The following is a 46,168-nucleotide window of genomic DNA, read 5'->3' on the forward strand; positions in this document are numbered from 1 at the left end:
TTTGCAAGTTTTATCTATGAAGCCATATTTACCGTCTTTTTTGACCCAAGCTAAGCCTTCGTAAAAGTACCAAACACTATCATAAATACAAGGAACAACCTCTTTACCGGTTTTGTCTATATAGCCATATTTACCGTCTTTTTTGACCTGAGCTAAGCCTTCGCGAAAGTATTCGACTTCATTATAAATACAAGGAGCGATCTCCTCTTCTCTTTGATTTATAACGCCCCATTTTCCATCTTTTTCTACTGCAACTAAAATCATCTCAATCCTTCGTTTTAAAATTTGATTTCCGCATAAGCCGCTTTTAGCTTCTCAAAAAGCGGAGCGAACGAAACGCCGTTTACGCGGACGTTTGCGATCGTCGTGATGAAATTCGTATCGCGCTGCCACCGCGGCACGAGATGATAGTGTACGTGCTCGGCTATGCCCGCACCCGCGGCAGCGCCGAGGTTCATGCCGATATTCACGCCGTTTGCGCCCAGAGTGCACTTCAAAATCCCCACTCCGGCGCGCACGTAGCGGCTCATCTCCGCCCACGCATCGTCGCTAAGGCACTCGATATTATCGACATGCTCATAAGGTATGACCATAAACGCGCCCGGGCTGTAGGGGTAGAGGTTCATCACCCCGAAGCAGTGCTGTGCGCGAAAAAGCACGCCGTTGCGATCATCGAACGCCGCATCCGCCGCCGCGTCGCAAAAGGGACAGCCGCTTCTTTTTTCGGTAAAATACTCGCTTCGCCAAGGGGCGCAAAGATAATCCATCTCTTTTCCTTTCCGAAATTCCAAAATTCTATGGAATTTTAAAATTTGCCTTTCGCAAAATTCTATGAAATTTGGAATTTAAAACTTCTAAATTTCATAAAATTTTATTTACGCAGCTCGCGTTTGCTCGCACGGCGCAAAGTTATGCGCGCGGGGTACGCGCCCTTTACAAATCTCGGGCTGCGCAAGACGCTTCGGTGCTACATACGCTTCGCAGATCAAAGCGCACGGCGGGCGATATTAAATCCGCGGCAGTTTGCGTGCGGATTATAACAAAACCTTGACGCACTCACAGGCACGATACGCGATGCCAAACCTGCGCCGCAAGCACCGTCGCGACACGCGGTAAAATTTAACGCGGTGCGGTCATAGCGCAGCCATAATACAGCCGAGGCTCAATCGCGTCATATCGCAAGGTATCGCAGCCCTGCTAGCCCCTACGCCGTCTGCTTTTACGATAGCTCGCTTTGCGCAGTTATCGTACGCGCAAGCTCCTCTGGGCGGCTTAGGTCGCGAGCTGCGATTAAATTTACGGCGCCGCGCAATCACCAATACTGAACTTGAGAGCGCGCTAGGCATACAAGGCGCTACGATAGACTCGCAATTCTCGGCGCTCAATGCTACAAGCGCAACCCCGCCCGCGCGAAGCTTCGCAAACGTAAAGCTAAATTTAAACCCGCGCTTTTGCACCAGCTCGTGATGCGACGGAAAGCTATACAAACGAAAGGCGTAAATTTAAACCTCACTCCGCAAGCCGTTCGCACGGTGCGCGGTAACAAACTCACGACGCCAAAGCGCAGCGCAGATACTTGCGCGGCGTGCGATATTGATCGCGTCGCAGCCGCTAAATTTAAAGAACTGCTAAATTTTAAAGTCTGTCGAATTCTACGAATTTTAAAATTTACCGCCTTAGAATTTCGCTCTCTTCGCTAAATTTAACTTCTCGTTCCGATCCAGTCTTGCGCAATCAAACAAGTGGGTTTAAATTTCGCCGCCCGCGCCGAACTTTATCTCGCGCAGTGCCGCGCCGACGTCATTTTGACGCATAAAATGCTCGCCGATCAAAAACGCATCGACGCCCGCCTCATGCAAGCTTAAAAGCTGCTCGTGCGAGTGCAGACCGCTTTCGGCGACGATGATCTTGCCGTTTGGAATGAGCGGGATTAGCCGCTCGCTCAGGCTCGTATCGACCTCGAAAGTCTCTAAATTTCGATGGTTGATGCCGATAATATCAGCCCCCGCAAAGACCGCCTTTTTCAGATCGTCCTTATCGTGGATCTCGCATAGCGCCCGAAGCCCCAGCCTGCGGGCAAACTCGAGCAGCTCTTTTAACTCCTTGCGCTCAAGCGCTTTGGCGATCAGCAGGATAAAATCCGCGCCGTAAACCAGCGCCTCGAGAATCTGATAGCGATCGACGATGAAATCCTTGCGCAAAATGGGCGTATGCGTGTAGCGGCGGATCTGAGCGATGAACTCCAAATCGCCTCTGAAATAATGCGGCTCGGTAAGCACCGAAAAGGCGCTCGCACCTGCATTTTCATACTCCGCAGCAAGGCTTAGCGGCTCAAAATCCTCGCGGATGATCCCCTTGCTCGGGCTTGCCTTTTTGATCTCGGCGATGATGCGCAGCGGGTCCTTCTCATCGCTTCTAAGCGCACTTATGACGTCACGCGGCTCGTAGGGATTGGCGCTTAGCGAGCGACCGAGCAGATCCTCGGGCAGCCTTTCTTTACGAAGCGCCAGATCCTCGCGAGTGCGCTTTAAAATTTCGTCTAAAATCATCGCTACTGCTTTGGCGTCTGGGTTTTAGAGCCGGTAGGCTCTTTTGACGTAGAATTTTGCTCTGGCATAAAATCCTGCCTCGATATGGAATTTTGTCTTGACGAGGCAGAATTCTGCGCGGCGGAATTTATGGGCATCGCTAAATTTTCAGACGCCGCAGAATTTGGTGTCTGATTTTGAACTGCGGAATTTGTAGACCCAGCAGAATTTTGCAAAGCGGAGTCTTTTGGCGTTAAATCACGCGCTGCAGCGGGGCTTGGACGCGCGGAATCTAACGCAGAGCTTCCGGGCGCCGTAGATTTTATGGAATCTGGCGCAGGAGTTTTTATTGCCGGACTTTGCGGCGCCTGATCTTTTGGCGCGGAGCTTTTTATCGTAGCGGGATTTTGCGATATAGAATTCTGCGGCGCTACACCTGTGCCCGCGGCGCACGCATCGATCGCCTCTAAATGCTCTTTGCCTTCGGGGGAATTAAAAAATTCTGCGTCTTTGATCTTAGCCATTTCATTTTTAGCCTTGTCGCACTCGCCAAGCTTGTAGTATCCCCAAGCAAGCGAGTCTAGATAATACGGTGAGTCGGGGTCTTTTTGCAGGGCGCGGCGGACGAGCTCGATGCCCTTGCGAACGTCCAAATCGTGATCTATTAGGATGTAGCCGTAGTAGTTTAGATGCACGGGGTCTTTAAGCTGCGGCGCGATATTTTCAAATTTTGCCACTACGCTAGACAGGGTTTTGGCGTCCACATTCTTGCCCGCACTTTCATATTCGTAGATCGCCTCGATCGCCAAAAAGTCGTAATTTTTGGTCTTCATAAACTCATCGCGCGCCATTTTAATCGCGGTTTTATAGTCTTTTTTATGCGCGTAGGCATCGATTAGAAGCTCGCGCTTGTAGTCGTATTTTTTCAAAAGCTCGATTATTTTATCAAAGTCGTTTGAGTAGTAATAAATCGCTATCATATCGTCTAAGAATTTATTATCTCCTTTGGCTTCATACAGCGCTTCATCGATCTTAGCGACATCCAAATAGCGCTTATTCGCGCGATACACATCAGCTAGCAGCTCGCACGCCATACCCTGGGCGCAGCCGTAGATGCGCCTGTGCGTCTCGATGATGCGGATCGCTCCGTCCGAATCATCGAGTTTATTTAGCAGCACGTCGCATAATCTGATGAGATTTTCGTCGGTTTTGTCTAGCTCATAGGCTTTTTCAAAGTAGGTTTTGGCTAAAGTAAAATTCTCCATCGCATAATATGTCGCCGCTAAGATCGCATAACTACGCGAGACGGGATCTACGGTGACTAGCTTAAGAGCAGCGGTATTAGCGTTTAGATTATCTTTAATGCCTAAGTAGTAGCCGATTTTTACTCGCAGATACTCGGAGTCTGAGCTTAGGCTCTTTTCGCCGAGCTTTAAATAACGCGCCGTATTTTTACGATCCTTAATCGCAAAAGCGGTCTTTAGCGCTTCTAGCAGATAAACGGACGAGCCCGTTTTATTGTATGCCTTTTCGTATAAAAACATCGATGCGACGGGATCTTTATGCAGTAGCTCCAAAGCTGTAAGCAAATCGAAATTTAGCTCGGCGTCCTCTTGCGCTCGCATCGCGTGATTTAGCTTTTCTTTGGTTATACTTTTGGCGCTTACGCCGCGATTTATCAAGCTCTTTTTAATTGCATCTTTTGCACCGTTTTTTGTGCCAATGCTGGAATTCTTATCAGACGCCTTTTTATCCGTAACGGACTGCTTCGCCGCTGCAGCATTCGTCCCCCTCTCCGCACTTAGATACTGCGGCGCCAAAATCATCGCCGCGATTAAAATTCCGCTTAAAACCTTACCCCGATACATTCTTCCTCCAATTCTTTAGTATGCGTTTTAAAATATTCCCAAAACGGGAAGCTACGGCACTGCTTAGGACGCAGCTCGTAAATCCCGCAATTGCGCTGCGCTTCGTCAAAAAACACGCACGCGAAACCGCCTTCAAAGGGCTTTTCTTTTACGCTAAATCTAGCGCCTATTTTTTGTAAATAAATTTCTTTAAGCCTTGCGGGCGAAATTTTAAATTTCACCGCCAGCGCCGCAATCTCGCTCTCATCTATCCAGATGTAGCCGCTCTCTCCGGTGCAGCACTTGCCGCCGCAGCGCTCACACGCGCTCGCATCGAAGCTAAAGCCAAACTCACTCATAATCCACGCTCGTCAGATCCGCGCTTTTGTAGATCGCATGGGCTTGCTCGGTGCGCTTTCCGTGCGCGCTAGCATAGATCGGAAGGACGATCTCACAGGGCGAGCGCGAGTTCTTACGAGCCTGCAAAAGCGCGAGCTTAGCGGGCTTTGAAATGTCGGGATAGACAAAACCAAGCCTCGTCAAATTTAGCCTAAACTCGCCCAAAAGCTCGCAAATTTTAGCTAGCTTGCCCGCCTCGTAGCAAAAAATAAGCGTACCGCCAGGCTTAAGATGAGCATTCGCAGATCGCATAAAATCCCGTAGGCTAAGGCTTGCTGCGCTCTTACTAAGCGCCATATGAGGCTCTTTGCTAAGCGAAATGCGCTCTCGATAAAAGGGCGGATTTGAGACGATAAAGTCAAAACGCTTCTCGCTTCTAAACTCCGCAAAATCCGCGTGCAAAATCTCGGCAGGTAGATCGTTTTGCAAAGAATTCAGCCTTAAGATTTCTAAATTTCGCTCTTGAATTTCTAGCAAGCTTAGATTGATGCTTTTAAAATCGCGTTTTAGCAAAAGCCCTAAAATTCCACATCCTGCGCCCACATCCAGCACGTCGCCGTATATCGCTCGCGGATTTAGCGCGCCTTTGGGGCTACGCTCATTGCAAGCGGCAAACCCGCCGTCACGCAAGCACTCCACAGCAAAATCCTTGCGCGCTTTGGCGTCTTCAAATTTGCTCGCGAAATCTTTATCGTGCGTCTTTTTAGATTCTAAAGGCTGCGCGATTTGCTCGTCACAAATTTTAAAATTTTCACCGCTTGCGATATCAGGCTTTAAAGTATGCCAGGCTTCGTCGCTTTGAAAATCGGAATTTTTGCAGTGCTCGCTTTGAAATTTCTCCTGAAATCCCGCTTGAAATTCCTTTTTAAATTCCGCCTGGAATTCGGCACAGCCTTTACCTCCAAAATCACGATCATTCCTCGCGCTATGGTCAGCGGCATACGACTCTTCTTTGCTAAAAGCGCAATCCTTGGCGCAAAATTCCACCTCGTCGCCTGCGTAATCTGCGGCGCAAAACTGCGCATTAAAGCCTCCATCTGTCGCGCCTTTAAATTCCGCGCCACAGCCCAGCGCCCAAGAGTCATTTTGTGACGCTACGTCAGCTTTACGCACGCCTGAGCTTCTTATAAAATTCCACAAAAAAATCGTATCGCTCGTGTAGCGATAACCCTTTTTTGGCTGATAAAGCCTCATCTGCGGATATTTTTGATGATGGTATGGGCGTGATTTATCGCCACTACGATCGATCCGCCGCTTCTACTGATGAGATCTCCGCCGACGTAAAGCCCGCTAGTGGCAGTTTGAAGATTTTCATCCACGATCGGCACGCCGTTTTCATCGTAAGCGATGCCGCATTTTTTAAGAAAATCAATCGGGCTCGTGCCGCCGATCGCATAGATCACGCGGTCAAATACGAGCTCGGTACCATCATCAAATTTCACCAGCACCTTGCCGTTTTCATTCTCAAGAGCCTCTATATCGATACCTAAGCGCAAGATGATGTTGCCGTATTTGGTCTCGCGCATTACGTCGCTTTCATTTGTCTCGTTTAGGCGGGTAAATTTAGGCTTGCGATAGCAAAGCGTTACGACATTGGTCTTGCATAGCGCTATAGCATATTCAGCGGCTGAGTTACCGCCTCCAACGACTAGAATTTTTTCATTGATCGTGCATTTATCTAGATTGAAATTTACGCGTTGCGTGATCGAAGGCGGAATTTTATAAGCGGGCTTATTGGGCTTGCCCATCCTGCCAATTGCGACGATGACATTGCGCGCGCGATATCCAGCCGAGCTAGTCGTGATATAAAACTCATCTGCGTGCTTTTCGATCTTTTCGACCTCGCTTTTGAAATTCGTATCGATTTCGTCGCTATCTAAGAGCTCGTCGAAATAATTTAGCACGCTCTCTTTTGTGCCGGTTTCAAACGAAATAGAGCCGCGCGTCTCGCTATCAAAGCCCTTATATTCTTTATCGACGCGCTTTTTATCTTTGTAAAACTGCCTAATCGTTTGAGAGTGGTTGTCGCCTTTTTCAAGCAGAAGCACATGCGCAAGCCCGTTTCTTTTGGCTTCTACTACGGAAGCGATGCCGCAAGGACCGCCGCCGATCACCGCCAAGTCGTAAACGTCTATCATAAATTTCCTTTAATCTTTTAAATTTCATACGAAATTATAGTAAAAATTCCATTAAAATCAATGGAATTTCCTAGCAATTTCGCAGCTTAAATTTAAAATTTTAACGCTTTAAGATGCTTGCTTAGCTAAATTTGAAAAGACAGAATTTTCTCCGTTTAAATTTTAAATTTCACGGCGCCAAAATCCGTTTATAAAAGCTCATGCGGCGGAGCGACAAAAGCGGTAAATTTTAAAATTTCACTTCGCCAAGATAGAATTTTGCGAGCTAAGATAAAGCGGCAAGAGCGGTAAAATTTTAAAATTTTACCGCTCCGGCAGAAGTTTTAGTAGAAGCTTTAAGGCTAGTTGAAATTTAGCGTATATTTTATGCTAAAGTTAAATTCCATATCCTTTTCGACCTTTGGAAAGCTACCTTTGGTGCGCTCGACTGCGCTTAATGCGCCCTCATCGAGCGAATCGACATTCGAAGAAGACGTAACGCGAAGACCCTTAACATCGCCGCTTGCCGTATATGTAAAGTGCACGCCTACGACGCCGATTTTACGCATGCGCTGGGCATTTTTAGGGTAGTGCGACTGCGCGTAGCGAGAAATGATGGCGAAAATTTTCTTGCCGACATCGCTATTGCTAGGATCGCCGCGGCTTGTTATAGCGTCGCTACCGCCACCTGCGCTACTGGAGCCACCTCCCCCACCGCTACCTAGCGAAATAGGCTTTGTCGGGTCAAACTTTGCCGTTAAATTCCTATCGCTGCTTTGAACTTTATGCTCTTTTTTAGGCTTAGGTTTTTCAACCGGTTTTGGTTTTTCTACCGGCTTTGGCTTAGGCTTTTCGACCGGTTTTGGTTTTTCGACTACGGGCTCTGGTATAGGCTCCGGTTCAGGAATCGGCTCGGGCTCCGGTATCGGCTCCGGCTCAGGCGGAGTTGGTTCCGGTTCGGGTTCAGGTTCAGGCTCCGGCGGAGTGGGCTCTGGCTCAGGATCCGGTTCGGACTGATCAGAAGGAGGCGGGATATTGGGCTCATCGGAGATATCGCCCTGCTTGGCCTCATCCATTATGCTATCAATGGAAAAGGCTATCATATCGGGCATGCTAGGCGGCTTCGGTGCCGACGATAAAATAACAAAAACACCCACAGCGATGATGCAATGCAGCACCAAAGATACGATGAAGCCTACTGCGCTATCTTTATTCATTGCTCTTTTTCGGTCACGATCGCAAATTTCTCATGGCCCGCCTTTTTTAGGACATCCATGATCGAAATGAAAGAGGAAAATTTCGAATCCTTATCGTTTTTCAACACGACAAGATCGTTTTTATCGAGTGCGGCAATTTTTTTCTCAAGCTCATCCTCGCTTATTGCAATATCGTCTAGGTAAATTTTAGATTCGCTATCCACTTTAATGGTAACTTTTTTATCCTCTTGCGGGTTTTGCGAGCTTGAAGAAGATGGAAGATTTACCTTAATATGCCCCTGCGCAATGAAAGTCGAGACACTAAGCACGATCGCTAACAGCACCAGCATAATGTCAATGAACGGGACGATATTTAGCCCGTCTCGTCTAGGAATGCTCATTTATTTAACCTCATCGTAGCGGTTTAGAAGCACATCTACCTTGCGGACGAAGCCGTTGTAGATGATGAGCGTAGGTACGGCGACGACTAGACCGGTAGCCGTAGCTTTAAGGGCAAGCGAGAGACCTTGCATGATAGCCTTGGTATCGATACCGCTTGCAGTACTCATATCAAAAAATGTGATCATAATGCCGATGACAGTACCTAAAAGACCGATGTACGGGGCATTTGAATAAACAATATAAAGCGTCGTTAAATTTTTTGTCAGAGCCTCTTCATATAGCGCTTTGCTTTTATAATCGCTCGCCTTAACCTTCGAATAAAAAAGCAGCCTTTCGATACTGAACCACACGACTAAAAAGCTCATAAATCCGAGGATCGCAAAGATAATATAATCCACGTAATGCGCTAAAAATTCCATAATGCCCATAAGCTCTCCTTAAAAATTTTAAAAATTTTTATAAATTCAGCAAAGTGCCTTGCCAAAAAATGAGCGATTTTATCAAAAGTAAATTTAATTTTTACTAAAATTTTGATGATCGATATTTAAATTATATTTTATCATTTAGCTTTATTTAATGATAATAAAGCATTCGGTGATAGAATTTTAATGATTTTAAAACGTCTTGATAATTAATATGAAATAAAGGATTAATTTTATATTATTTGCCGTTTTTTAATCTCATTATCATTTAGGAGTTTCGTATGAAAAAATTTCATCTGGCTTTGTCTTTGTGCGCGGTTCTTTGCTTAAGCGCACAAGCAGACGAGAAATCAAGCGCTACGGACGCGTCCAAAAGCAAGGATTCAAATACGCAAAGCTTAGGCGTAATCGAAGTTACTAGCGATTCTAGCACGCCTAGCACCGTGGATGATGTCAAAATCAACACCCGCAATGCCACGCTCGTCAAAGACGTATTTCGCGACATCCCAGGCGTTTATGTGGGCGGCACCAACGGCATGAATCAAAAAATTTATATGCGCGGCGTAAGCGATCGCGGTCTAAATATCACGATTGACGGCGCGAAGCAAAACGGCAATACCTTTCATCACAACGCCGATTTACTAATCGATCCGGATCTTATCAAAGCCGTAGAGGTCGATGTAGGCGCGCGCTCGGTCGTGAACGGCTCGGGCGCCTTGGGCGGCTCGGTAGCTTTTAAGACGGTGGATGCTTCTGATCTGCTTGAGGACGGTCAAAATATCGGCGCGAAGCTCAAAGTGGGCTATACGAGCAATAACGAAGGCTACTCGCAAAGCGCGATGCTCTACGGCAGGGCATTTGATAGCCTAGATATGCTTGCTGCGTTTAAGCACTACGGATACGGCTTCGGCGAATCGGGCAACGGCAAGCCTACGGGCGGCGACGGCAACGATATAAATTATTTATTAAAAGCGGGCTATAGCTTTTTGGATTTTCATAAAATTTCGCTCTCTACCGAACATATGCAGTATAAAGGCTTGTATCCTTTGCGACCGGAATTCGGCTCATGGCTAAACGGGCAGCTGGATAACCGCAAATACGAGCGCGATACACACACGATCAAATACACGTATAATCCAAGCGACTTGCTAGAACTCGACATCACGGGATATTACACCAAGCATCAACGCATCGGATCGATTTCGACGAACGTAAAATGGGGCGTCGAGACCAAAGGCGGCAAAATCGGCGCTAAGAGTAAATTTGAAACGGGCGATCTGGCTCATACGCTGCGCTACGGCTTTGATTACTACCGCTCCGAAAACTACGTCAAGCCCGGCAATCTACGCCCCGAGAAGGTCGATAATTATAGCTTTTATATCGAGGATGCTATGCGATACGGCGGGCTTACGATAACTCCGGGCATCCGCTACGAAAGGCACGAGCTAAAGACCTACAACGGTAGCGGCGCCAACATCTCTAGCTACAAATATAAATTCGACGAAGTAAGCCCCGCTTTAGCGCTTGATTACGAAATCGGCGCGGGATTCGGAGCGTTTGCGAGCTATGCGCGAGTATTTAGAGGACCAGACGTAATGGAGAGTATGATGGCTGCGGGCACGAGCCGCGGCAGGGTGCTAGGCTGGCAGGCTAACGAAGATCTAAAAGCCACCACGGGCAACGCCTACGAAATAGGCGGTCGCTACAAAAGCGAGCTGGGGGAGAACTCCTCGGTAAGCTTAACCGCAAAATATTTCAGGACGGAGTATAAAAATCTCATCGTAGATAACAATGCGGCGGGCGGAATCGTCGGCTGCCCGGGAGGCGCGCAGGGCACCTTATGCAGGGCTAATGCAGGCGGTGCAGATATCGACGGCGTCGAGCTTTACGCAAGATTAATATTAGATGATTTGAGCCTTGCTGCGGGTTACACCCACCAGCACGTAGAATATAAAGACCGCGTGCGCAGCGGCTCGGGCTATCTAAGCTCAAACATCATCGGCTACCGCGACTATGGCGATAAATACACCTTCAATGCCGAGTACGCAATCTCTGCGGCGGATCTACTGCTAGGCTACAACTTGCTATTTTTCAACTCCAAAAACGTAGTTGCCGCAAATAGCGACGAAAAAACAAAAGTGCCTAGCTACGCGGTTCACGATCTATACATTACCTACGCTCCGGATAGCGGGCGATTTAAAGGGCTTGAGATCAACGCGGGCGTTTACAATCTCTTTGATAAAGCCTACGCGTCGCACTCACAGCGCAGTGCCGATTTCACCGGAGATTCAAACGCTATCGACTGGGAGCCGGGACGAAATTTCAAGCTAAGCGTGGCGTATAAATTTTAAAGCTTACGCGAGAGACCGTACGAAATTTTGCACGCTAAAGCGGCGAAATTTTAAAAATTCAAAGCCCTTGGAATTTCAAAATTCCGAGGGCTTTCTAAATTTAAAATTCTTAGACTTAGAATTTCAAGCTTTTAAATTCAGTTAACAGAAATTTTCTCGTGAAATTCTTGCGAATAGTAAAATTCTCATTCGTAATGAAATTCTAGCTTACGGCAAAATCCTCAAAATTCAAAGCGATATCCGCAACGCTTCACATCCGAAGTTCGTTTAGAATTTATAAAATTCCTCCCGCTTCAAGCGCCGTCCGTTTACTCTTCATCGTTAAAATTCTGTTTTAAATTCTACTTAAAAGGAGAGCCTTTGTTAAATTCTACTAAAAACGCCATTCGCGGGGCGTTTTGGACGAAACCGTTCATAGTTTTAGTGCTGCTTTTGCTGCTGCTAATTCCGCTAAGCTTTATCGATAACCTCACCTACTCGCGCTCCGAAACCAAGCAACTCGCGCAGGATTCGATCCTCACGCCGGTGGGTGGAGAGCTGCAAATCCAGGGCCTTGCGATCGTAGTGCCCTACGCAGAGATAATCGAAGCGATAGACAAAAGCAACAACGAGCTCGTAAAAAGGCGCGTAGAGAAAAATTTCATCATCGTGCCTAAAAACTACTCCCTCGCAGCGGAGATCGACCCCACCTATTTAAAGCGCGGGATTTTTCGCGTTCCGATATATAACGGCGACTTCGCGCTTAAGGCAGACTTTGAGGCAATAAACTATACCGAGCTCGGCGTCGATCCTGCGCGGCTAAATTTCGACGAAGCCGTGCTAGTGCTCGGCGTAGGCAATCAAAAATCCTTCACCGCCTCCCCCGCTTTAAGCCTAAACGGCAAGGAGCTTAAGCAATATCACGGCAACACCGAGGCTAAAATTTTCGATCGGAGTTTAATCTACAAGCTCCCCGCTTCCGCGCTGTCGTCTGATTTTAGCATCAGCGGCACGCTTAAAATCCAAGGCGGCGAGGCACTTCATCTAGCTCCGATCGCGCAAAATAGCCGTTTTGAAATTAGCTCTACTTGGGCATCGCCTAGCTTTGGCGGCGGCTTTATCGCCAAATCGCGCGAGGTAAGCGCTAGTGGTTTTAAAGCTTCGTGGGAAGTTACGGGCTTAGCCGCAGGCATTGCTCCTGCGTGGCTTGCAGATCAAGATGACCGCGTCGCTATGACGAACTGGCGCAGCAACGACGATAGAAATGATGCTGTAAGCATCGGCTTCATCGAGCCCGTGAATAACTACTCGCTGATTAAACGCTGCACGGATTACGCGCTGTTATTCTTAGCGGTGCCGTTTTTAGCGATCTTTTTGTGCGAGGTTTATACTCACGAGCGCATCCACCCGATCCAATATCTACTAATCGGGCTTGAGGACGTCGTTTTCTACCTGCTTGTGCTTTCGCTCTCCGAACACATCGGCTTTGCGATCAGCTACGCTATTTCGGCGATCGCAGTCAGCGCGATAGTATTTTTCTACGCGAGCGCGATTTTTAAAGGCGCGCGCTGGGGCATTTTCATCACTTGCGTTCAGCTCGTTTCATACGCGATCCTCTATGTTATCTTAAATTCCGAAGACTACGCCCTACTAATGGGAAGTCTGATGATATTTGCGGTGATTTCGCTGGTGATGTATTTTACGCGCAAGCTCGATTGGTACGACACCGCTATCCCAAGCGGCGAGAAAAAACAGGAGACCGAAATTTAGCCTTTAAATTTAGCGATAAATTTAATCGCAACGGCCTTTGGAGCTTTAAAATCCAAAGGCCTTTTTAAATTCGCCCGCCAAATTTCGACTGCTAAAATTTCATCTATTTAAAATTTTACCCGCCGCGGCAGACAAACCGCGACGCGGAAGCAAGGGTGCGCGGCGGCGCGTTTTAAATTTAATTCCGTTAGCGCACCGAGCCGAAAGGCGAATTTTAAAATTTAGCCTCGCGAGCGCGAACATATCGCGACAAAGACAAAATTTAAAGCGCGCCGTTTTAAATTTTAAAATTTCATCTGCACTGATTTTTGAGTATAATGAGCGAAAAATTTTAAGGATTTTGTGTGATACTTGCTATTGAGAGCAGCTGCGACGACAGCTCGGTCGCGGTGATGGATGAGCGCAGTTTCAAGCTGAAATTTTACGAAAAAATAAGCCAGGAGGCCGATCACGCCAAATACGGCGGCGTCGTGCCCGAGCTTGCCGCGAGGCTGCATACTGAGGCGCTGCCGCGAATTTTACAGCGCGCAAAGCCCTATTTTAGAGAGCTTAGCGCCGTCGCAGCGACCAATACCCCGGGGCTCAGCGTGAGCCTGATCGGCGGCGTGAATATGGCAAAAGCGCTTGCGCTTGCGCTAAATTTGCCGCTCATCGGCGTAAATCATCTCATAGGACACGTTTACTCGCTGTTTTTGGACGGTGAGGCGCGATTTCCGATGGGCGTTTTGCTCGTTAGCGGCGGACACACGATGGTTTTGGATATCGATGCGGCAGGTGATATCGAAATTTTAGCGACCACCGGCGACGACAGCTTCGGCGAGAGCTTCGATAAGGTTGCAAAGATGCTAGGTCTTGGCTATCCGGGCGGCGCGCTCATCGAGGAGCTCGCAAAAGGCGGCGAGCCGAGGTTTGAGCTGCCCGTGCCGCTAAAGGGCGACAGGCGGCTGGAGTATAGCTTTTCGGGGCTTAAAAACGCCGTGCGCGTGCAGATAGAGAAGCTAAAAGAGGCGGGCGAGCTGGATGAGCGGACGATGCGCGATCTGGCGCGCTGCTTTGAGGACGCGGCGTGCGCGCACATACTGGATAAATTGCAGCGGATCTTTGAGCTGCGCCGCTTTGCGCGCTTCGGCGTCGTGGGCGGAGCGAGCGCGAACATGCATCTGCGCGGACTTCTAATGGATCTGTGCGAGCGGGCGGGCTGCGAGATACTTTTCGCGCCGATGAAATTTTGCTCCGACAACGCCGCTATGATCGCGCGCGCGGCGATAGAAAAGCTGCGTAAAAAGGAATTCACGACGCCCGCAGAGCTGCAAATCATTCCGCATCTAAATCTACGCTCGGCGTTTGAGTGAAATTTTAAAATTTACAAATAGTCTGCGCCCGCTAGCGAATTCTCGCGCATTGGGCATTTGAGTAAAATTTTATCTCGCGCTCGCTCACGGTTAGGTTTTTGGATAAAATTCGCTTTGAATTTACACATCGCGTTTAAAGCTCGCGCCGCGTTTTGCTAAATTTTCGTACTCGCACCGCCATCGGTACCGCTGCGCACGTCCTCGCCACTTGCAGTATCTGCTAAAATTTGATCGGCTTGTTTACCAGTCATTTTTTATCCTTTCTTAATCGTGCAGAAAAGTTACGACTTCATGTTCTTTTGGTAAATTTTCTCTACCATCAATACCGCGATTGCCATATTCCGCTAGAGCTTCTTTTAAAATTTTATAAAGCTCGTCCAATGAAATTCCGTCAATACTAGAATTTATATTTTCTAGCTTATATTTGATAAAAAACGGATTATCGACTAGCATTTTACTTGTGGTTTCGTCATAGACCCATCTAATATCAAGCTCAATAACATTGCCCTTATAACATAAAATATAAATCTCCTCACCCGTAAATCCATCTCGCGGATCTGGTAAGTGCGGATCACACACAAAGATAAACCAGATATTCCTCTGCCTATCGATGATCCAATCAAGCTGCTCTATACGTTGATCGCCCAATGGAAGTTCACCAAAATTTGCTCTGGAGCTATTTACTATGTCAATAACGCCATATTTCTTAATATCCTCTTTAGAAATATATTCCGCAACAAACGCCATTTTATTTTTCCTTTCTTACATCTATTAACGCTACACTAAAATCATCCTTATCCTCCCAGCCTGGTCTAAATTTAAAATCAATCAAAACATCTCTCAATATTTTAATAACTTCATTATCTGGAATAATAGAATTTATAACATTTACCTCGATAATTTTCCACACCCTTTGAAATTTGCGTCCATCCACTTCTTGATCATATTCGTAGTCCAAAATAATATCTAAATTATTTCCTTGAATATAAAGCCTCCATAGCTTTTTGCTCCCATAACCATAATCATACCCTTCATTTGGTAGTCTTTCAATTAAAAGAAACCAAATATCTTTTTGTCTATCAACAACAAAATTTCTAGGTAGTTCTTCATAATACGGACTATATTGATAAAAAATTTTGCTCAACCCGTACTTCTCATCATCCTCTTTGGTGATGATTGCATTTTCAAACGCCATTTTATTTTTCTCTCCCATCAACTAAATCTTGTAATTTCATAGTGAAATTTTCAATCTGTCCCCAAGCGCCATCATATCCATATACATTCAAAATTTTATTTAAAAGCATAAGTATTTGATTTTTTGAAAGGGATTTAGTTTCTTTTGGCTTTAATTCTAAAAGCTTCCAAATTCTATGAAATTTTTCTGTATCCGATATATTTTGTTTTCATAATCAAGCGTAACCTCTATTATCTATCCTTTATAATATAAAGTCCAAACCGATTTCTTAAGATATGCATGATCGTATTCCGGATCTTGAAAAAATTTAGTTTCCATAAGCCAGCAATCTGCATTTCTATCGACGACCCACGATTTTCCATCGGGTAAGGTTTTATAAATGGGGTTAAATTGATAAAAAATTTTGCTCAACCCGTACTTCTCATCATCCTCTTTCGTGATGATCGCATTTTCAAATGCCATTTCCTACTCCTTAAAATTTGATTCTATGATTATACCGCGATATGTTTATACTTGCCTATGCGCTAATAAATATAGCGTAGGGATTAAATTTATAATTAATTTTCGCCTCAAACCGCATGCAACGCTCGCATTAAAATTTTTCAAATTCCGAAGCGCAGTTTAAATTTACAGCCACAGCTCGGCGCGCGCCAAAGTGCAAGCCGCCGCATGTTTAAATCTAGCCGCAAATCATGCGGCGTTTCAAATTTAAATGCTATGCGGATTACACGCTATGCGGGCTCGGTAAAATTTAACCGCGTCGCGATTAAATTTCGCCGCGGCGCGGTTAAATTTTACCGCGGCACGCCTAAGTTTCTATCGCGTAGGGGATTTTATCTTTCGCGCCGGCGCCCGCAAAGCCTTTAAGCCGCAGCAGGCAGCTGTCGCAAAGCCCGCACGCAGCGTCCTCGCGCTCGTAGCAGCTCCACGTAAGCTCTAGCGGCACGCCGATCTCAAGCGCCAGCGAGACGATCTGTGCCTTACTAAGGTGCACGAGCGGGGTTTTGATGCGCGGATAAAAGTCGCGGCTCGTACCCAGATCGAGCGCTCGCTCAAACGCGCCGATGAAGCCCGCGCTGCAGTCGGGGTAGCCGCTACTGTCCTCCTGCACCACGCCGATGAAAATCGCGTCGCAGCGCTCCTTCTCGGCGAGCGCGGCGGCGATGCTCAAAAATACGCCGTTGCGAAACGGCACGTAGGTGCTCGGCAGATCCGAAAACACGCTCTCGCCGCCTTGCGGCGGAATTTTATCGCTTTGGCTTTGCGATGAAATTTCACCCTCTGCGCGCTTCGATAAAATTTTATCGCCCTGCTGCGACTCGGCTCCGCTTTGAAGTGAAATTTTACCTTCTTGAACCAGAATTTTGCTGCGCTGTGATGAAATTTTGTCGTCGCAGGCTAAAATTTTACCGCCTTGCGGCGAAAGCTCATCGTCCCTTTGCGATGAAATTTTATCTTTCCGCAACGGCTCGTCGGCATCACTTTGCGTCAAATTTGCACCGAGGAAAGCACTCGCAGCGCAAACGCCGTTTCGGTCCACATCGAAAGAGCCCTCTACGGAACAAACGCGGTAGTCCGCGCCAAAAGAGTTATCCGCGCTGCTGTTCGGTACCAAAATTTCAACGCCGCTTCCGTCGCAAGCTGCGACTCGCTCTAAATCACAAGCTGTTTTGCGAAGGTCGTCAGCAGCTTGCGCACAGAGTTCAACGGCGTTAAATTTAGCGCCCGCAGATTTTACCCCGTCGCTTGCGTTAGAATTTGCGGCATTAAATTTCATCCCAACGGAATTTGCCGCGCCGCAAAGCTCTGCAGCACCTTTTCTGATCGACAAAGCGCCGTCCGTAAGGGCGCTGCCGCCAATTTGCGCGATGAAGCGAGCGTCTAAAACGAACCTCTTTTCGACCCTCAAATCGTCGCAAATTTTACCGAAGCACTCGCGCTCCTTGCCCATCGTGCGCTGATTATAATCAAAATGCAACGCCACGATCTCGTAACCTTCGCGCTTCGCGATATAGGCGCAGGTCGCGCTGTCCATGCCGCCGCTGATCACGCATAAAGCTCTCATTTTCGTCCTTTTTTTGCTAAAATTATACGAAAATTTTATAAAAGAGGGGTAAAAATGATACTTTGCGAGCAGCCATATCCCGAAATTTTGGACGCTATCGCGGCGGAGCTGGGCGGCGGGAGCGTCGAGCTAATTTTCGTGCGCGGCGAGGAGATGCGGCAGCTAAATGCGCAAACGCGCGGCATCGATAAGACGACCGACGTGCTGAGTTTCCCGCTCGATCCTGCGGCGTTTGCGGGCTTCGGCGAGGATTTGAGCAAGGAAAATTCCGCGCATGAAAATAGCGACGATAAAATTCTAAACGCTGCGAATTCCGCTAGTGAAAATACAAGCGCCGCAAATTCTGCGAGCAAAAATTCTAATACTATAAATTCTGAAAATTCCGAGGGCGAAAGTCCTAACGACAAAAATTTAAAGAATGAGAATTTTGACGGCGGAAATTTCGCCCCCGCGCTACTCGGCTCGGTCGTGATAAATTTAGACCTCGTAGAGCTGAAAGCCGCACAGCTAGGGCACGGTAGGGATGACGAGACGGCGCTGCTTTTTACGCACGGAATGCTACACGTGCTAGGTTACGACCACGAAAGCGACGACGGGCAGATGCGCGCCAAGGAGTGCGAGATCATCGAGAAATTTCGCCTTCCAAAAAGCCTGATCGTGCGAACGGAGGGAAGTAGGGAGTAAGCGCCGCGAGGATAGCAAGCTGCGCGGTAAGCTCTATATGGATCACGAAGTAAAGTTTATATTCGAGCAATAAATTTGAAGTGTCGAGGCATGAGTGAGAAAAATTTTGCGATATATATTGAAAAAGTTTATTTGACGTTAGCAGAATGAATTCCTGCGCGTATTTTTAAGTAGAATTCTTATCGCATCAGACATTGCGGAAACATTATACGACATATTTATGCCCCTTTTAATGAATTTTTATATGCTTTATTTAGTTGAAAAAATGTAAAAAATAAAACTAGCGCCAAGATAATTCCGCTGAATAAAAAGAGTTTTTGTTCAAAGAAATTTTGCCTAAGATCAACTTCGATGATTACTTTATTATCACAATCTCCAAATTCTACGATATGAAGATTTATCATTTTTAAGATTACGCATTTATTATTAATGTATCTACTAAATATAAAATCACAAAAGTATTTTTCTTGATAGTCGTATTTATTTGTATCAATATGAAAGTCGATAAATTCCCAAGAAAAGATTTTGCCATTTCCCGCTACGGATATCTTGCAACCATTACCGCTTTTATAACTATGAAATCTGGAAAATTTCTCTACTGTTCCGGAAAAAATATATGGATTCCGCAAGGACTTCTCACTAGGTGCAACTGCATAAGCAGCCAAAAAACATATAGGCATAAAAACCATAGAAAACATGGCAATCATTGCTAAAAAATTATGCTTTTTGGCAAAGCCGAATTTGATTAGATCATTACAATAATCCACGTAACGAAGCGGATTTTTCATTGTGTTCCTTTAGATAAACATAGATGGTAGCCCAAAAAGCGCACGCTATCGCAAGTTCGGTAATTAGACTTAACGGCTACCCTCGATATCCGCAAAGTGCGAATGGGCGCACAAAATCTAACTGCATTTTCATTAAATTTCAAATGATATTTACGATATATTGTATTGTGCGGCGGATTAAATGCTGCTTAATATTTTTATTACAAACGCGAAATAAAAAGCCTAGAAATAAAGGTTTGTACGAACTAGCTTCTACATCGCAATTATCAAATACCTTTTCTTGCAGCCCTCTTAATATTTAAGACCGCTATCTTTCGTAGTAAAATAAATTTCTACATTCGAAAAATAGGCAAATCTCGTAAATTCTCTAATTCTACCTTATATATGCCCTTTTGTAGGGGTATGCAAGCGATTGTAGCACTACTTGTGCCATAGTGTTTCTCACCTATATAAATTACTTGTTTGCATATACATGGAGCGTAAATTCTTTATGCCTGCAAACACGGGTTTTAGTTTATAATAAAAATACTCCTTTCCGAGCCTAAATTTATTCTACTCGCTATCTATTTTATATATCTTTAGGCTTAGCGATATTTTGATGCCGTGCAGCTAGGGCATGGCAGGGATGACGAGACGGCGCTGCTTTTTACGCATGGCTTGCTGCACGTGCTAGGTTACGATCACGAGAGCGACGACGGGCAGATGCGCGCAAGGAATGCGAGATCATCGAGAAATTTCGCCTTCCAAAAAGCCTGATCGTGCGAACCGGAAGGAGACGAGGAATAAGCGCTGTATATCAAAAAGAGGCGAGCAAGGCATGTGCGGCGGCGTAAAATTCTAATCAAATTTTAAAAACGCAGATTGAGGAGCAAAAACTGCAAGCCCAAAACCGCGGCGATAAAAGGATCTTTTAGGGTAAATTCGCCATGATTTCCCAACCAAAATTTCGCGTGCTCAAAGTTATCAACGGCAACTGAATGCATTGCATGTTTTACTCGTTAATGGTAAATTTTCGTATTTAAATACAAATTTCTACAAACGGATGTTTGCGAAACTTTGTCTTTAAATTTACTAATTTGAATAGAAACCGCTTTAAGACCGTTTATTAAATTTACGGAATCGATAAAAAGCAGATAGTCTTTATCCTTATATTTTATCGGTCCAAAATAAATCAGGGTGTTTCTTTCAATTTTATTTTGATAATCCTCAAAATCTGCCCTGCTATGATATGAATCGCTTGAAAGATCTTTTGCGATCTTACTGCATTCTTGCGGATCTAGAATATACATAAAATTTGCAAAAGACATCTCGTATAACCGAAAATCTCTATATGTCATAATATACAAAAGCTTATTATCAAATTTATATAACGTAAATCCTCTCCCGATAAAGCCGTCCCTAATCGTTTTATTCATATCCATATACCAGCAATCGCCCATATTTTTCTTTAAAACTGGGTTATTGTAATCCGTCGTATCAAAAACCAGAGGTTTGATTATATTTATATTTTTCCATTCAAACAAATCATTGTAAAAGTCGTTGCAGAAGTCTCTTTCTTTTGATAAATGCTCTTCATATTCTTTTTTGAGCGTTGTATTTCTATCTATTTGCCAAAAGCTAACGGTCTTTCCATTGAAAGTGGTTTCTCCTTCTATCATACCGGAAGCATTGCTTCTGACTATTTTCTTATCGTGAGCCTTCCATAAAGCTATTTTTAAATCAAAAGGAATTTCTGTATCGCTCGCATCGTATGCATTCGCAAATAGTGCGAATACGATCATTAAGATAAAAATATGAATCCGCATAACTAACTGCTCCTATTGATAAAGCTTGGTGTTTAAATACGAATTGCTACAAACAGGCATTTGTAAAATACCGTCTTTAAATTTCCTGATTGCGACATTGAGCAATTGACCGCTATGCGTATTGTCGAAATCTATGAAAAGTAGATAATCCGTATCTTTATAGCGTATCGGCTCGGCATAAAACATGCGCGGTTTATATATAATGTTTTTTAAACTCTCCAAATTTGCCTTGCCACTAGGATCTTTTGTGATTTCACTGCACTTTTTGGGATCTAAAATGTAAGCAAGATTTGCGAAATCATCCGTCTGATATATATAAGAAGTAGTTTTGTAAATCATAATATACAAAAGCTTATTATCAAATTTATACAATGTAAATCCTCTCCCCGTAAAGCCGTCTCTAATCGTTTTATTCATATCCATATACCAGCAATCGCCCATATTTTTCTTTAAAACTGGGTTATTGTAATCCGTCGTATCAAAAACCAGAGGTTTGATTATATTTATATTTTTCCACTTGAACAGATCGTCGTAAAAGTCATTGCAGAAGTCTCTTTCTTTTGATAAATGCTCTTCATACTCTTTTTTGAGCGTTGCATTATCTTCTATCGTAAAAAAATAAAAACTCTTGCCATTAAAGGTAGTTGCACCCCGAATCATAGGTTCGTGGAGGGCTTTTCTTACAACTTTTTTATCTTGAATTTTCCATAAAATAGGTTCCAGTTGCCATGGCACCGATGGATGCTTTATATCGTCCGCTTTTGCGAACGATACGGCAAACAAGATCGCTAAAATAAAAGCACGTATTTGCATCCCTCGCTCCTTAAATGGGCCTTTGGAATCTTAAAAGCGTTTTTTGTTATCGGTTGTATAAACTTATACAACATAATTACTTAATCTAAAGTATAAAATACATTATCGTATCCGCACAAATATGAATTTATGCATATACCGCCGATCTATACGGCAGGCTTTCGATGTTTAAATTACCGATCAATTTTATTCACATTCATGAATATATGGATCTTTTAGGGTAAATTCGCCATGATCTCCCAACCAAAATGTCGCATACTCAAAATTATCAATAGCAAATGTCGCATGGTGCTCGCTATACACCCTGCGCGACCTGCATTTTTTGCCTTTGTAATCATAGTGATCTGATAGCTTTTTATAAAATTCGATGCTTTCGTTATCAAAGTCGTAGCCTAGCGCGATATCTTGATTTCGCCCGTCGTAAAAATAGATATAGTCAAAATCGAGGTTGTAATAAACCTTGCAATGACCATTTTCGCCGTTTATTATGGCATCGCTGCAATATTTTTCTAGTTTTAATTTCTCTTTTTCAAACTCATGCCTTAGCTTGGTTTGCTCAGACGGGTCTAAATTTTGTGTTTTCTCAGTAAAAAATTCCTCTTCATACCTAAGCGCCTTCTGCAATAAAATAGCCGCATATTCGGCTCTTTTGGAATAAAAATATAGAAAATAGGAGGTGTATAACATAAAGATAAAACCCGCAAAAATCATAAAATTTCTAAGTAGTTTTTTCAAATCGTTGCCTTTCTATATTCTATATCGGTGCAAATAGTTTCGCCTCTTTCAAAAAAAAAGCGATGACTTATTATATCCCGTTAAGATTAAATCGCATTTGCAATTTGATATTATATTTTGATTTTAATCTGATATAAGAACGACGGGACGTAAAATTTATCGTCGTATCATGTAAATCCCGCGAGCAAAATTTATGTGAATAAAATTCGCTTAACTGCACGCCTAGCCAAAACACACGGAGTCTATATTTGTTCCTGCGGACAAACCCTCAAGCGCGCCGATTTAGAATTTAAATTTCTTAAATTCTATCTTTTCATCGAAAACCGACATCGTGCGCCGTAGCTCGTCTATATCGACGTTTAGCACGGCTAAGAAATACTCCCGTAGCTGCAGGTATTCATCTTTGTTTGCCATCAAAATATTCATTATATCGACGTTGGCGTTTTCTTTATATAGCACGAGCTGATCGTGAATGCCGAAAAATCCGAGGCTGTCATTATGTAGATGCATAAATATCTTAGAGCCGTAAAGCAGGGTAAGTACCATAGTAAAAATACAAACTATATTTCTAATATTAACACTCACGCTTTCGTCGTCTCCGCCAAACTTAAGCGCGAGTAAAACCCAAACGGCGATAACGATCTTAAGGGCTAACGGCATTTGCTGCCTCCAACTCCATCTGCAATCGAAGCTAATCGCCATCGCACCGATCTTTTGTAGCTCAAAAAATTTCACAATTTCGTCCTTTTTATAATACGCGACGGTAGAGTTCGTCATCACGAAATATGCTTCGCCCTCGCGTCTAGCCGCCTCTATGAGTGGTAAGGGCACTAGAATAAACATTCGCAATACGCCTAGCTCGGGCGGCCCTACCACGATGACGGCAAAAAACAAAAATATTAAAAATACGCAGCACATCGCAGGGAACTGATATTTAATGTAATCGCGATAAAGATGATCCGTGATGATTAATGGGGCTCTGTCATAATCTATGATTATGGTATTATCCTTGCTCGAAAGGCTCGCGTCCTTGTCGGTATATGTTTCTGCGCTATCATCTGCAAGCTCCGAGCCATCTAGTTTTAAATCCCGTTTTAAATTCAGATCGCAAGCATCAGGCTTATCACTATCCGTCTGCGATCCGCAAGACGCCTTCGCGCGCCTTCTGCGCAAGGCCTCTCTTAGCTCATCTAAATTATCGCTCAAATCGTCTCCTTAAATTTTGCCCGAAATTTTGCCACTCTTTTTTAGCCCGTTCCGCAAACAAACGCTGCAAAAAAGCGTCCGCGACGAATAAAATTTCGCTCGAATTTTAAAAGCTCCGTCTAGCCGAAGTTTACGGGGTCCATATCGATCTCGACGGGCAGATGCTCAAGCGCGCGCGCGGCGTTGATCAGCGGCATGTGCGAGCTGGCGCGCAGCAGAATTTCAAAACGAAATTTCGACGCGATATAGGCGATACCCGCCTTGCCGTAGCCGATGATCTCGAAGCTCTCGCTCGCCTTCTCTTTCAAATACTGTGCGGAATTTTCGGCAAGATTTTCGGTTTTTAAATTTATAAAATTTTGCGCAGTGCTCTTTCTTTCAGGCTTTAAATTTACGCTATCGGCGCCTCCGTCGCAAGCTGAAATTTGCGCGGTATTTTTTAAATTTGAAGCGTTTTTTTGAGAGCCTAAATTTACATCGCCCGCGTGCAGATCCGAGCTTTGAAATTTAAAATTTGATATTTGCTTGCCGCCCTGCTGCGCAGAATTTTGCAAATTTAAAGCGCTTAAATTTGCTCTCCTCGCGTCCAGCCCATCATGCGATACAAACGCGCTACTTCTCGCCTGTTTGCGGCGCAAAAGCTCAAGCGCCACGTTCATTATCTCGCTCGCCGCCTCTTCATTTTTGTGCGAGACCAGCACGCGCAAAAGCCGCATATACGGCGGATAAAGCCCCTCGCGAAACTCAGCCTCGTCGCGCAAAAAATCATCGTAGTTTTCGATATAATTCCTAAAAAAGCCGCTCTGGCGCGTCTGTATGACGACCCTACCCTGCCCCGAGCGACCCGCGCGGCCAGCCACCTGCATCGCAAGCGCCAGCGTCTTTTCGCGCGCCCTAAAATCGGGATAGCTCAGATGCTCGTCGATCCCCATTATCACCGCAAGATCCACGCCGTGGTAATCGTGCCCCTTACTAAGCATCTGCGTGCCTACCAAAATGTCGATTTTATGGGCGTTAAAGTTATTTAGCAGTGCCTCGAGCTTGCTCTGCGTGGTGATCTCGTCGCGATCAAATTTTGCGATGCGGGCGCTTGGAAAACGCGCCGCAAGCTGTGCGGCAAGCTCGCCGGTGCCGATCTTGCGCGCCTGCATCACTTCGCCGCCGCAGTTTTCGCAAGACGCCCTGTAAAACGTGCTAAAGCCGCAGTAATGGCACTTCAGCGCCGCAGCGTCCGCGTGATAGCTCATCCCGACGGCGCAAAACGGACAGCGCACGATCTGCCCGCAGTTTTCGCAGACCATATATTTGTAGTTCGCGCGCGTCGGCAAAAACACGACCGCCTGCTTGCCGGCTTTGAGGCTACGCTCGATCTCGGTTAAAATTTTAGGACTCAGCCCCGTCTCGCTCTCGTCGAAAATGAAGCGCTTGGCGCTGCTAAAATAGGTGCCGCGCAGGCGGAAATGCGGCTGCTTCGCGTAGGTGCTAAGCGCTGGCGTCGCGGAGCCCAAAACCACGCGTATGCCAAGCTTTTTGCCGACGAAAATTGCGGCGTCGCGGGCATTTAGACGCGGCGCGGCGGCTGATTTATAGCTGTCGTCGTGCTCCTCGTCCACGACGATGAGGCCCAGATCGCTAAAGGGCAACAACAGCGCCGAGCGGGCACCCGCGATGAGCCGGATCTCGCCTGCGTTAAATTTCGCTAGAATTTCACGCTTTTTTTTGGGCGAAATTTTGGAGTGCCAGACGCCGAGCCGCTCGCCGAAATAGCTTTGTAGCCGCTTCGTCATCTGCGGCGTGAGCGAGATTTCTGGCATCAAAAACAGCGCCTGCTTGCCCGCAGCGAGCGCCTGCGCGATCAGTGCGATATAAATTTCGCTCTTGCCGCTGCCCGTATCGCCGAAAATAAGCGACGTCTCGTTGGCTTCAGCAAATTTACGCGCTTGCTCCTGCGCGGGGGTGAGGTTTGGAATTTTACCTATTTGAAGCGGAGATAACGACATTGAAGCGGGGTTTTGAACTACGGCGAAATTTTGTGTGGCACTAAAATTCCCGTCAAAAGCAGAATTTTGTGCGGTGATGGAATTCTGCTCGGAAATAAAATTTTGTTCGCGGGTAGAAGTTTGCTTGCAAGCTAAGACCAACTCACTAACGGGAATTTGCTTGCAAGCGTAATTCCGCTCGGTAGTGGGATCCTCCTGCGAATTCCGCAAATCCTGCGTCGTCTCGCTTGCAGGCTCGAAAATCCCAAATGCAACGCCCTTTTCGCAAACATAATAACGCGCGATAAAATTTGCAAGTGCGATCTGAAACGGGCTAAATTTAAGCTGCGAAATCTCTAAAATTTCCTTAGTTTTGAAGCTCGGCTTTGCAACCTCGCGCAGGATCACGGCGGATTTGACACTTGATTTTACGGGAACGGATACGATTTGATAAGTTGGGATTTTAAAATTTGAACTATAAGTAAGCGGCTTTAGGCTAGCGCCCAAAACCGCAACTTCATAATAGAGCATTTAGCTATTGAGCTAAAGATTGGCAAAGCTCGTCTTTGTGATCGCAGTCAAATGAGCCTACGTTTCTACCCGCTGCCGTAGCCAAAGCCGATGTCGGATAGTAATCAAAAGTAGTTCTTTTTCCTGCCACTCTAGCGATATATGTAGATGTTGCATTGGCATTGCCGTTCGTAACCAAAGTCCAGCCGTTCCTACCGCCATCTTTCATAGGATAGATAGGTTGCTGCAAAACGCCTTCAAAAAGAGTGGCATTGTCTGAACCCTCCAAAGCAGGCCACGTAGTCACGCCCCTCATCATATTCTCGCTTCTAACTAGAGAAAGTCCGCTTCTAATAGCAGCGATATCCCCACGCATCTTAGCGATCGTAGCATCATCGCGCGTAGCGGCTAATCTAGGCACCGCGATGCCCGCCAAAATACCTAAAACGACGATGACGAAAACAAGCTCTATCATCGTAAAAGCTTTTAAATTTTTCATGTTAAATCCTTTGATTTAAAGTAAGATGATTATAGCCAAATTTAAATAAAATTAATTTTAGTTAAAGAAAAAATCCTGCATTTTAAATGGAATTTTGTGAAATTTCATTAAATTCTGCGATTTTTTGTCCGAATTTTACGGACGTATCAGTCGGGGTTTCAAATTTCAAAAACTCGCTTTGCGCTACAAGTACGATCGTCGAGCCCAGCTCAAAATTTCCCAAATGATCGCCCTTTTTGAAGTTTAAATTTTCATATTCGTAAAGCGCCTCAGCTCTACTTGCGCATGCATTCGTTTGTATTCGCGCATCGAAATCAAATCTCATCTTGCCGACGTTTAAAGCACCCACGAAAACCATCCACAAAATCCCGCGGCTAGGCATTTTGCACTTCAAAATTACGCGCTCGTTTTTGGCGTAGAGGTTTGGAATCTTAAGTAAAAATTTCTTCGCCACGCTGTAGAGATCAGCGGGTATGTAAAGCGCCTGCAGCACGCTTAGATCGCACGGCGCGTGATAATGATGATAATCGCGCGGACTTAGATAGATGTTTGCGTAGCTTAAATTTACGCCCTTTGTATTTTCGCCGCCTTGGGCGTCCTCTGCGCTCGTTTCGCGGTTCGCACCGCTTTTATCGCTATAAATTTCAGCTCGCACGCCGCTCGCGACATAAGTTGCGCCGTTTTCGCCGCTTATGATTTTCACTTGCGCGGCGCCCGCCCCGTCATCTAAATTTTTAACCGCTCCGCCGCTTTCGCTTGCCGTAAACGTGCGCCCCAGCAGCTCGCTAAGGCTGTATTCGCAGCCTTTTACGCTAAAAGCTCGCATATCGGCGCAGCATCCGCTCTCAAAGATCACGCCGTCGCTAGGGCTTATGAAGGCTCGCTCGTCCGTCGCTATCTCGCGCGGACACAGCAAGCGGCGGGTAAAAAGCGCGTTTAGGCTCACGTAGCTTTGCGGCGGATCAAATTCGCTCATATCGATTTTAAAAAATTCTACATATTTGCGGTTGATAAAATTTTGTATAAATTTGGGGAATTTTACCGCGGCGATAACCCCAAAAATCCTCGAAATAAAACTTCTCATCTATGCCTTTCTAAGCTTAAGCAGCGCGATCTCTGCATCGGCAAAGACCCTTATCGGCGGGCCCCAAAACCCTACGCCGCTGCTTACGTAAATTTGCTTCAGCCCGTCGTTATACAGCCCGTAAAGATACTTCTGGCTAAGCAGCACCAAAAGCGTCCACGGAAAAATTTGCCCCGCGTGCGTGTGCCCGCAGATACACAGATCGACCTCGTCGCGCACGAAGTCCACGACGTATTTGGGCTGATGCGCGAGTAAAATTTTTGGTTTATCGGGGTTTGCCTGCGCTAGCGCAGCGTTTAGATCGGGCTGCATGTATCCGAAGCGAAAGCCGCTAAGATCGTGCACGCCCATTAAATTTAGCCCCTCAAATTCCACGCTTTCGTTTTGCAGCACGCGCACGCCCGCTTTTTGCATCGCCGCGATAAGTCCGCTTGCGTCGCCGCGGTAATACTCGTGGTTGCCCGTGACGAAAAAGATAGGTTTTTTAATCGCCTCAAGGGGCTGCAAAATATCCCCGAGTTCATCCGAGCGTAGATCAAACATATCGCCCACGATCAGCAGCGCGTCATAATTTAGCGAGTTTATCTGCGCTACGACGCCTTGCAAAAATTCCTTTTTCAAAAACTCACCCAGATGCACGTCCGAGATGACGGCAAAACTTAGCTCGCGAGCTAAGTTTTTGATTTTTATTTCGCGCTCGGTGATTTTTGGAATTTTTAGTGCATTATAAAGCCCCTTAAAAATATAGCTAAACGCCATTATTACAAAGGTTACGTCTATAAAGGTTTTTAAAAATTTCCGCCTGTTTTCGCTAAATTTAACCACATGCGCGGCTGCGCTTAGCACATCGTAAGCAAGGCAGATAAAAAAGAGCGAAAAGGACGCCGCCATGCAAAATACACATAGTTTATAGAGTAGCTCGTTTTTAAAGCTTCCATTAAGCCCAAAACCCACAAAAAATATCGCATCTAAAATCGCTAAAGCTACGCAAAGCAAAATCAGGGCAGGGCGAAACGTAGCGAAGCCTTTATATGGCGTAAAGCGCGCGCTGATCGATCTGTAGACGTAAAGATTAAAAAACAGAAATAAAACGGTGCCGACGATCGGAAAAATATAGGCGCTTTTCAAACTCTAGCCTTGGATATACTCATCCAGCTTATCTTTATCAAAGCCCGTGATTTCTTGCTTATCGTCCAAAATTAGCGCACCGCTCTTTTTAAATTTAGTGATCGTGCGCGAGAATGTCTCGGGGGTGACATTTAGAATTTTAGCTATTCTGGTGTATTTCGTGCTCATGAAAATATCAAAATTCTCGCTGATAAACTTAGCGATCTTGCCGTCGCAGTTAAGCACGACTTGATTATCAAAGACCGCATTTAGCGCACGGATCTTCTCAGACATCGATTTTAAAAGCTCCAGGCAAATCTTTGGATCGCTCATAAACTCGTTTTTAAATTTTTCATAATCGATCTTTAGCACCTCGCCGTTTGTCGAAAACACGCCGCTTGCAGGATAGCTCGTCTCTTCGAAATTTACCATCTCCGCCACGAGCGAGATGGGGCGGATCTCGCGCATATGGATCTCACGCCCCTTTGCGGAGGTTTTATAGATTTTTAAAATCCCTTTTAGCAGGATTAATAGATACTGCGAGCGCTCGCCCTCGAAAAACAAAATTTCGCCCTTTTTGTAGCTTTTATGGATGCTAATCTGCTCCAAACGATTGATTTGCGCTGTGCTTAGAGCTTTAAAATAAGGAATTCTCTCAAGCATCGCCGCGACCTATTTTTTAAGCAGGTCTCTTATCTCGGTAAGAAGTTTAATCTCTTCGCTAGGCTCGGCAGGTGCGGCAGGCTCTGGCGCAGGCTCGGCAGGCTTTTTAAGCTTATTGATCGCCTTGATCGCGCAGAATATACAAAACGCGATGATTATAAAATCGACCGTTACTTGGATAAACGAGCCGTAGTTTATCGTAACGGCCGGGGTCTGCCCCACCGCTTCTTTTAGCACGATCTTAAGATCGGTAAAATTCATGCCTCCCGTAAGAAGTCCTAAAACCGGCATCATGATGTCGCTTACGAGCGAGGTTACGATCTTGCCGAAAGCCCCGCCGATGACGACGCCCACCGCCATATCGATGACGTTGCCTTTCATTGCAAATTCTTTGAATTCCTGAATGAAACTCATATTGTCTCCTTAAATAAAATGCGCCGATATTAGCCTATTTTTGCTTTGTTTTTGCTTTTTATCAGGAAGTAAAAAGTATAATCCCAGCTTAAATTTAAACCCAAAGGACCTAAATTGTATCGCTTCGCTCCGTCGCCCACCGGCGATATGCATATCGGAAATTTACGCGCGGCTATTTTTAACTATATCTGCTCGCTGCAGGATAAAAGCGGCTTTATTTTACGCATCGAGGATACCGACACTGCGCGCAATATCGAAGGCAAAGATCAAGAGATCATCGAAATTTTAAAGCGCTTCGGCATTGAATGGCAGAGCCTGTATTATCAAAGCAAAAATTTAAAATTTCATCAGCAGTTTGCTGCCAAGCTGCTCGCCGAGAAAAAGGCGTTTTGCTGTTTTTGTAGCGAGGAGGAGCTTGAGGCGAAAAAGCAAGCCGCCAAAGACGCGGGAGAGGCGTATCGCTACGACGGGCACTGCGAGCATTTAAGCGACGAAGAAGTTCTAAGCAGCGAGAAGCCCTTTACTATTCGCCTTAAAAAGCCTGATCACGCGCTGGAATTTACCGACGCGATCAAAGGTCGTATCACATTTGAGCCGCAGAATATCGACAGCTTCGTCATTATGCGCGCGGACAAGACGCCAACTTATAACTTCGCCTGCGCCTGCGACGATATGATGCAGGGGGTGAGCTTCGTAATCCGCGGCGAAGATCACGTATCAAACACCCCGAAGCAAAACTGGATCCGCCAAAGCCTCGGCTACGACGGCGAGATCAAATACGCTCACCTGCCGATCATATTAAATTCCGAAGGCAAAAAGATGAGCAAGCGCGAGGATAGCTCCTCGGTAAAATGGCTGCTTCAAAGCGGCTACCTACCCGAGGCGATCGCGAACTATCTGATCCTGCTGGGCAACAAAACGCCGCGCGAGGTCTTTAGTATGGATGAGGCGGTGGAGTTTTTCGACATCGCTAAAATTTCAAAAAGCCCGGCTAAATTTGACGAGGACAAACTCGCCTTTATAAACCGCGAGCATATCAAAAGAGCGAGCGAGCAGCGCCTAGCGGAGCTTTTTGAGCTTGAGCCGAAATTTGCGCCTTTGATAAAATTTTACACTCAAGAAGCGAGCCTTATTCCGCAGATCAAAGAAAAGATCGCAGCGATCTACGGCGCGAAAGATATCCCACAGGAGTGGGCGACGCAGGCGCAGGCGCTACGAGAGGCGATCTTAAATTTATTAAGCTCAAACGGCGCAAGCGCGGAATTTAATGATTTCAAAGCGGCGCTTTCGCAGGCTACAAATTTAAAAGGCAAGAGCCTGTTTATGCCGCTTAGGTTTTTACTGGCCGGCGCGCCGCACGGGCCGGAGCTTAGCGAGCTGTATCCGCTGATCTGCGCCGATTTAAAGGAGATACTCGATGCTACTAAATAGCGTATTTTACGGCATTTTAGTGAGTATTCACTACGTGATTCAAGCTTATATGATGCTAATTTTCGTCGCCTGCGTTTTGAGTTTCATCCGCCCAAATCCGTTCGGTAAATTTTATAAAATCGTCCGCGCGATCTCTGCGCTTACGGAGCCTGCGTTTGCATTGGTGCGCCGCTATCTGCCTACGACTTTCGGCGGATTTGATCTTTCGCCGCTTCTTATCCTACTCGTGCTTAACTTCTTTGATAGCGCGATAATCTATATCATCAATAGGACGGTCATTTGAAAATATTTCTGAAATTTAGCCTTGTTTTAGGACTGCTGTGCGCCGTAAGTAGCGGTAAAATTTTAAGCTACGAGGAGATCAAAAACGAGCCAAAATCCCTAGCCAAGGACTATTACATCTATCGCCTAATAGATGAGACGAAATACAACAAAGCGGAGATTAAAATTTTAAAACAAAGTATCTTTCGCTACAAAGGCAAACTAAAAGAGAAGCTAGATAGAATTTTCGGCGCCATTCGCCCTCCTAAGCGTCCGGATCGCTGCGCAGGAGTAACGGCGGCGAATATTTTAGATGCAAATTTAACCTGCAAAAAGGCGCGCTCCTATCCAAATTTCATCGCCAAGCTAAGCCCGTCGGTACGCGAGACGCTCGCTTCGCAGCTACAAAGCTACCAAGACGCGGCAAGTAGAAACGCCGTAAATTTACTGCGCGGATTTAACGACGAAAATCCGAGCGAGTATTTTATGCAGAGCCGCAACGCGCAAAACTACTTTTTATATTACGACTACTTAAAAGGTGCGGGCAAAGACGCTCTAATCGACATCGACGCCGACGCAGCCTTCGTAAGCGAACTGGCTTCGCAAAAAGGCTTCAAAGCGGTTCTCAACGACGCGCTAATCAACCGCAAATACCCGCACTTGCGCCGCTCGCTCACGGGCGTCGATCCGCTAACCGCGGAGAAGGACGTAGCGTTTATGCTGGGCGTAAATGCCGTAATGCAGGGCGATGAAGGGGCTGCGCTTGCATTTTTTAGCCGCGCAGCAGCGAGCTTTGAGAAGCCTCACGACGTGCACAATGCGAAATTTTGGATCTACCTGCTAAATGGAGATCAAAACGTCTTGCACCAGCTTGCTAGCAGCGATTATTACAGCCTCTACGCGCTTTATGCTAAGGAGGTCTTAGGGGATAGGAATTTAAACATCATCATCCCAAACCCTGCTAAAAATTCCATCGAAGGCTACGATATCACCGATCCTTTCGCTTGGGTTCGCACGAAAAATAGCGCCGATAGAATGTCTCGCGAGCAGCTTTTAGAATTTGCAAAAAAATTCGACACCAAGCAAAGCATCGGCGAGTACTCATACATCATGAATAAAGCAAGCGGCGGCAAGGACAACTTCTATCCGACGCCGTTTATGGAATACATCGGTGACGGTGACAATCGCCGCAAGGCGCTAATTTTGGCACTCGCACGCCAAGAAAGCCGCTTCGTGCCCGCATCGGTATCTACGTCGTATGCACTTGGAATGATGCAATTTATGCCGTTTTTGGCTAACGAGATCGGCAAAAAGCAACTCAAAATCGACGGCTTCGATCAAGACGATATGTTCCGTCCGGAAGTCGCCTACCGCTTCGCTAACATCCATATCGACTGGCTGGAGCGCAAAATTTATAGCCCGGTTTTCATCGCATACGCTTACAACGGCGGGCTCGGGCTCGTCAAAAAGATGCTTCAGCGCGGCGATATGTTTAATAAGGGCAAATTTGAGCCGTGGCTTAGTATGGAGCTCGTGCCGTATGCCGAGAGCAGGGACTACGGTAAAAAGGTACTCGCAAACTTCATCATCTACTCGCAGATCCTAGATCCGCGCGCGAAAGTCTCGGTGCAACAGGAGCTACAAGATCTACTGATCCCCTCTCACAGCGATAACTTTCGCTAAAGCTAACGGCGGGTTCGGAGGATGATTTTAAAAAGCGGCGAGTGCAAAAGATAATTTTCAAATGCGGCGAGCGAGGAATTTTAAAAGCCGCCTCAACAAAAGCGCAAAATTTGCCCGCTAAGGGCTTAGACGGGCAGATCGAAACGGCGAAATTTTACCGCGCGAGTAGGAATGTGCTATAAAATCGTGCGGAATTTATTTTGGTTTCAGTGACAAAATTTTATCTCTTGATGCTAGCCAAAGGTTATTTCTGCCCTACACGAAAGGCCGCACGCCATGCAAATTATCGCGACCGCAGTTCTCATAGTAGCCGCCGTTTTGTGCGTATCGTCGTTTAAAGACGAAAAGAAACGCTCCGCAAATTTAGCGGCTTGCCTGTTTTTTATGGCGTTTGCGTATTGCATGCAATTCGGCGTAGGAGACGATAGCTACACCCGAGCGGGCGGCGCGGCGCTAATAGTCTTTTTTATCTTTGCGCTTGCTTTTTTCGAGCTTTATTTCTGGGGCGACGAGCTTTAAAATTCAAAATTCATTGAAATTTTATCGCGGCGTTCTGTGAGCGATTAAATTAGCGCCCGAGCGTAGAATTTTAAGTGGTGTGAAATCAAAATCGGGCGCTTTCTGCTATGAAATTTAAACAGATAAACTATCTACAGCTTACCCGACGCAAAGGCTGCGGCGGGTTTAAATTTAGCCTCTTTTGCGGCCCATTTGCGACGCTTTAAAATTTCGTAACTTCAGATATGCAAGCCGCTGTTTTAAAATTTCGGCAAGTTTTAAATTTTAAATTTGCGCTTGCCGACTGCGCCGTTTTAGCTAAATTAACCGCGCGGCGCAGAGCTCGCGAGCGCAAGATGATTTAATTTTACAATCTTAACTCCGCGCTCCGCGCGAGCTTCGGCGGAATAAAATTTAGCGATCAAATTGCTATTTAAAAAGCCCTTTGATCTTGCCAAAAAGCGACTTCTCACCGCCTGCGGAGGTTTCGTCTTCATGATCTTCCGCGGCGGAATTCTCACTGCCGTCTTCTATCGTATCGCCGCTGCACGGGACGGAATTCTCGCCGCTTGCCTTAATTGCGCCGCCGTCCGCTTCCATTGCACTGCCGGCGCCCGTCGCATTGGCGCCGCGCAAGGTAAAATTCTCTCTGACCATCCTAACGCCTCCGACTGCCTTGATGCACCCTATCGCCTCGCCGATCTGCCGTGCGGCGATTTCCGCGTAGATCAGCGCGCCCTGAGTATCGCAATTAAAAAGATTTGAAAACGACTCGGACCTATTAAGATCAATCGGATTGGGCTCAACCACCTCGGTAGCCTCAAGCAGCCCTACTTCAAGCTCGCGAGCCAAATTTAGCGCCTTTAAAAATACGGGCAAATTCTGCGCGTAAAACTCATCTATCGCCTCTTTTATCTCGCCGTCCGCTTCATAATCGCGCAGCAGCTTCTGCACGTTATCGGCATTTAGATACGCGCCGCAGCAGTAGTTTTCGACGATCTCGTTGTGAATTTGCCCGCTAAATTCCGCTAGAAATTCCGCCGGCAAAACCTCGTGCCAATCGCTTATGTAGGGTTTAAATTTAGAGCTTTGCTCCGCCAAAAAGCTAAACGCCGTGCCGCGCGTGTAAAAATACTCTCTAAAATAGCCCTGCGCCACGGCAAGGTGAAATCCGTGCGTTTTATTAAAAATCCCCTGCGTGCCGTACTGCAGCGCCGAGCGGAAGCCATCCGCGTATTTTTCTGCGTAAAATTCATCCACCCCCGCTTCGCGAGCGATTTGGGCGATAGCCTCAAAATCTCCCCTCTGCGCGAGCTTTAGCGGCTTAAAATACCACTGCGAAATTTCATCTTTGCCGATCGCATGGTAGCTTATGTCGTAACCCACCCTCTCTCCTTTAATCTTTCAGATCGATCTGCGGCTGCCAATACAGCGACTTTGAAACTTTACGAAATTTCATCGTGGCGCCCAGATCATTTGAGGTGCGGTAGCTAAGCACCAGCTCGTCCTTATCGCTCTTAGGCGCGGTGATCTTGTAGCGGCTCGCCCACGCGATCTTAAAAAGCTCCTTTTGCAAAAGCGGATCGCCGTCGCTCAGTGGCACTACGTTTGCGTTTGCGCCGTTGATCTGCACCGCGCGGATCTGAATCTCTTTAGGATAGGAGGTGAGCAAAAACACCTCGTCTCCAGCGGCGTTTCTAAGCTCGGGCGCGATGGGATTTAGATATGTAGCGACGCTTAAATATCGATCGCCCGCGCGCACCGATTCAAATTTTTGCGTGTAGGCCAAAAACTCGTTTTTAAGCGGATCGTGACGGGGATCGTTTGCGGAGCAGGAGTTTAAAAATAGCGCTAACGCAGCTAGGAGCGCGCCCTTTAGCAGGCCGTTTAGCGCGCCGCTAAAATCAAATTTCTTCATCGATCTTCCTTTGAAATTTTAGGCGCATTTTAACGAATTTTGCTTTTTAAAAGGCTAAATTCGCTACAATCTGCTCATCTTAAAAAGCCGGATTTTAAAAATGAAAAGACTTGTTATCGCATTTTCAGGCCCTTCCAACAGCGGCAAAACGACGCTAATTTGCAAGATCGCTAAAATTTTTATCGCTAGCGGACTGCGAACTGCGATCGTAAAGCACGATCCTGGCGATAAGGCGCGCTTTGACGTAGAGGGCAAGGACAGCGCCAAATTTAGCGAGCTCGGCGCCGAGACCGTCGTGATGAGCCCTACGCGGACGAGCTATTTTTCGCAGCGCTGTATGCAGATTGACGAGGTCGTGCGGATGCTTGGAGATTTCGATATCCTGCTCGTAGAGGGGCTAAAGACGCTACCGCTGCCGCGCATAAGCCTGTTTCGCGACAGGATCGATCCGGCGTATCTGCCATTTTCGGACGCGATCGCTTCAAATTTAAGCAGCGAGCAGATGGATAAATTTTGCCGCGTAAATTTCGACATCAACGACGCTGCGGGTATCAGCGAATGGATCTTAAAAAACGCCAAAAAAATGTAAAGGAAACAGAATGCAAGAGATCGTAAAATCAATCCAAAATATCGCGCTACAAATCGCCGAGGAGCTGAAATACGCTGACTTCGGCTACACCGATCATCACAACAGCACGGGCGATACGCAGCTCAAACTCGATGTAAAAAGCGACGCCATAATCGAGGCGGAATTTCGCAAAAATCCGCTCGTACGCGCCCTAATCAGCGAGGAGAAAGAGGAGGCGCTGGAGCTTCGAAAAGACGCGCGCCTAATCGTTGCCTACGATCCGCTCGACGGCTCGAGCTTGGTGGATGTAAATTTCGCCGTGGGCTCGATATTCGGCATCTACGAGGATGAAATTTCGCCCGCAAGCTTAAAAGCGGCGATCTATTGCATCTACGGACCGCGCCTTGAGATGGTCGTTTGCGAGGACGCGCCGAAGCTATACCGCCTAAATCGCGAGGGCAAATTTAGCTTCGTAAAAGACCTGCGCCTACAGCAAAAAGGCAAACTAAACGCCACGGGCGCGACGCAAAAGGGTTGGAATGAGCCGCACCGAAAGCTTGTGCGCACGCTGTTTGATGAGGGCTACCGCCTGCGATACAGCGGCGCGATGGTAAGCGACCTGCATCAAATTTTATTAAAAGGCGGCGGACTTTTCAGCTACCCCGCTACTAGCGATCATCCGCGCGGTAAGCTTCGCGTAACCTTCGAAGTGCTGCCGTTTGCATTCATATTCGAGCGCGCCGGAGGCGCCACCAGCGACGGCGAAAACGGCTCGCTTTTGCAGCTTAAAATCGAAAAGATCCATCAAAGCAGCCCTTGCTTTTTCGGCTCGAAGTACGAGATCGCGAAGATGCATGAAATTTACGGTGGTAAAAACTGATGGCGGATACCGAGGTCGCCGCGCCGCGCGACGTTTATGACGAAATTTTGGATAAAAGCTTAGCCGCTCTGCAAGCGTGCCAGGCGGAGCACAACCTCACCAGCTGCCTGGAGTGCGAGAAGCTGCTAGACTGCGCGGTGCGCGACAAATACGTCAAGGCGGTTTATGAGAGCATGTCGCACGGCGCGACGGGGGATTTTTCGTTTTAAATTTAGCTATTGCGACGCGACGAGGGATTTTTAGGAATTCGGGTAATAAATATACTACCGCCTTCCTCTTGCGTCGTGGGGTTTTGCAAAGCGAGCTTTGCGCGCAAGATCTCTGCAAACCAAGCTGCGGCGCGGAATTCGCTCTGCGGCGCGGAATTCGCTCTGCGGCGCGGAATTCGCTCTGCGGCGCAGATTTAATCCAGCGGCGCGCAGGTTCTTGCTTTGCAGTGTAAAATTTGCTCCGCTGCGAAACGATAAAATTTACGGCGCGATTTGGCGTCGCGGCGAGATATGCTCTGTGGCGCATCTGTTTTGCGGGCCAGGTTTTGGGGCAGCCGATAAAATTTAAATTGCGAGCGTAGCCAAATTACGGGCGTGCGGCTAAATTGTGAGTGCATGGCTAAATTTAAAGCGCACATACGGTTAATTCGGCGCGCGGCTAATTGAAGCGGACAAACGTTGATCTCGGGCTCCGCGGTCGGATTTTTAAAATTTGTGGATAAAATTTTAAGACAGGCGGAACGGCGAGATCGGAAGAGCGTATCCTTCGTTGAGTTTTTAAAATTTACGGATAAAATTTTAAGGCGCGAAATTTCGCTTCGTAAAATTTCGGCTGCGATTTATAAGCGTGGATATGCAAATGCCCAAAATCCGCAAAGCAAAATTTCGACGGGTTAAATTTTATCGCCGCGATCTTTAAATTTACGTGACTAAAACTTACCGACTTGCGCGAGCCGCCGTTCGTCACCGATCTTTCGCCGGTTTAAATTTTGCCTTGCGAAATTTGGCTCGCAAACTTAGCGGCTCAGCAAAACGGCAAATTTTGCCTCACAAAATTCGAGCCGTAAATTTAAAACGCAAATTTAAATCGCGATCCATGCGTTAAAATTTAAAAACTAAATTTGAAGTCTAGTGAGCGGGTCCACCGCACGAATGCTCGTATAAATTTCAAGCACATAATGCTCATATTGAAATTTTGCGACTGAGCGTGTATGTGAAGCGCTCGTTAAAATTTCAAAGCCGAGGCGCATGCAAGTGCATACGTCAAAAATTGTAGAGCCGAGCTCGCTATGACGCTCGCTTTAAAATTTCAAAGTTAAGGCGCGTATAGCGGCGTTTGCGTTAAATTTAAAACCGATCGGCGGTCGCGCGAAATTTCAGGCTGGTCTATTCGCAAAGCCACGTCCATAGGTTTTTTCGCAGCGCCGCGCGTTGAAATTTTTGAGCAGATTTGGGGGATGTAAGCAGAGGGATGCAGCCGTTCGTACAAGGGGTTTTGATGGGCCTAGGCGTTAGCGTGCCGATCGGCCCGGTAAACGTGCTGATAATGTCCTACGCGCTGCGAAGCTACACCAAGGCGCTGTGCTTGGGCCTCGGCGCCATGAGCGCGGACATGCTATATCTGGCGCTATCGGCATTCGGCATATCGCAGTTAGCCAAAATCCCGATCGTTTTTGCCTGCATATCGGTATTTGGCGCGTGCTTTTTGCTCTACACGGCGTACAAGATCTGGCATGGTGCGGCTAGCTCGGTGCAACCTGCAAGCGTCGAGGCTTGCTCAGGCGCGGCGCTTTACGGCAAAGGCTTTTTGATAAATTTACTAAATCCATACGTCATTATGTTTTGGCTCAGCGTCTCTGCCGGCACCGCGCGAGCAGATTTTGCGCTTGCTCTTGCGGGGCTTGTAAGCGGAATCTTAGCTTGGATCACGCTTTTTCCGCTTGCGATATATCTAGCCCGCAGCAAGCTTCCAAACATTGTAGTGCGGGCGTTTGCATATATCTCGGCATTTATTTTGGTATTTTTTGCACTAAAGCTTTTATACGCTATAATTTTTGCTAAAATTTAAACCAAAGGATGGCTTATGAAACCGATTGAAATTCTAAAAGAGCTCATCAAATTCCGCTCGCTCACGCCTAGCGACGACGGAGCTTTCAACTATGTCTCGATGCTGCTGGCAGACTTTAGCGAGGATAGATTCGAGCTAAACGGCGTAACTAACGCGATTTTTACCAAGCGCTTAGGGCTTGGTCCGCATCTGTGCTTTGCCGGGCACATCGACGTCGTGCCGCCTGGCGAAGGCTGGGCGAGCGATCCGTTTATGCCAGTAGAAGCGGATGGCTTTTTATACGGGCGCGGCGCGCAGGATATGAAAAGTGGCATCGCAGCGGCGATCTGCGCGCTAGCGGCGGCACGCGATTTTAAGGGCACGCTGAGCCTGCTGCTAACCAGCGATGAGGAGGGCGACGGCATCTACGGCACGCGCGAAATGCTTTCTAAATTGCGCGAGCAAGGTGCCCTACCCGACTTCGCAGTCGTTGCGGAGCCTACATGCGAAGTGCGCTTCGGAGATACCATTAAGATCGGCCGTCGCGGCTCGATTAACGGCATCCTCACACTCACGGGTATCGGCGGGCACGCAGCCTACCCAGATAAATGCATCAATCCTGTCCACATTTTGACGCCGGTTCTCGCAAGTCTTGCAGGGCATGATCTGGATGCGGGTAGCGAGGATTTCGCCCCGGCTAAGATAGTCATCACCGACATTCGCGGCGGTTCGCAGGTCGTAAACGTAACACCCAAGGACGTACGCGTGATGTTTAACGTTCGCGGTGGCGTAGGATTGGGGCTAGAGGACGCGCGAGACTACGTACTGAGGTTATTTGAGTTAGATGCAAAAGACGCGCTGTGCAGCGAAAGCGAATCCTGCGGCAAGCTAGAAATGAGCTGCACCGCGCAGCTACGAGCAGGCGCGTCGCTACACCTTGCGCTAAAAAGCTCCTCAAAGCCTTTTTTAACTCAGCGAAACTCCAAAATCGTGCAAAAACTAAGCGCTAGCGTGCAGAAGATCTGCGGCGCAGCAGCCGAGCTAAACACCGCAGGCGGCACGAGCGATGCGAGATACTTCGCGGAGTTTGGCGTGGAGACGGCGGAGTTTGGCGTGCGAAACGACACAATCCATCAGATCAACGAACGAGTAGAGATTAGCGACGTCGAAAATTTAGCTAAAATTTTTAGCGATCTAATAGAAAATTTTGGCTAATTTAAGAATTTGGCAAAGCTACGTAGATTTGATAAAAATTCTTCGTTCTACCAAGCTTTGCTGAATTTGCTGGGTTTTCGCTCGTAGTTGCTTGGCAAATTTTATCTTTGCCGTGCGTATTGCGTAGAAATTTCGCCCTGCGCCGCTTTTGCTAAGAATTTTTATCTACAGCACGCTTGCCACTTTTACAATTACTTTGCTATGCAACGTCGCTTTCAAAGGCGAGCTTCGCCGACGAACGCTACCGCTACTAGGAATTTTTTAAAAGAATACTGCTTTTGCGCGAATTTCAGCAAATAGCGCGGTCTTTGCGCAAAATTCATCTCGCTCTCTTTGCGTAGAATTTCATCTTCGTCAGGTGACTCTAGCGGCATACTGCTGTACTTTGCCGTCTCCGTGAAAAATTTTATCTTTGACGCGCCCGCTGCTTACGCAAGAAGCTTGGCTAGGACAATGCCGTTTCTGCTGGGATACCGCCCGCTTCGTGGATTTATAGAATTTTGCTTAGTCACGTTGCCGCTGAGATAAATTCTGCCCCGCTTACCGCTTCTGCGCGGATTTTAACCCTGCCTGACAAGCGCGATTTAAGAATTTTACTTTGCTTTGATACGGCAATGTGAAATTTTGTCCGTACGGCGTAGAACATAAAATTTTAACCTATGCAAAATTCCGCCTCAAAATTTACTATCCTTGCCTATCTGCACAAAAGGATCGACAAAATTTTGCTGCTTTACGCGCTGCCGCACTAAATGCATGCAAGATGAAAATTTATCGAAGGACTTCAGCGCAGAATTTCGCGAGGCTAAATTTTACCACCGCGAAAAATTTCAACCACTCATAGCAAGCATCTACGGCGCGATAAATTAAAATTAGGACTTGAAAGCAGGCTTAGCAGGCTTAGCAGGCTTAGCAGGCTTTGCTTCTTGCAAAATTTCAACTATCTTGGTCGCCGCAAAACTAGAAATTTACAAAATCGCTTTATGAAATTTCGCAGCATCTCGCGGTAAAATTTTAAAATCAGCGCCGTGCCTGCAAGGCATAATTTAACGGAATTTTACTTGCCAAATTTGGCTAAATTTTCTCTTTCGAAGTTTAGCAGCCACGCTTTGGTCGCTACGCCGCCCGCGCCGCTGTATCCTCCGAGCCCGCCCGCAGCTACGACGCGGTGGCACGGCACGATGATGGGAATTTTATTTTTGCCGTTTGCGCCGCCTACTGCGCGGCTTGCGTGCGGTCTGCCGATAGCCCGGGCTAGCTCGCCGTATGTTACGACCTCACCATAAGGGATCTCTAAAAGCGCGCTCCACACGGACTTTTGAAACTGCGTGCCGTTTTGGCTCAGTTTAACGCTAAAGCTTTCAAGCTCGCCCCTGAAATATGCGCCAAGCTCGTCGGTGCAAAGAATCAAATTCTTTCTTAAATCGCTAAGCCTTAAATCGCGTCCTTTATCATCCGCTGCACGCACAAAGCCGAATTTAAGCTCTGCGTCGTGTTTTTTAAAGATCTCATCATTGGACCCGCAGACAGAGCTTTTGACCCAGTCGATACTGCAGATCCCGATCTCGTCATCACAAATTTCAAGCATTCCAATAGGCGAATTAAAAAAGGCTTTTTGCATCTCAATCCTTTCAAATTTTTACTGGTTTGATCAAAAAAATTTTAAAAAGCGCTTGTTGCGGTGCGAGCTAAAGCTCGAAAACGATGGAATTTCATGCGGTAACGCGAATTTTTTAAAATTTACACGCGAGGCGCCGCAAAGCCTCTACTCAAACCGCATGATGTTTACTAAAACCCCGTCGAAAACGTCTTGCTTAAAAAGCTTGATCTCGCGCACGATATCTGCATTGTCGTCGTCGATGACGCCGTTTTTGACGAGGCTGTCCTCGATGAGCTTAAAGATAAAGGCGTGGTTGCTGACATCGGAGATGCCGCTTTTAAAGCCCATTTCAAGGCGTACCGGCACGCCTATGCGCACGCCGCGCAGATCCTTGGCGATGTAAAGATCAGCGATCGTGCGCACCATCTTTTTCGCCATTTGGTAGCTCGCCGTGGACGACAAAATATCATTAAGACCGAAATTCTCCATCAAAAGTGGAATACGAACGCGCGCCAAAACCCCTTCGCCAGGCTCGCTCGCGCTCTTTTTCAAAAACGAAATTTTAATCCTGTGCGCGATGCCTATGAAGCGCGGCTTAAGCTCGATGAGCCTAGCTCTAGGCGTTTGCGGTAGCGAGATAGGACGCGAGGTGCTTGCAATAGGCAGAGCCTGCGGACGCCCCGTCAGGCTCGCGCGCTCTTTCGTAGGCGCTTTGCGCGCAGGCTTGTCATAAAAATTTACTGGCTTAGTCGCAAAAGTTGATTCGCTCCCAAAAGCAGCAGACGCGGGCTCATCACCAAGCGCCCCCTCCGCCATAGAAGAAGCAAACGTAGAATTCTCGCCCGTTAACGCAGACTGCGCGGATTGCTCAAATTCGGGCGCAAATTTATTTCCTGCTTGCGGTGGCAAATTTAAAGGCTGCCACTCTTGTGTGGAGCTTTTCTGTGCTAAATTTTGCTCGTCGGAATTTTTTAGCGCGTAATTTTGCCCTTTTGCCAAAAATATTGAATCCTCACCGACTAAATTCTCATCTTGAGGCGCGAATTCCAAGGCATTTTCTGAGGCAAAATTTGCGGCACGGCGGCTAGCAAATTTAGCGCTTTGATTCTTGGAGAACTCGAAGCCTTGAGACTTGCAATCATTTGCGCACTTTATATCAAGCGCAGAATTTGCGAAGGTGGAATTTTTTGATGCAGAGCTTTGTGCCGTAGAATTTTTACTTCGTAAGTCCGTGCCCTGCTCTGCTACAAACGAATTTTCGGCTACAAAATTCTTCGTTTGCGCCGTAAAATTAGAATTTTGTGCCTCAAATGCGGAATCTTTCACGAGCGCAGAGCTTTGCGCGGAAATAAAATTTCGCGATGCAGGAATGAAGCTTTGCTCTTTGGCAGAATTCGCAGGCACAGAGCTTTGCGGCATAAATTTTTCACTCCTCGCATTTGCGCTCTCTTCGAAACTAGCGGCGAGCCCCACGCTAATGTCATCATGCGCAGTATCATTTTGCGAAATTAAATTCTCGCGCGTCGTATCCCACGCGGTATCTGCGCAAAATTCCGCCCGAGTTGCACCATAAAATTCTACTTGCGAAGCATCTTGAAATTCTGCTCGTGAAGCAAAATCTCGCGCACTCTGAGCGCTGCGCGCAGAAAAATCTCGCTCGCCGCGCCTTGCGTTTGTAGCATACGAAGTCTTTGCCAAGCTGCCGCCAGCCTCGGACGAAACCGCGCCCGAATCTCCGCCGCAAAAGCTACCAAAATCGCAGGCGCCGTCAAACTCCGCATAGCCATCTGCCGCGCGGAGACGATCTGCGCGGGCTTTCTTTTTGGGCGTAGAAGAGAGCGTGAGCCTACCTGCAAGCTCGCGTCCGCCGGAGTTTAAAATCCCAAAAATTCTAGCTCTAAAGCGCTCAAACTGCTCGCCACTGAGCGAAATTTTGTCGTTTAGGCTCTGCACGCCGAAGTCTGCAGCGGTAAAATTTACGATCGCTCCGTCCCTACTCGCGACGCGCACGCGACCTTTGACCGAGCCTTTTAGCTTAAAATCGCTGCCTGCGAGAATTTTTTTCATTAATTCCTTCGGATTGTAGGGCATTTTAGCGCTCGCCAAAAACCACTTCATTAAATTTAGCGACGAAGCTTAGCGGATTGACGCTCACGCCGTTGATCGCGATGCCGAAGTGCAGATGCGGGCCGCTGACTCTACCGCTCTCGCCCGAAAGCGCGATTTCATCGCCTTTGCGAACGTGATCGCCAAGCGTCACTTTGATCTCGCTTAGATGATAGTACTGCGAATAGATGCCGCCGCCGTGATCGATCACGACCGAACCGCCGGCGTAGTAGCGGTCTTTGGCGATGACTACAATGCCGTCGTTGGCAGCGCGCACCACAGTGCCTACCGCGGCACGATAATCGGTGCCGCTGTGATAGCTTTTAAGCTCGCCATTAAAGGTGCGGGCATTGCCGAACGCAGAGGTTATTTTGGAGTTTAAAGGCAGCTCAAACGGCGTCGAAAAAAGATAGCGCGGCGTGGTGATCGCATAGATCGCGTTGGCTTCATCGAGCTCTTTTTTGATACGTGCGGCGGCTTCTTTGGGCGGTTTAACCTTGCCCGGAGCGACGCTTAGAGCCTCTTTTTTATACTCGCCATTTTTCAAAGCGACGATCTGCTCGTGACTGCCGCTTTGATCTACTATTCGCAGCGCGAAATCTCCCTTAGCACGGTAATTCGCTGCTAAAACGGCGATTTTATCGCTAGAATTTGGCGCCTCGATGAGAGGGATTTTCTTTGAGCCAAAGCTCAACTCGGTTGTGCTTTTATCTAATTTTAAGATAACAACATCACCGTTTACTATGTCTAAAGCGAAAATTTTGATCGCCAAAAGTGCAAAAATAGCTAGAAATTTCATAAATTTTCCAAAATTCGTTATTTTTCATCAATTTTTTGTTAAAAATTAGCTAAAACAAATGAAATTGCTGTTATAATAACGAAAATTCAATTTTAAAAGGATTAAATGATGAAAAAGTTTTTGCTTCTAGCATCTGTTGCACTTTGCGGTCTTTTGCACGCGGACGTCGTGGCAAATCAAGAGGTTATAGCGGCGACTAACGTCGTTAGATCTTTCGTAGCGGCTAATAACTTCGGCACCGATGAGCGCTATCTAACCAGCGCCAAAGCCGTCGCAATCCTAACCGACGTAAAACGTTTAGCTGCGGGCGCATCGCTACAATACGGCGATGGAATTTTTAGCGTCAAAGGCGAGAACGGCGAGTGGAGTTCGCCGATTTTTATCAAATATAAAGGCTACGGCGTGGGCTTACAGGCAGGCTACGAGACGAGCGACATCGTGATGATCTTTCATACTACGAAGTCATATCAAGACATTTTTACCGGCACAGACACCCTTGAGATTAATGTAGGTGCTGCGGCAGGCGGCGTAGGTAGAAGAACAGGTCGCGCAACTGATCTGCCTGATATTTCTGCATGGATGGTAAGCCCGGGCGAGCAAACAGGCGTCTACCTAGGCGTATCGATCGACAACGGCAGAATCACTATCGACGATCAGCTAACTAACGACTTCTACGAGAGAATTTACGACTACGAGGACATCTTAAATGACTCTCCACGCGCGAATAAATACGCAAAAAGATGGAAAGAAGTGATGAGGAAATATTTTACAAACGGCGAGAAATACGGCGCTAGCAGCAGTGCGGCGATACCTGTAAATCACGTGCAGAAAAAATACCCTGATGGTAAGCCAATCATCTCAAACCGCTCTCCTAGAACTCATGCTAAGGCTACGCGAAGCAAAAAGGCTAAAAAAGCAAAATAAATTATCGAGCCAAGCCCCGTTTATGGGGCTTCTTGCTTTGGCTTTGCGTTGAGTTTGTGCAAGAGCGCTTAGACGTGAAATCGAAGCGCATAGGTTATTTTTAAAAAGATTTATTGATTCTTGACTAAAGTATTTTATTTAATTTTTATGAGTCATTGGATATATAAAGATCGATATAATTTTATGAAATTTAACGAAATTTTTATAAAATTTAATCAGTTTTTTATATTTTTATCACTACAATTACAGTTCTTGTCTCGTTAGCTCAGTTGGTAGAGCATCTGACTCTTAATCAGGCGGCCGTAGGTTCGAATCCTACACGGGACACCATCTATCAAATT

The 46,168-nt window shown here is 46.6% G+C and carries 48 protein-coding genes, 1 tRNA gene and 2 pseudogenes; 18 read left to right on the forward strand and 33 right to left on the reverse strand.

The annotated features are described in order from the left end of the window. The 11 genes from Q0274_RS09910 to exbB all read right to left on the reverse strand — a co-directional run. A partial coding sequence (locus Q0274_RS09910) for a WG repeat-containing protein (RefSeq protein ID WP_298029371.1) occupies window positions 1-264 on the reverse strand: 264 nt, incomplete at its 3' end. 14 nt (window positions 265-278) lie between these two features. Beyond that, complete coding sequence (locus Q0274_RS09915; protein ID WP_298029373.1) at window positions 279-767, reverse strand: HIT domain-containing protein; 489 nt, start codon at window positions 765-767, stop codon at window positions 279-281. A gap of 366 nt (window positions 768-1,133) precedes the next feature. Continuing rightward, window positions 1,134-1,487, reverse strand: coding sequence for a hypothetical protein (locus Q0274_RS09920; protein WP_298029375.1), 354 nt, complete (start codon window positions 1,485-1,487; stop codon window positions 1,134-1,136). Between the two features lie 261 nt (window positions 1,488-1,748). Beyond that, the gene (gene trpC / locus Q0274_RS09925) at window positions 1,749-2,549 is read right to left on the reverse strand and encodes an indole-3-glycerol phosphate synthase TrpC (RefSeq protein ID WP_298029377.1); all 801 of its coding nucleotides are present in this window, start codon (window positions 2,547-2,549) and stop codon (window positions 1,749-1,751) included. A 2-nt stretch (window positions 2,550-2,551) separates the two neighbouring features. Beyond that, window positions 2,552-4,396: a hypothetical protein gene (locus Q0274_RS09930; protein ID WP_298029378.1), complete on the reverse strand. Its 1,845-nt coding sequence runs from the start codon at window positions 4,394-4,396 to the stop codon at window positions 2,552-2,554. Beyond that, complete coding sequence (locus tag Q0274_RS09935) at window positions 4,375-4,734, reverse strand: YkgJ family cysteine cluster protein (protein ID WP_298029380.1); 360 nt, start codon at window positions 4,732-4,734, stop codon at window positions 4,375-4,377. The genes Q0274_RS09930 and Q0274_RS09935 overlap by 22 nt, the downstream gene beginning before the upstream one ends. Next, entirely contained in the window at window positions 4,727-5,968 is a 1,242-nt protein-coding gene (locus Q0274_RS09940; RefSeq protein ID WP_298029382.1) for a methyltransferase, read from the reverse strand. Before Q0274_RS09940 ends, Q0274_RS09935 begins: the two co-directional genes overlap by 8 nt. Then, complete coding sequence (locus Q0274_RS09945; RefSeq protein ID WP_005872145.1) at window positions 5,965-6,912, reverse strand: NAD(P)-binding domain-containing protein; 948 nt, start codon at window positions 6,910-6,912, stop codon at window positions 5,965-5,967. Before Q0274_RS09945 ends, Q0274_RS09940 begins: the two co-directional genes overlap by 4 nt. Before the next feature lie 341 nt (window positions 6,913-7,253). Continuing rightward, entirely contained in the window at window positions 7,254-8,108 is an 855-nt protein-coding gene (locus tag Q0274_RS09950) for an energy transducer TonB (RefSeq protein ID WP_298029383.1), read from the reverse strand. Further along, window positions 8,105-8,488: a TonB system transport protein ExbD gene (gene exbD, locus Q0274_RS09955; protein WP_177389020.1), complete on the reverse strand. Its 384-nt coding sequence runs from the start codon at window positions 8,486-8,488 to the stop codon at window positions 8,105-8,107. Before exbD ends, Q0274_RS09950 begins: the two co-directional genes overlap by 4 nt. Beyond that, window positions 8,489-8,908, reverse strand: coding sequence for a TonB-system energizer ExbB (gene exbB, locus Q0274_RS09960; RefSeq protein WP_177389024.1), 420 nt, complete (start codon window positions 8,906-8,908; stop codon window positions 8,489-8,491). It lies immediately after the preceding gene. Between the two features lie 284 nt (window positions 8,909-9,192). Between exbB and Q0274_RS09965 the strand changes: the two genes are divergently transcribed. The 3 genes from Q0274_RS09965 to tsaD all read left to right on the forward strand — a co-directional run bounded on the left by Q0274_RS09965 (window position 9,193) and on the right by tsaD (window position 14,363). Beyond that, a complete protein-coding gene (locus Q0274_RS09965; RefSeq protein WP_298029385.1) occupies window positions 9,193-11,262 on the forward strand; it encodes a TonB-dependent receptor in 2,070 nt (689 codons plus the stop codon). A gap of 360 nt (window positions 11,263-11,622) precedes the next feature. After that, window positions 11,623-13,011: a cell envelope integrity protein CreD gene (gene creD / locus Q0274_RS09970; protein ID WP_298029387.1), complete on the forward strand. Its 1,389-nt coding sequence runs from the start codon at window positions 11,623-11,625 to the stop codon at window positions 13,009-13,011. Window positions 13,012-13,355: 344 nt separating this feature from the next. Next, window positions 13,356-14,363, forward strand: a complete 1,008-nt coding sequence (gene tsaD, locus Q0274_RS09975; RefSeq protein WP_298029389.1) for a tRNA (adenosine(37)-N6)-threonylcarbamoyltransferase complex transferase subunit TsaD — start codon at window positions 13,356-13,358, stop codon at window positions 14,361-14,363. Window positions 14,364-14,627: 264 nt separating this feature from the next. Here tsaD and Q0274_RS09980 read toward each other — a convergent pair whose 3' ends face one another. The 5 genes and pseudogenes from Q0274_RS09980 to Q0274_RS10000 all read right to left on the reverse strand — a co-directional run. Further along, a complete protein-coding gene (locus Q0274_RS09980) occupies window positions 14,628-15,110 on the reverse strand; it encodes a hypothetical protein (protein ID WP_298029391.1) in 483 nt (160 codons plus the stop codon). 1 nt (window position 15,111) lies between these two features. After that, entirely contained in the window at window positions 15,112-15,576 is a 465-nt protein-coding gene (locus Q0274_RS09985) for a hypothetical protein (protein WP_298029393.1), read from the reverse strand. A gap of 216 nt (window positions 15,577-15,792) precedes the next feature. Further along, window positions 15,793-16,020, reverse strand: coding sequence for a hypothetical protein (locus Q0274_RS09990; protein WP_298029395.1), 228 nt, complete (start codon window positions 16,018-16,020; stop codon window positions 15,793-15,795). 346 nt (window positions 16,021-16,366) lie between these two features. Then, complete coding sequence (locus Q0274_RS09995) at window positions 16,367-17,335, reverse strand: 7-cyano-7-deazaguanine synthase (protein ID WP_298029441.1); 969 nt, start codon at window positions 17,333-17,335, stop codon at window positions 16,367-16,369. A gap of 21 nt (window positions 17,336-17,356) precedes the next feature. Continuing rightward, window positions 17,357-17,623, reverse strand: a pseudogene (locus Q0274_RS10000) (7-cyano-7-deazaguanine synthase); the annotation flags it as partial. Window positions 17,624-17,677: 54 nt separating this feature from the next. Here Q0274_RS10000 and ybeY (Q0274_RS10005) point away from each other — a divergent pair. Beyond that, window positions 17,678-18,307: an rRNA maturation RNase YbeY gene (ybeY, locus tag Q0274_RS10005; protein ID WP_298029397.1), complete on the forward strand. Its 630-nt coding sequence runs from the start codon at window positions 17,678-17,680 to the stop codon at window positions 18,305-18,307. A gap of 218 nt (window positions 18,308-18,525) precedes the next feature. Here the strand turns inward: ybeY (Q0274_RS10005) and Q0274_RS10010 are convergent, their stop codons facing one another. After that, window positions 18,526-19,095: a hypothetical protein gene (locus Q0274_RS10010; protein ID WP_298029399.1), complete on the reverse strand. Its 570-nt coding sequence runs from the start codon at window positions 19,093-19,095 to the stop codon at window positions 18,526-18,528. Window positions 19,096-19,695: 600 nt separating this feature from the next. Here Q0274_RS10010 and ybeY (Q0274_RS10015) point away from each other — a divergent pair. Next, window positions 19,696-19,928 (forward strand): annotated as a pseudogene (ybeY, locus tag Q0274_RS10015) (rRNA maturation RNase YbeY); the annotation flags it as partial. A 165-nt stretch (window positions 19,929-20,093) separates the two neighbouring features. On the opposite strand, the gene Q0274_RS10020 reads toward ybeY (Q0274_RS10015), so the two are convergent. The 10 genes from Q0274_RS10020 to mscL form a co-directional block, all read right to left on the reverse strand. After that, window positions 20,094-20,900: a hypothetical protein gene (locus tag Q0274_RS10020; protein WP_298029401.1), complete on the reverse strand. Its 807-nt coding sequence runs from the start codon at window positions 20,898-20,900 to the stop codon at window positions 20,094-20,096. Between the two features lie 12 nt (window positions 20,901-20,912). After that, window positions 20,913-21,713 (reverse strand): hypothetical protein, encoded by an 801-nt coding sequence (locus tag Q0274_RS10025; RefSeq protein WP_298029402.1) that lies wholly within the window; start codon window positions 21,711-21,713, stop codon window positions 20,913-20,915. Between the two features lie 186 nt (window positions 21,714-21,899). Beyond that, window positions 21,900-22,448, reverse strand: a complete 549-nt coding sequence (locus Q0274_RS10030; protein WP_298029404.1) for a hypothetical protein — start codon at window positions 22,446-22,448, stop codon at window positions 21,900-21,902. A 282-nt stretch (window positions 22,449-22,730) separates the two neighbouring features. After that, the gene (locus Q0274_RS10035; protein ID WP_298029406.1) at window positions 22,731-23,654 is read right to left on the reverse strand and encodes a hypothetical protein; all 924 of its coding nucleotides are present in this window, start codon (window positions 23,652-23,654) and stop codon (window positions 22,731-22,733) included. A 119-nt stretch (window positions 23,655-23,773) separates the two neighbouring features. Beyond that, the gene (gene priA, locus Q0274_RS10040; protein WP_298029407.1) at window positions 23,774-26,164 is read right to left on the reverse strand and encodes a primosomal protein N'; all 2,391 of its coding nucleotides are present in this window, start codon (window positions 26,162-26,164) and stop codon (window positions 23,774-23,776) included. Between the two features lie 4 nt (window positions 26,165-26,168). Beyond that, a complete protein-coding gene (locus tag Q0274_RS10045; RefSeq protein WP_298029409.1) occupies window positions 26,169-26,642 on the reverse strand; it encodes a prepilin-type N-terminal cleavage/methylation domain-containing protein in 474 nt (157 codons plus the stop codon). An 82-nt stretch (window positions 26,643-26,724) separates the two neighbouring features. Continuing rightward, entirely contained in the window at window positions 26,725-27,726 is a 1,002-nt protein-coding gene (gene asd, locus Q0274_RS10050; protein WP_297897751.1) for an archaetidylserine decarboxylase, read from the reverse strand. Beyond that, entirely contained in the window at window positions 27,727-28,854 is a 1,128-nt protein-coding gene (locus Q0274_RS10055) for a metallophosphoesterase (RefSeq protein WP_298029411.1), read from the reverse strand. It lies immediately after the preceding gene. Window positions 28,855-28,857: 3 nt separating this feature from the next. Next, the gene (locus Q0274_RS10060) at window positions 28,858-29,496 is read right to left on the reverse strand and encodes a Crp/Fnr family transcriptional regulator (protein WP_297897755.1); all 639 of its coding nucleotides are present in this window, start codon (window positions 29,494-29,496) and stop codon (window positions 28,858-28,860) included. A gap of 9 nt (window positions 29,497-29,505) precedes the next feature. Continuing rightward, window positions 29,506-29,910, reverse strand: a complete 405-nt coding sequence (mscL, locus tag Q0274_RS10065) for a large-conductance mechanosensitive channel protein MscL (protein ID WP_297897758.1) — start codon at window positions 29,908-29,910, stop codon at window positions 29,506-29,508. Window positions 29,911-30,024: 114 nt separating this feature from the next. On the opposite strand from mscL, the gene gltX reads away from it, so the two are divergent. The 5 genes from gltX (at window position 30,025) to Q0274_RS10090 (ending at window position 33,804) form a co-directional block, all read left to right on the forward strand. Further along, complete coding sequence (gene gltX, locus Q0274_RS10070; RefSeq protein WP_298029413.1) at window positions 30,025-31,341, forward strand: glutamate--tRNA ligase; 1,317 nt, start codon at window positions 30,025-30,027, stop codon at window positions 31,339-31,341. After that, on the forward strand, window positions 31,328-31,624 hold the full coding sequence (locus Q0274_RS10075; protein ID WP_297883309.1) for a YggT family protein: 297 nt from the start codon (window positions 31,328-31,330) through the stop codon (window positions 31,622-31,624). Before gltX ends, Q0274_RS10075 begins: the two co-directional genes overlap by 14 nt. After that, window positions 31,621-33,285, forward strand: a complete 1,665-nt coding sequence (locus Q0274_RS10080) for a lytic transglycosylase domain-containing protein (RefSeq protein WP_298029415.1) — start codon at window positions 31,621-31,623, stop codon at window positions 33,283-33,285. The genes Q0274_RS10075 and Q0274_RS10080 overlap by 4 nt, the downstream gene beginning before the upstream one ends. 41 nt (window positions 33,286-33,326) lie before the next feature. Next, window positions 33,327-33,467, forward strand: a complete 141-nt coding sequence (locus Q0274_RS10085; protein ID WP_298029416.1) for a hypothetical protein — start codon at window positions 33,327-33,329, stop codon at window positions 33,465-33,467. 94 nt (window positions 33,468-33,561) lie between these two features. After that, complete coding sequence (locus Q0274_RS10090) at window positions 33,562-33,804, forward strand: hypothetical protein (protein WP_298029418.1); 243 nt, start codon at window positions 33,562-33,564, stop codon at window positions 33,802-33,804. A gap of 408 nt (window positions 33,805-34,212) precedes the next feature. Here Q0274_RS10090 and Q0274_RS10095 read toward each other — a convergent pair whose 3' ends face one another. Both Q0274_RS10095 and Q0274_RS10100 read right to left on the reverse strand, forming a co-directional pair. Further along, window positions 34,213-35,169 carry a hypothetical protein gene (locus Q0274_RS10095; protein ID WP_298029420.1) on the reverse strand — a complete coding sequence of 319 codons (957 nt, stop codon included), beginning with the start codon at window positions 35,167-35,169 and terminating at the stop codon, window positions 34,213-34,215. Window positions 35,170-35,179: 10 nt separating this feature from the next. Then, the gene (locus Q0274_RS10100) at window positions 35,180-35,701 is read right to left on the reverse strand and encodes a hypothetical protein (RefSeq protein WP_298029422.1); all 522 of its coding nucleotides are present in this window, start codon (window positions 35,699-35,701) and stop codon (window positions 35,180-35,182) included. Window positions 35,702-35,801: 100 nt separating this feature from the next. Between Q0274_RS10100 and mobB the strand changes: the two genes are divergently transcribed. The 6 genes from mobB to dapE all read left to right on the forward strand — a co-directional run bounded on the left by mobB (window position 35,802) and on the right by dapE (window position 40,401). Continuing rightward, window positions 35,802-36,290, forward strand: coding sequence for a molybdopterin-guanine dinucleotide biosynthesis protein B (gene mobB / locus Q0274_RS10105; protein WP_298029424.1), 489 nt, complete (start codon window positions 35,802-35,804; stop codon window positions 36,288-36,290). Between the two features lie 10 nt (window positions 36,291-36,300). Further along, on the forward strand, window positions 36,301-37,149 hold the full coding sequence (locus Q0274_RS10110) for a class 1 fructose-bisphosphatase (protein ID WP_298029426.1): 849 nt from the start codon (window positions 36,301-36,303) through the stop codon (window positions 37,147-37,149). Then, window positions 37,149-37,358 carry a hypothetical protein gene (locus Q0274_RS10115; RefSeq protein ID WP_005872202.1) on the forward strand — a complete coding sequence of 70 codons (210 nt, stop codon included), beginning with the start codon at window positions 37,149-37,151 and terminating at the stop codon, window positions 37,356-37,358. Before Q0274_RS10110 ends, Q0274_RS10115 begins: the two co-directional genes overlap by 1 nt. Window positions 37,359-37,817: 459 nt before the next feature. After that, a complete protein-coding gene (locus tag Q0274_RS10120; protein ID WP_298029428.1) occupies window positions 37,818-38,036 on the forward strand; it encodes a hypothetical protein in 219 nt (72 codons plus the stop codon). Between the two features lie 574 nt (window positions 38,037-38,610). Next, a complete protein-coding gene (locus Q0274_RS10125; RefSeq protein ID WP_298029429.1) occupies window positions 38,611-39,207 on the forward strand; it encodes a LysE family translocator in 597 nt (198 codons plus the stop codon). Window positions 39,208-39,222: 15 nt separating this feature from the next. Continuing rightward, a complete protein-coding gene (gene dapE / locus Q0274_RS10130; protein ID WP_298029430.1) occupies window positions 39,223-40,401 on the forward strand; it encodes a succinyl-diaminopimelate desuccinylase in 1,179 nt (392 codons plus the stop codon). 215 nt (window positions 40,402-40,616) lie between these two features. Here dapE and Q0274_RS10135 read toward each other — a convergent pair whose 3' ends face one another. The 4 genes from Q0274_RS10135 to Q0274_RS10150 form a co-directional block, all read right to left on the reverse strand. Continuing rightward, window positions 40,617-40,775, reverse strand: coding sequence for a hypothetical protein (locus Q0274_RS10135; protein ID WP_298029432.1), 159 nt, complete (start codon window positions 40,773-40,775; stop codon window positions 40,617-40,619). Window positions 40,776-41,455: 680 nt separating this feature from the next. After that, a complete protein-coding gene (locus Q0274_RS10140) occupies window positions 41,456-42,019 on the reverse strand; it encodes a methylated-DNA--[protein]-cysteine S-methyltransferase (protein ID WP_298029435.1) in 564 nt (187 codons plus the stop codon). 144 nt (window positions 42,020-42,163) lie between these two features. After that, window positions 42,164-44,065 (reverse strand): hypothetical protein, encoded by a 1,902-nt coding sequence (locus Q0274_RS10145; RefSeq protein WP_298029437.1) that lies wholly within the window; start codon window positions 44,063-44,065, stop codon window positions 42,164-42,166. A 25-nt stretch (window positions 44,066-44,090) separates the two neighbouring features. Then, window positions 44,091-44,903: a M23 family metallopeptidase gene (locus Q0274_RS10150; RefSeq protein ID WP_298029439.1), complete on the reverse strand. Its 813-nt coding sequence runs from the start codon at window positions 44,901-44,903 to the stop codon at window positions 44,091-44,093. 108 nt (window positions 44,904-45,011) lie between these two features. Between Q0274_RS10150 and Q0274_RS10155 the strand changes: the two genes are divergently transcribed. Further along, entirely contained in the window at window positions 45,012-45,827 is an 816-nt protein-coding gene (locus Q0274_RS10155) for a lipid-binding SYLF domain-containing protein (protein WP_005872227.1), read from the forward strand. Between the two features lie 254 nt (window positions 45,828-46,081). Next, window positions 46,082-46,157, forward strand: a tRNA-Lys gene (locus tag Q0274_RS10160). Window positions 46,158-46,168: the final 11 nt, after the last annotated feature.

This window comes from uncultured Campylobacter sp., from assembly GCF_937973075.1.
Lineage (GTDB): Bacteria > Campylobacterota > Campylobacteria > Campylobacterales > Campylobacteraceae > Campylobacter_B.

Coding starts and splice junctions, on each gene's coding strand:
- Q0274_RS09915 (WP_298029373.1), bottom strand. CDS start 767: ATGGATTATCTTTGCGCCCCTTGGCGAAGCGAGTATTTTACCGAAAAA.
- trpC (WP_298029377.1), bottom strand. CDS start 2,549: ATGATTTTAGACGAAATTTTAAAGCGCACTCGCGAGGATCTGGCGCTT.
- Q0274_RS09930 (WP_298029378.1), bottom strand. CDS start 4,396: ATGTATCGGGGTAAGGTTTTAAGCGGAATTTTAATCGCGGCGATGATT.
- Q0274_RS09935 (WP_298029380.1), bottom strand. CDS start 4,734: ATGAGTGAGTTTGGCTTTAGCTTCGATGCGAGCGCGTGTGAGCGCTGC.
- Q0274_RS09940 (WP_298029382.1), bottom strand. CDS start 5,968: ATGAGGCTTTATCAGCCAAAAAAGGGTTATCGCTACACGAGCGATACG.
- Q0274_RS09945 (WP_005872145.1), bottom strand. CDS start 6,912: ATGATAGACGTTTACGACTTGGCGGTGATCGGCGGCGGTCCTTGCGGC.
- Q0274_RS09950 (WP_298029383.1), bottom strand. CDS start 8,108: ATGAATAAAGATAGCGCAGTAGGCTTCATCGTATCTTTGGTGCTGCAT.
- exbD (WP_177389020.1), bottom strand. CDS start 8,488: ATGAGCATTCCTAGACGAGACGGGCTAAATATCGTCCCGTTCATTGAC.
- exbB (WP_177389024.1), bottom strand. CDS start 8,908: ATGGAATTTTTAGCGCATTACGTGGATTATATTATCTTTGCGATCCTC.
- Q0274_RS09965 (WP_298029385.1), top strand. CDS start 9,193: ATGAAAAAATTTCATCTGGCTTTGTCTTTGTGCGCGGTTCTTTGCTTA.
- Q0274_RS09980 (WP_298029391.1), bottom strand. CDS start 15,110: ATGGCGTTTGTTGCGGAATATATTTCTAAAGAGGATATTAAGAAATAT.
- Q0274_RS09985 (WP_298029393.1), bottom strand. CDS start 15,576: ATGGGAGAGAAAAATAAAATGGCGTTTGAAAATGCAATCATCACCAAA.
- Q0274_RS09990 (WP_298029395.1), bottom strand. CDS start 16,020: ATGGCATTTGAAAATGCGATCATCACGAAAGAGGATGATGAGAAGTAC.
- Q0274_RS09995 (WP_298029441.1), bottom strand. CDS start 17,335: ATGAAATTTAATGCCGCAAATTCTAACGCAAGCGACGGGGTAAAATCT.
- ybeY (WP_298029397.1), top strand. CDS start 17,678: ATGATACTTTGCGAGCAGCCATATCCCGAAATTTTGGACGCTATCGCG.
- Q0274_RS10010 (WP_298029399.1), bottom strand. CDS start 19,095: ATGAAAAATCCGCTTCGTTACGTGGATTATTGTAATGATCTAATCAAA.
- Q0274_RS10020 (WP_298029401.1), bottom strand. CDS start 20,900: ATGCGGATTCATATTTTTATCTTAATGATCGTATTCGCACTATTTGCG.
- Q0274_RS10025 (WP_298029402.1), bottom strand. CDS start 21,713: ATGCAAATACGTGCTTTTATTTTAGCGATCTTGTTTGCCGTATCGTTC.
- priA (WP_298029407.1), bottom strand. CDS start 26,164: ATGCTCTATTATGAAGTTGCGGTTTTGGGCGCTAGCCTAAAGCCGCTT.
- Q0274_RS10045 (WP_298029409.1), bottom strand. CDS start 26,642: ATGAAAAATTTAAAAGCTTTTACGATGATAGAGCTTGTTTTCGTCATC.
- asd (WP_297897751.1), bottom strand. CDS start 27,726: ATGAGAAGTTTTATTTCGAGGATTTTTGGGGTTATCGCCGCGGTAAAA.
- Q0274_RS10060 (WP_297897755.1), bottom strand. CDS start 29,496: ATGCTTGAGAGAATTCCTTATTTTAAAGCTCTAAGCACAGCGCAAATC.
- mscL (WP_297897758.1), bottom strand. CDS start 29,910: ATGAGTTTCATTCAGGAATTCAAAGAATTTGCAATGAAAGGCAACGTC.
- Q0274_RS10075 (WP_297883309.1), top strand. CDS start 31,328: ATGCTACTAAATAGCGTATTTTACGGCATTTTAGTGAGTATTCACTAC.
- Q0274_RS10090 (WP_298029418.1), top strand. CDS start 33,562: ATGCAAATTATCGCGACCGCAGTTCTCATAGTAGCCGCCGTTTTGTGC.
- Q0274_RS10100 (WP_298029422.1), bottom strand. CDS start 35,701: ATGAAGAAATTTGATTTTAGCGGCGCGCTAAACGGCCTGCTAAAGGGC.
- mobB (WP_298029424.1), top strand. CDS start 35,802: ATGAAAAGACTTGTTATCGCATTTTCAGGCCCTTCCAACAGCGGCAAA.
- Q0274_RS10110 (WP_298029426.1), top strand. CDS start 36,301: ATGCAAGAGATCGTAAAATCAATCCAAAATATCGCGCTACAAATCGCC.
- Q0274_RS10115 (WP_005872202.1), top strand. CDS start 37,149: ATGGCGGATACCGAGGTCGCCGCGCCGCGCGACGTTTATGACGAAATT.
- Q0274_RS10125 (WP_298029429.1), top strand. CDS start 38,611: ATGCAGCCGTTCGTACAAGGGGTTTTGATGGGCCTAGGCGTTAGCGTG.
- dapE (WP_298029430.1), top strand. CDS start 39,223: ATGAAACCGATTGAAATTCTAAAAGAGCTCATCAAATTCCGCTCGCTC.
- Q0274_RS10135 (WP_298029432.1), bottom strand. CDS start 40,775: ATGCCGCTAGAGTCACCTGACGAAGATGAAATTCTACGCAAAGAGAGC.
- Q0274_RS10140 (WP_298029435.1), bottom strand. CDS start 42,019: ATGCAAAAAGCCTTTTTTAATTCGCCTATTGGAATGCTTGAAATTTGT.
- Q0274_RS10145 (WP_298029437.1), bottom strand. CDS start 44,065: ATGAAAAAAATTCTCGCAGGCAGCGATTTTAAGCTAAAAGGCTCGGTC.
- Q0274_RS10150 (WP_298029439.1), bottom strand. CDS start 44,903: ATGAAATTTCTAGCTATTTTTGCACTTTTGGCGATCAAAATTTTCGCT.
- Q0274_RS10155 (WP_005872227.1), top strand. CDS start 45,012: ATGAAAAAGTTTTTGCTTCTAGCATCTGTTGCACTTTGCGGTCTTTTG.